The sequence below is a fragment of the Ensifer sp. ENS10 genome (genome assembly GCF_014852025.1).
Taxonomy (GTDB): Bacteria; Pseudomonadota; Alphaproteobacteria; order Rhizobiales; family Rhizobiaceae; genus Ensifer.
This window is the reverse complement of sequence record NZ_JACVAS010000019.1, coordinates 1-57,671: the sequence shown is the minus strand read 5'-3', so window position 1 is coordinate 57,671 and position 57,671 is coordinate 1. Positions and strand designations below refer to the sequence as shown.

General features: G+C 59.6%; 46 protein-coding genes and 4 pseudogenes (1 of these 50 running past the window's edge). 29 read left to right on the top strand and 21 right to left on the bottom strand.

Features of this window, described 5'->3' with window-relative positions; translation table 11 throughout:
- From IB265_RS35160 to istB, 5 genes and pseudogenes are all read left to right on the top strand, one after another.
- Window positions 1-1,664, top strand: the 3' portion of a protein-coding gene (locus IB265_RS35160) for a phospholipase D family protein (protein WP_192496106.1). The gene continues 142 nt to the left of window position 1, outside the view; the window shows 1,664 of its 1,806 coding nt (coding positions 143-1,806); its start codon lies beyond the left edge, outside the window; it ends in the stop codon at window positions 1,662-1,664.
- A gap of 2 nt (window positions 1,665-1,666) precedes the next feature.
- On the top strand, window positions 1,667-4,624 hold the full coding sequence (locus IB265_RS35155; protein ID WP_192496105.1) for a DEAD/DEAH box helicase family protein: 2,958 nt from the start codon (window positions 1,667-1,669) through the stop codon (window positions 4,622-4,624).
- Between the two features lie 48 nt (window positions 4,625-4,672).
- Entirely contained in the window at window positions 4,673-5,125 is a 453-nt protein-coding gene (locus tag IB265_RS35150; RefSeq protein ID WP_192496104.1) for a hypothetical protein, read from the top strand.
- Between the two features lie 413 nt (window positions 5,126-5,538).
- Window positions 5,539-7,032, top strand: a pseudogene (gene istA / locus IB265_RS35145) (IS21 family transposase); the annotation flags it as partial.
- 5 nt (window positions 7,033-7,037) lie between these two features.
- Window positions 7,038-7,772, top strand: a complete 735-nt coding sequence (gene istB, locus IB265_RS35140) for an IS21-like element helper ATPase IstB (protein ID WP_192496102.1) — start codon at window positions 7,038-7,040, stop codon at window positions 7,770-7,772.
- Between the two features lie 195 nt (window positions 7,773-7,967).
- Here istB and IB265_RS35135 read toward each other — a convergent pair whose 3' ends face one another.
- Window positions 7,968-8,219: a hypothetical protein gene (locus tag IB265_RS35135; RefSeq protein ID WP_246806154.1), complete on the bottom strand. Its 252-nt coding sequence runs from the start codon at window positions 8,217-8,219 to the stop codon at window positions 7,968-7,970.
- 325 nt (window positions 8,220-8,544) lie between these two features.
- On the opposite strand from IB265_RS35135, the gene IB265_RS35130 reads away from it, so the two are divergent.
- The gene (locus IB265_RS35130; protein WP_246806153.1) at window positions 8,545-11,238 is read left to right on the top strand and encodes a UvrD-helicase domain-containing protein; all 2,694 of its coding nucleotides are present in this window, start codon (window positions 8,545-8,547) and stop codon (window positions 11,236-11,238) included.
- Window positions 11,239-11,502: 264 nt separating this feature from the next.
- Here the strand turns inward: IB265_RS35130 and IB265_RS35125 are convergent, their stop codons facing one another.
- The 6 genes from IB265_RS35125 to IB265_RS35100 all read right to left on the bottom strand — a co-directional run bounded on the left by IB265_RS35125 (window position 11,503) and on the right by IB265_RS35100 (window position 18,101).
- Window positions 11,503-13,092: an IS66 family transposase gene (locus IB265_RS35125; RefSeq protein ID WP_113134000.1), complete on the bottom strand. Its 1,590-nt coding sequence runs from the start codon at window positions 13,090-13,092 to the stop codon at window positions 11,503-11,505.
- Between the two features lie 74 nt (window positions 13,093-13,166).
- Window positions 13,167-13,511: an IS66 family insertion sequence element accessory protein TnpB gene (gene tnpB, locus IB265_RS35120; RefSeq protein ID WP_057249416.1), complete on the bottom strand. Its 345-nt coding sequence runs from the start codon at window positions 13,509-13,511 to the stop codon at window positions 13,167-13,169.
- Window positions 13,508-13,867: a transposase gene (locus IB265_RS35115; protein WP_246806152.1), complete on the bottom strand. Its 360-nt coding sequence runs from the start codon at window positions 13,865-13,867 to the stop codon at window positions 13,508-13,510. Before IB265_RS35115 ends, tnpB begins: the two co-directional genes overlap by 4 nt.
- A 126-nt stretch (window positions 13,868-13,993) precedes the next feature.
- Window positions 13,994-14,748, bottom strand: a protein-coding gene (locus IB265_RS35110) for an IS5 family transposase (RefSeq protein ID WP_246806151.1) whose coding sequence is annotated in 2 segments (ribosomal slippage) — window positions 13,994-14,415 and window positions 14,415-14,748 — 756 coding nt in all. Because the reading frame shifts where the segments join, the coding sequence is not laid out codon by codon here.
- A gap of 165 nt (window positions 14,749-14,913) precedes the next feature.
- Window positions 14,914-16,131 (bottom strand): phospholipase D family protein, encoded by a 1,218-nt coding sequence (locus tag IB265_RS35105; RefSeq protein WP_192496100.1) that lies wholly within the window; start codon window positions 16,129-16,131, stop codon window positions 14,914-14,916.
- Between the two features lie 581 nt (window positions 16,132-16,712).
- Window positions 16,713-18,101 (bottom strand): transposase, encoded by a 1,389-nt coding sequence (locus IB265_RS35100; protein ID WP_192496099.1) that lies wholly within the window; start codon window positions 18,099-18,101, stop codon window positions 16,713-16,715.
- 292 nt (window positions 18,102-18,393) lie between these two features.
- Here IB265_RS35100 and IB265_RS35095 point away from each other — a divergent pair, with 292 nt between their 5' ends.
- The 3 genes from IB265_RS35095 (at window position 18,394) to IB265_RS35085 (ending at window position 21,864) form a co-directional block, all read left to right on the top strand.
- On the top strand, window positions 18,394-19,350 hold the full coding sequence (locus IB265_RS35095) for a hypothetical protein (protein ID WP_192496098.1): 957 nt from the start codon (window positions 18,394-18,396) through the stop codon (window positions 19,348-19,350).
- Between the two features lie 89 nt (window positions 19,351-19,439).
- Complete coding sequence (locus IB265_RS35090) at window positions 19,440-19,844, top strand: hypothetical protein (RefSeq protein WP_192496097.1); 405 nt, start codon at window positions 19,440-19,442, stop codon at window positions 19,842-19,844.
- Window positions 19,825-21,864, top strand: a complete 2,040-nt coding sequence (locus tag IB265_RS35085; RefSeq protein WP_192496096.1) for a hypothetical protein — start codon at window positions 19,825-19,827, stop codon at window positions 21,862-21,864. The genes IB265_RS35090 and IB265_RS35085 overlap by 20 nt, the downstream gene beginning before the upstream one ends.
- 275 nt (window positions 21,865-22,139) lie before the next feature.
- Here IB265_RS35085 and IB265_RS35080 read toward each other — a convergent pair whose 3' ends face one another.
- Window positions 22,140-22,340, bottom strand: coding sequence for a helix-turn-helix transcriptional regulator (locus tag IB265_RS35080; RefSeq protein WP_112995744.1), 201 nt, complete (start codon window positions 22,338-22,340; stop codon window positions 22,140-22,142).
- Window positions 22,341-22,504: 164 nt separating this feature from the next.
- Here IB265_RS35080 and IB265_RS35075 point away from each other — a divergent pair, with 164 nt between their 5' ends.
- Entirely contained in the window at window positions 22,505-23,395 is an 891-nt protein-coding gene (locus IB265_RS35075; RefSeq protein WP_192496095.1) for a LysR family transcriptional regulator, read from the top strand.
- A 53-nt stretch (window positions 23,396-23,448) separates the two neighbouring features.
- Here IB265_RS35075 and IB265_RS35070 read toward each other — a convergent pair whose 3' ends face one another.
- Both IB265_RS35070 and IB265_RS37190 read right to left on the bottom strand, forming a co-directional pair.
- On the bottom strand, window positions 23,449-23,772 hold the full coding sequence (locus IB265_RS35070; RefSeq protein WP_112995743.1) for a DNA-binding transcriptional regulator: 324 nt from the start codon (window positions 23,770-23,772) through the stop codon (window positions 23,449-23,451).
- Window positions 23,762-23,892: pseudogene (locus IB265_RS37190) on the bottom strand (type II toxin-antitoxin system RelE/ParE family toxin); the annotation flags it as partial. The gene IB265_RS35070 and the pseudogene IB265_RS37190, both read right to left, overlap by 11 nt.
- A 206-nt stretch (window positions 23,893-24,098) precedes the next feature.
- On the opposite strand from IB265_RS37190, the gene IB265_RS35065 reads away from it, so the two are divergent.
- Together IB265_RS35065 and IB265_RS35060 are read left to right on the top strand one after the other, a co-directional pair.
- Window positions 24,099-25,010, top strand: coding sequence for an HNH endonuclease (locus tag IB265_RS35065; RefSeq protein ID WP_112995742.1), 912 nt, complete (start codon window positions 24,099-24,101; stop codon window positions 25,008-25,010).
- A gap of 87 nt (window positions 25,011-25,097) precedes the next feature.
- Window positions 25,098-25,712 carry an HNH endonuclease gene (locus tag IB265_RS35060; RefSeq protein WP_192496094.1) on the top strand — a complete coding sequence of 205 codons (615 nt, stop codon included), beginning with the start codon at window positions 25,098-25,100 and terminating at the stop codon, window positions 25,710-25,712.
- Between the two features lie 263 nt (window positions 25,713-25,975).
- Here IB265_RS35060 and IB265_RS35055 read toward each other — a convergent pair whose 3' ends face one another.
- Window positions 25,976-27,268, bottom strand: a complete 1,293-nt coding sequence (locus IB265_RS35055) for a PAN domain-containing protein (RefSeq protein ID WP_246806150.1) — start codon at window positions 27,266-27,268, stop codon at window positions 25,976-25,978.
- A gap of 189 nt (window positions 27,269-27,457) precedes the next feature.
- On the opposite strand from IB265_RS35055, the gene IB265_RS37925 reads away from it, so the two are divergent.
- On the top strand, window positions 27,458-28,159 hold the full coding sequence (locus IB265_RS37925) for an SH3 domain-containing protein (RefSeq protein WP_192496093.1): 702 nt from the start codon (window positions 27,458-27,460) through the stop codon (window positions 28,157-28,159).
- Window positions 28,160-28,363: 204 nt separating this feature from the next.
- On the opposite strand, the gene IB265_RS35045 is transcribed toward IB265_RS37925, so the two are convergent.
- The 3 genes from IB265_RS35045 to IB265_RS35035 all read right to left on the bottom strand — a co-directional run bounded on the left by IB265_RS35045 (window position 28,364) and on the right by IB265_RS35035 (window position 30,458).
- Entirely contained in the window at window positions 28,364-28,768 is a 405-nt protein-coding gene (locus IB265_RS35045) for a hypothetical protein (RefSeq protein WP_246806149.1), read from the bottom strand.
- Window positions 28,758-29,642, bottom strand: a complete 885-nt coding sequence (locus IB265_RS35040; RefSeq protein ID WP_192496092.1) for a hypothetical protein — start codon at window positions 29,640-29,642, stop codon at window positions 28,758-28,760. Before IB265_RS35040 ends, IB265_RS35045 begins: the two co-directional genes overlap by 11 nt.
- A gap of 90 nt (window positions 29,643-29,732) precedes the next feature.
- Window positions 29,733-30,458 (bottom strand): DUF2726 domain-containing protein, encoded by a 726-nt coding sequence (locus IB265_RS35035; protein ID WP_192496091.1) that lies wholly within the window; start codon window positions 30,456-30,458, stop codon window positions 29,733-29,735.
- A gap of 376 nt (window positions 30,459-30,834) precedes the next feature.
- Between IB265_RS35035 and IB265_RS35030 the strand changes: the two genes are divergently transcribed.
- Genes IB265_RS35030 through IB265_RS34995 form a run of 8 tightly spaced genes read left to right on the top strand, consistent with a single transcriptional unit; the run spans window position 30,835 to window position 38,971 of the window.
- Window positions 30,835-31,728: a transketolase gene (locus IB265_RS35030; RefSeq protein ID WP_375293111.1), complete on the top strand. Its 894-nt coding sequence runs from the start codon at window positions 30,835-30,837 to the stop codon at window positions 31,726-31,728.
- Window positions 31,725-32,702 carry a transketolase family protein gene (locus tag IB265_RS35025; RefSeq protein WP_192496090.1) on the top strand — a complete coding sequence of 326 codons (978 nt, stop codon included), beginning with the start codon at window positions 31,725-31,727 and terminating at the stop codon, window positions 32,700-32,702. Before IB265_RS35030 ends, IB265_RS35025 begins: the two co-directional genes overlap by 4 nt.
- 11 nt (window positions 32,703-32,713) lie before the next feature.
- Window positions 32,714-34,015: an aspartate aminotransferase family protein gene (locus IB265_RS35020; RefSeq protein WP_192496089.1), complete on the top strand. Its 1,302-nt coding sequence runs from the start codon at window positions 32,714-32,716 to the stop codon at window positions 34,013-34,015.
- A 37-nt stretch (window positions 34,016-34,052) separates the two neighbouring features.
- Window positions 34,053-35,081, top strand: coding sequence for an ABC transporter substrate-binding protein (locus IB265_RS35015; RefSeq protein WP_113131716.1), 1,029 nt, complete (start codon window positions 34,053-34,055; stop codon window positions 35,079-35,081).
- A gap of 11 nt (window positions 35,082-35,092) precedes the next feature.
- Complete coding sequence (locus IB265_RS35010; protein ID WP_057248592.1) at window positions 35,093-36,139, top strand: ABC transporter substrate-binding protein; 1,047 nt, start codon at window positions 35,093-35,095, stop codon at window positions 36,137-36,139.
- The gene (locus IB265_RS35005) at window positions 36,136-37,410 is read left to right on the top strand and encodes an ABC transporter permease (protein ID WP_234793208.1); all 1,275 of its coding nucleotides are present in this window, start codon (window positions 36,136-36,138) and stop codon (window positions 37,408-37,410) included. Before IB265_RS35010 ends, IB265_RS35005 begins: the two co-directional genes overlap by 4 nt.
- A gap of 3 nt (window positions 37,411-37,413) precedes the next feature.
- Window positions 37,414-38,217, top strand: coding sequence for an ABC transporter permease (locus tag IB265_RS35000; RefSeq protein ID WP_192496088.1), 804 nt, complete (start codon window positions 37,414-37,416; stop codon window positions 38,215-38,217).
- 10 nt (window positions 38,218-38,227) lie between these two features.
- A complete protein-coding gene (locus IB265_RS34995) occupies window positions 38,228-38,971 on the top strand; it encodes an SDR family NAD(P)-dependent oxidoreductase (RefSeq protein WP_057248595.1) in 744 nt (247 codons plus the stop codon).
- Between the two features lie 19 nt (window positions 38,972-38,990).
- Here the strand turns inward: IB265_RS34995 and IB265_RS34990 are convergent, their stop codons facing one another.
- Window positions 38,991-39,668, bottom strand: coding sequence for a GntR family transcriptional regulator (locus IB265_RS34990; RefSeq protein WP_058328824.1), 678 nt, complete (start codon window positions 39,666-39,668; stop codon window positions 38,991-38,993).
- 188 nt (window positions 39,669-39,856) lie between these two features.
- Here IB265_RS34990 and IB265_RS34985 point away from each other — a divergent pair, with 188 nt between their 5' ends.
- The 4 genes from IB265_RS34985 to IB265_RS34970 are packed head-to-tail and all read left to right on the top strand — an operon-like array spanning window position 39,857 to window position 44,808.
- Window positions 39,857-41,221 carry an aminotransferase gene (locus tag IB265_RS34985; protein WP_192496087.1) on the top strand — a complete coding sequence of 455 codons (1,365 nt, stop codon included), beginning with the start codon at window positions 39,857-39,859 and terminating at the stop codon, window positions 41,219-41,221.
- Window positions 41,196-42,668: an amidase gene (locus IB265_RS34980; RefSeq protein WP_246806147.1), complete on the top strand. Its 1,473-nt coding sequence runs from the start codon at window positions 41,196-41,198 to the stop codon at window positions 42,666-42,668. The genes IB265_RS34985 and IB265_RS34980 overlap by 26 nt, the downstream gene beginning before the upstream one ends.
- A 21-nt stretch (window positions 42,669-42,689) precedes the next feature.
- Complete coding sequence (locus tag IB265_RS34975) at window positions 42,690-43,772, top strand: ABC transporter ATP-binding protein (RefSeq protein ID WP_113131719.1); 1,083 nt, start codon at window positions 42,690-42,692, stop codon at window positions 43,770-43,772.
- A 1-nt stretch (window position 43,773) separates the two neighbouring features.
- Entirely contained in the window at window positions 43,774-44,808 is a 1,035-nt protein-coding gene (locus IB265_RS34970; protein ID WP_192496086.1) for a histone deacetylase family protein, read from the top strand.
- A gap of 24 nt (window positions 44,809-44,832) precedes the next feature.
- Here IB265_RS34970 and IB265_RS37185 read toward each other — a convergent pair.
- Window positions 44,833-45,003 (bottom strand): annotated as a pseudogene (locus tag IB265_RS37185) (DNA-binding protein); the annotation flags it as partial.
- Between the two features lie 15 nt (window positions 45,004-45,018).
- Here IB265_RS37185 and IB265_RS37920 point away from each other — a divergent pair.
- Together IB265_RS37920 and IB265_RS34960 are read left to right on the top strand one after the other, a co-directional pair.
- Window positions 45,019-45,207, top strand: a complete 189-nt coding sequence (locus IB265_RS37920; protein WP_375293110.1) for a hypothetical protein — start codon at window positions 45,019-45,021, stop codon at window positions 45,205-45,207.
- Between the two features lie 204 nt (window positions 45,208-45,411).
- Window positions 45,412-46,458, top strand: coding sequence for an alpha/beta fold hydrolase (locus tag IB265_RS34960; protein ID WP_192496120.1), 1,047 nt, complete (start codon window positions 45,412-45,414; stop codon window positions 46,456-46,458).
- Window positions 46,459-46,764: 306 nt separating this feature from the next.
- On the opposite strand, the gene IB265_RS34955 is transcribed toward IB265_RS34960, so the two are convergent.
- On the bottom strand, window positions 46,765-47,919 hold the full coding sequence (locus tag IB265_RS34955; protein WP_192496084.1) for a DUF4375 domain-containing protein: 1,155 nt from the start codon (window positions 47,917-47,919) through the stop codon (window positions 46,765-46,767).
- Between the two features lie 362 nt (window positions 47,920-48,281).
- Here IB265_RS34955 and IB265_RS34950 point away from each other — a divergent pair, with 362 nt between their 5' ends.
- Window positions 48,282-50,387, top strand: a complete 2,106-nt coding sequence (locus IB265_RS34950) for a hypothetical protein (protein ID WP_192496083.1) — start codon at window positions 48,282-48,284, stop codon at window positions 50,385-50,387.
- A gap of 471 nt (window positions 50,388-50,858) precedes the next feature.
- On the opposite strand, the gene IB265_RS34945 is transcribed toward IB265_RS34950, so the two are convergent.
- Window positions 50,859-52,253 (bottom strand): DUF1254 domain-containing protein, encoded by a 1,395-nt coding sequence (locus IB265_RS34945; protein ID WP_246806146.1) that lies wholly within the window; start codon window positions 52,251-52,253, stop codon window positions 50,859-50,861.
- A gap of 48 nt (window positions 52,254-52,301) precedes the next feature.
- A complete protein-coding gene (locus IB265_RS34940; protein WP_192496082.1) occupies window positions 52,302-53,732 on the bottom strand; it encodes a DUF1254 domain-containing protein in 1,431 nt (476 codons plus the stop codon).
- A gap of 237 nt (window positions 53,733-53,969) precedes the next feature.
- On the opposite strand from IB265_RS34940, the gene IB265_RS34935 reads away from it, so the two are divergent.
- Entirely contained in the window at window positions 53,970-54,626 is a 657-nt protein-coding gene (locus IB265_RS34935) for a Crp/Fnr family transcriptional regulator (protein ID WP_246806145.1), read from the top strand.
- Between the two features lie 521 nt (window positions 54,627-55,147).
- Here IB265_RS34935 and IB265_RS34930 read toward each other — a convergent pair.
- Both IB265_RS34930 and IB265_RS34925 read right to left on the bottom strand, forming a co-directional pair.
- Window positions 55,148-57,007, bottom strand: coding sequence for a tetratricopeptide repeat protein (locus IB265_RS34930; protein ID WP_192496080.1), 1,860 nt, complete (start codon window positions 57,005-57,007; stop codon window positions 55,148-55,150).
- Window positions 57,008-57,478: 471 nt separating this feature from the next.
- Window positions 57,479-57,671 (bottom strand): annotated as a pseudogene (locus tag IB265_RS34925) (IS30 family transposase); the annotation flags it as partial.

Sequence of the window (57,671 nt, the reverse complement as noted above, 5' to 3'; positions counted from 1 at the left end):
AAGGCGAAGCAGAATTCGACGCAAGCCCCCTCGGCCTCGTAGATGCGTTCGAGAGGGTCCGGGGAAAGCTGCTCGTTATGCACCAGCTAGGCAGGGTAGCAGTGCCTTCGAGGCATCGATCCATTCTTCCACTGCTCGACACGATGCTGCACGCAGTGTCTGCAGACGAACGGAAGGCGAGCTGGCACCCTAAGCTGGCGCTAGCGCGCTACGACTCCAAAGTGGGCGCGCAGTGGCGTTTTTGGATCGGAAGTCGGAACCTGACTGGATCGACCGACCTTGATGCGGGGCTGCTTCTCATTGCAGACCAAGGGAAGGGCGGTCAAGTGCTCGGGGATATCGCCGAACTTGCCGCTGGCCTGCTGCAAGAGGCGCGATGGTCTCCGAGCGAATTGGCCGAACTTGGCAGACTGAAATGGCGGGGGCCTCCAGGCGTGGTCGTGCGGCGCCTGTTCTGGCGACGTGTCGGGGAGGAACGCTCATTTCTTGACATTCCGACATCTGGGAAGCCGGAGAAGCTCGTCTGCGTCTCCCCGTTCGTGAACCGGCAGGGGCTGCGTGAGCTTCGCAAAGCTATACCGGTTCCAATGACGCTGCTCACGACGGCTAGGGCAGCTTCGGACTGCGCTGGGTTCGAAGGAGTTGAATTTCGTATCGCTGGAACGCCGGAACCAGAGGCGCATGTTAGTGCGGACATTTCTCACAACGCCGGGGAGGAGGAATTTGCTTATGCGCCCACCCGTGGAGTGCACGCCAAACTGATCATGACCCTCGGCCGGAAGACGGCAGATCTATGGCTGGGAAGCGCGAACCTGACCCGCCATGGCTTACGGGGTCCCAATGCAGAAGCGACTGCCATTGTTAAACTGTCGAATCCGGAAATCGCTGAGAGCCTCAACACGTTCGTTCAAACGAGCCTAGATTTCCGTATCGATACCGATGATCCAGAGCGGCTAGCCAGCGAGCAGGCGCGGCGCGCGTTAGACCAATATGTCTCCAGCCTGCTCGAAAGTTCCATGGTGCTCAGGGAGAGTGGGGACAGCCTGCTCCTCGAGGTAAATCCCAATTTTGATCAACTCCTCAGCGTCATTCAAATCTCCGTCGCCAGCTTTGTATTGCGAGACACGTGGGTGGATTGGGAGACTGGGATGGCATCTATCCGGCTCTCCGACAGGCCACCGCTCCGCGAGCAGACGAGTCTTGTCACCTTCCGTGTTCGCAGCCGGCGCGATCCCGTCATCGAGCGGACTTGGACGCAGCGGGTCGAATGGGCCGAATTTGACAGCACGCGCCGTGACCACGCACTGCTTGCTCACTATATCGGCGCGCCACGATTTCGCGCGTGGTTGCGCTCACTCATGGACGATGTTGACGCGACCAGCGGCGAGCGATGGAGCGATATCGGGAAGGGATCCGAATATCGCGGCCGAGAGGGAAATCCCTTTGCAAGCCATTTCACCTTAGAAAGCTTGCTCGCGAGGTGGACACGGGATCCAGATGCTTTCGAGGCGAAGGTATCGCATTTGGCAACTATGTTGGCGTCTTTCCGCGAGGCTTTCGAAGACTTGCCCGACGAAGAGGAACGGATCGCAGCTCTAAAGGAGCTCGATGAGGTCGAGCCGTTTCTAATGGCGATGATCGCCGCTGTGATGATGGAGAACTAGGGATGTTGGAGCCCTTCCAACGCGCGACTGTCGAGGCGGCAATAGCCACCCTCTCGGGAAATGGGCCTCGTCGGTTCCTGATTGCCGACGAAGTGGGTCTCGGAAAAACAATGATCGCGCGGGAGATAGCCCGCGCCTTGAAAGGTAAACGGGCGCATTTCAACGTACTTTATCTCTGCCCAAGTCTCGAAATAGTGGGGCAGAATCGAGCGAAATTTATTGAACTGACCGGCATTGAAGAGGAACAGTATACACTTGGTGAGGACAGACTCAGTCTGGTTTCCGCCAATCCTCCTCAACGGGGCGACGGGTTTCGGATTTACGCCTTTACCCCCGAGACAAGCCTGCCCGGCTGGAAGCCGGGGATCAGAACTGGAAGGAAGGCAGAGCGCGAGCTCATCCGCCGTATAGTCGATCCCTATCCGCCTCTGCTCAAACAGCTGTTGGCGTTGGATAGGGCGCGCAAATCAAGGCCACTGCTTCCCGGGTCATCAGGTGACCTGAGTGGTTTTTCGCGGAAGGGCCTTGATCGGGCGCTGCGAGATGTTTTTGCCTGCGAAAAAAAACCATTCAGCGTTGTTGTCCGCGAATGGTTGGAGAGGGGCGATACGGGCATCGCCGAGTTTATTGGCCGGGCGCGGTCAGCGATGGCGCTCGCGACACTTCGCTCGGGCGAGCACCGGCCAGATCTGATCATCCTCGACGAATTCCACCGTTATGCGGACTTGATCCTTCCGCAACCGGAAATGAGCGTAGCGCCGATACGCCGTGAGCGCGCACGGATACATGGGCTGTTAATCGAAGCACTACTTAACGGCCCACAGCGTCCCGGCATTCTCCTATTGTCGGCCACACCATATCGACTACGGCGCCTGAGCGGCGAGGACTTGCATCCGGTCGAGCACTATCGCGCTCTAATTGACTTGGCGGGCTTTTTGACAGCCAATCGGGAGAAGCAGAACGAAGTCGAATCGGCGATGCGCGCCTATCAAGGTGCGTTGCGTGGCAACGACCAGCCCGGTGAAGTCTCCGAGGCCGTCAAATGCGCAAAAAGACGAATCGAGGCGGTTCTCCGGCCGGTAATAGCTCGAACCGAGCGGGCACTGGTCCATGAAGACGACCTGTTCAACCGCCCCAAATTTCCAATCAGGGTCGAGTCCCGCGATTTGGAGATTTTTCGCCATTTCGCGCGATCAATATCGGGTGCAGATGGGAAATTAAGAGGCTGGGCCCCGGCCCTTTGGAGCTCGGTTCCATATCCGAACCAGACATTGCATGGGTATGCCCTTTGGCCGACCATTGTGAAGGCTGGTCAGCCCCCGATTGAACTGAACGGGCGCGACCCGCCTGCGCATCCTCAACTTCGCGAACTAGCAAAGATTGTCGGGGACGCACGCCAATTGAGTTTGCCCTGGCAGCCGCCGACGCTGTCGTGGTGGCGTCTTGAGGGCCCTTGGGCAGACAACAGCTTTGCGCCAGGCAAGACACTGCTATTCAGCAAATGGCGCGCGGCGCCCACTGCCATTTCGGCAATCCTGTCGCTTCACCTGGAAGAAGACGGCCGGGCGCGCCGGGGAGTGGCCAAGAGATCAAAGCCAGCTCTTCTTCGGCCTGGCGGGGGTGATAGTAGCGCCCTCGTGGGCTTGTTTATGCCCTGGCCGACACTCGCTCACGCGATAGAGCCGCTCAAGGACAGCGATATCTCACTCCGGCATGTCCGAAGGCGCGCACGACGAGATCTTGAAACCTTCCTAACTCACCGGTTGGTCAGATTAACCGGGGCTCGTAAGCGCCCCATATGGGAGGTCGCGTGTGGTCTCGAACGTTATCTATCGCAACGTGGCTTCCAGAGGCTGCTAGGCGCGGCTAGACAGGCGAAAACAGGCAAGGGCGGTCGAATGTGGTCCGAAATGGCGGGCATTGCCGAAATTTCACCGGCGGAGCTCCATGCCCTCGCCGATCACCTATTGTCGGCACCTGGTTCTATCCTAGCGAGGTGCGCGAGACGGCACAATGTCCCGACAGATTCAGCGGCGGCAACGCGGTCGTTGTTTCAGTTCTCATGGGGACGTCTACGAGGGTATCTCGGGCATCGTTCCTTCGCCCGTTTAATCGGCCGCTCGTCCAAGCTAAAGCGCTATCCGGAAGTGCTCTGTGAGGCAACCTTGAAGGGCGGTTTTGAGGCCGTCCTTGACGAGCAGATGAGTGTGTTGTGCGATCTTGGCGGCATCCGACCTAAGCAAATACTGAAGGAGCTGGAAGAAAGCCTCCTCGATAGGCCCGGTCGCGTAAGGCTTCGTCGCAAAGGAAAGGTCGCCGACCGCATCTCCGTGCAAGCTGTAGTCCCTTTTAACGGAGGAGAACAACAGCGTGCCTCGAAGAAGAAGGGTGGCAAGATGCGCAATGACGCCCTGAGAAAGGCGTTCAACTCGCCATTCTGGCCACACTTGCTTGCCACTACGTCAGTGGGGCAGGAAGGACTAGATTTCCACTTATGGTGCGATCGCATAGTTCACTGGGATCTTCCGAGCGACCCCGTCGATTTTGAACAGCGCGAAGGGCGGATCGCACGATACGCTAGCCTGACCGTTCGACGATCAATTGCAAAAGATCATGGTGAGCGCGCGCTGGTATCAGGGGATGCGAGCAGCGCAAGCCCATTCAGCCAGTTGCTGAAAACTGCGCGGGAGCAGCCATCCACACATACAGGATTGGAGACTTGGTGGCTGCCGCGCCACGCCAAGCCAGTGAGCGTCACGTTCGACTGGCAATTCAGCCTAAAGACCGCCCGTAAGGAGATGATGCTGCAGGATCTGTTGTACTACAGACTTGGACTTGGGCAACCCGACCCGGAGGCATTCATGAAGATGCTGAAAAGGATCGATGCGTCTCCAGCACTGGCTCGGAGCCTTGCGATCAATCTCGCCGCCATCGGATCGGAACACGCGCCCGATCACTAGCGAGGAACTCTACGGCGCGGTTTCCTGTCTCGCACAAAGGGTATGCAAATGACAATCGATCTTGGAACGCTGCAAGCGATGAGTCCTGAGCGGCGCGCACAACTCTACGAGAATGCGAGAAGAAAGCGAGATGATGGCGGTCAAGCCATTATGGACCTTATAGACGGTTCTGGTCTGCCTCTTCGTTCCGGCGGTATGACGCTGCATGATCCAGTGTATCTCAAGATGGAAGAGATTATTTGGTCCCCGGCGGGGCAAACGCGACTTCGCGAAGCAGTCGAACAGGGGTTGCCGGCGCTCGCCGGCGTAGAGCCAATGATCCGGGAGGCCCTGGGAGAGCGTTACCATCCACATGATCTGGGTACCGCGAGTGCCGGAGCGATAGTTGCGGAAGTGATGCGTCATCTGGGATTTACGCAAGCCGGCACGGGTAAAATGCCGCAAGGTTCCGTGGCCAAGACAGCAAAACTTTGGGCGCCGAAACCGCGTCGCTCTCTATGAACTCGCGCCCCTTAGCATCTTTGGTACCTCGCGCGCTGATTCTTCCAGAGTTGCCATAACTCGGTTCACCTGGTCTGGCCTCGAAATTGTGCTTGAGAATGCTTTCCCGAGTGCGGTTTGATTCCGGTTCCTGGCAGGCAAGACAATCCCCGTTGTAAAATCGGCGGAGATCGCCCTTCAGGCAGATGCAAGGGGTAGGACTGGCTGCACCATCGAGGATTGCTCGGTACCTGCTTCGATCACTTCTCGCCTCGCTTCAAGCGTCCTTCACCAACAATGGCCCCGCGAATCGGAGGGGGATTTGTGTTTCGGCATGCAAATTTGACCCCCTTGGCGGGGTAATCGGCGTCCAATTTTGACCCCCCTCAGATTTCATCTGACCATCCGGCTTTTTGCGGCGGATGGAGCGGGAGTTGAAGCGAGTGGATACGATTGCGCGTGTTCGACGGGCCTTCCATGTGCAGGGCTGGTCGGTGAAGAAGATCGTCCGGGAACTTCATGTGTCGCGCAACACGGTTCGCAAGATACTGCGTTCCGACGAGACCGATTTTACCTATGAACGAGAACGGCAACCGCTGCCAAGGATCGGAGCCTGGAAGGCGGAGATCGAGCGGTTTCTGACAGCCAATGAGGGCAAGCCGTCGCGCGAGCGGCTGACGCTGATCCGGATTTACGAGGAGGTCAGGGCACTCGGCTATGATGGCAGTTATGACGCGATCCGGCGATATGCCAAGACCTGGGCGAAGAACCGGGGAGCCGTGACGGCGGAAGCCTATGTGCCGCTCTACTACGCGCCAGGTGAGGCTTACCAGTTCGACTGGAGCCATGAGATCATTCTGATCAACGGCGTGACGACGACCGTGAAGGTGGCGCATGTCCGACTCTGCCACAGCCGGATGATGTTCGTCCGGGCCTACATGCGCGAGAGCCAGGAGATGGTGTTCGACGCGCATGACAAGGCCTTCGCCTTCTTCCGTGGCACCTGCACGCGCGGCATCTACGACAACATGAAGACGGCGGTCGAAGCGGTGTTCGTTGGCAAGGAGCGGCAATACAATCGCCGCTTCGTGCAGATGTGCAGCCATTATCTGGTCCACCCGGTCGCCTGCACGCCCGCGTCCGGATGGGAGAAGGGACAGGTCGAGAACCAGGTTGGTCTCGTGCGCGAACGCTTCTTCACCCCACGCCTGCGGGTCAAAAGCCTGGAAGAGCTGAACGTCTGGCTGCTCGATAAGTGCATCGCCTACGCCAAGGCACACCGCCATCCCGAGCAGACCGAGCGGATGATCTGGCAGATGTTCGAGGAGGAGCGCGGCAGCCTGGTGCACTATGTCGGCCCGTTCGACGGTTTCCACTGCGTTCCGGCCTCGGTGTCGAAGACCTGCACGGTCCGCTTCGACAATAACAAATACTCCGTCCTCTCGACGGCGGTCGGCCGCCCTGTCGAGGTTCATGCCTATGCCGAGAAGATCGTGATCCGGCAGGATGGCGTGAACGTTGGTGAGCATCCTCGTTGCTTTGGCCGTGGCGAGACGGTCTACGACCCCTGGCACTACGTCCCTGTCCTGGCTCGTAAACCCGGTGCTTTGCGCAACGGCGCGCCGTTCCGGGAATGGGTCTTGCCCGCCGCGATGGAGAAAGTGCGCCGGCGGCTGAAGAGCGCCCATGACGGTGATCGGCAAATGGTCACCATCCTCGGCTGTGTTCCCACCGACGGTCTGGCGGCCGTCGATGCTGCCTGTCAGGAGGCTTTGGATCACGGCGTCTGCTCGGCCTCGGTAATCCTCAACATTCTGGCCCGGAGCCGTGATCCGGCTCCGGCAATCACTCTTCAGACCCCAGATGCGCTGCGGTTGACCCATGAGCCGGTCGCCGACTGCGCACGGTATGACAGCCTCAGGAGGGCAAGCTGATGGAACGCACACAGGTTCTCGAACTGATGAGCACGCTGAAGCTCTATGGAATGCGCAGCGCTTACGACGAGGTCATGGGCAACGGCATCAAGCGGCAGCACGAACCACCCCGCATCGTCGGCGATCTCCTGCAGTCGGAGATCGCCGAGAAGCAGGCCCGCTCCATTCGCTACCAGCTCAGCATCGCCAAGCTGCCCCTCGCCAAGGACATCGATGACTTCGACTTCACCGATACACCCGTCAATGAATCCCTGGTGCGGGACCTGGCCACCGGCACCTTCGTCGCCGATCAGCGCAATGTCGTCCTCGTCGGCGGCACGGGAACCGGAAAGAGCCATCTGGCCATCGCAATTGCCCGTGCACTGATCCGCAACGGAACACGCGGGCGCTTCTTCAACGTCGTCGATCTGGTCAATCGGTTGGAAACGGAAACGCGCAGCGGCAAGCAGGGGCGGACGGCCGACTATCTCAACCGTCTCGACTTCATCATCCTCGATGAACTCGGTTATCTGCCATTTGCCCAGGCGGGCGGCCAACTCCTGTTCCATCTGATCAGCAGGCTCTATGAGCGCACGTCGATCATCGTCACTACGAACCTGGCGTTCGGCGAATGGCCGACAGTGTTCGGCGATGCAAAGATGACGACCGCGCTCCTCGACCGTCTGACCCATCACTGCGAGATTGTCGAAACCGGAAACGAGTCCTGGCGCTTCAAGAACCGCTCTCAAAGCTAAAGCCGAAGACGATCATTACCCGCACTTGGCCTACCCTCTGCAACCCCGGCCAGCGCCGGGCAGGCCAAGCGCTGATCTACACTACTGGGGGGGTCAAAATTGGACGCCGATAAGGGGTGATTTTTGGACGCCGATTGACAGGGGATTGTCACTCTACTGCGCCGGCAACACGGAAGCATCGCATGTCGCGCGCAGCTACCGTCCTCGGCGCAGCTCGATTGCATCCAGCGCTTCGAGAGACTGAACGACGGTTTCAACCACTTCGGCGTCGAAATCGTCCCGGTCCGCTTCCTCATGCGTCCTCTTGTTCAGATAGGTCCAAACGAGGTTGGCTTCAGAGATACCCAGAATCCTGCTGTAAGCGGCAATCAGCCGGTCCTTGCTTGCGTGGTTGAAAGCGGCGGCGTCCCGGAGCTTCCGGAGTATCGCGTCACAGACGTTGCGCAATCCAGGCTCTGCACCTACGCCGGGAAGTTTACGGGCTCCCTTCAAATTATCAGATAGGTTGCTGTTGCATGTCTTGCCGGTCGACTTGGAGCGCCGGCGGCCCCCCTACACCAATGCGTCCGATCGCAGGAGGGGACAGTGCGGCTTTCGTTTTTAACCTCGGGTGATTTGGAACATTTCAATATGTTGATGCTACACGACTCCGAAGATCGCTGTTCTGGGCATATCGAATGTGGCTCTAAGTAACTTATTCTCAGGCCGGGCGCGTACGTATCGCCCCAGCTTCCTCGCGAGATTGTTCTCTTCCAAATACTGGAAGCTGATCTTGGACTCCGGGCGGCCCGAAAGCATCAGGCTGCGTCAGGATGGTGATGAAGAACTCCGCTGCCTCCATATCGTGTCCCTCACCACGACCAAGGCTCTGCTCTGGCATACCGTCGAGATCCGAACACGGAGCAGAACAGATACCCTGTCAGGGCTGAGTGGTGAATCGGCCGCGCAGCTAGTCGCAGACGTTCATGCTTTCATCAACACCTACCTCTTCAGCGTTATAGGCACGGAGAGAGAGCGTTTGTTCGATGTGGACGTCAAGATTCGAGAGATAACAGAAGACAATCGACAATATCTCGCGCAAGCCGATCTTGGCCGGGCGATTGCGAGCGTGCCCGGCAACGCCGCAGCAGCCCTCTCGCATCCACTTCTCGATCCACAGTTGATGCCGGTCGGGCTCAAGAAATCACTCCCAGCTTCGCTCGCCATGCTGACCGACCCGGGCGTTCGACACATCTACAATGAAACGTTCGTAACCTCCGAGCTGGTTAAATTCCAGCTCTTCTTCGATAATCTCGATGGGCGCTCCCTATCCGACCAGCAACGCGAGGCCTGTATTCGTCTCGAAGACAATAACCTGCTGGTTGCCTCGGCCGGGTCCGGCAAATCGGCGACTATGGTCGGCAAGGTCGCCTATGTGTTGGAAAAGAAGCTCTATCGTGCAGACGAAATCTTGCTTCTGGCCTTCAACAAAAGCGCTGCCGATGAACTCAGGACGAGGATTGCAAGACAGCTCCAAGTCGAGGAAAGCGCGCTGGAGTGTCGCGTCACGACGTTTCATGCGTTGGGACGTGGCATTATTGAAGACGTTGATGGACGCCCGCCCCAGCTTGCGAACTGGGTAGACCACCCTGGCGGAGAGACCAGAGTGCTAGAAGAGATTGTCCGAGGTCTTGTCGAGACGGACCTGGAGTTTGCCAGAATGTGGAGCGACTTGTTGGTTGTTCATCCTAAAGCGGACATCCCCGCCACAGTTTTCGACACTGACGCGGATTTTCGTCGCTATACGTCGGACCGCCTCAGAAAGGGCGCGGCCATGATCGGATCGCTTTCCGGGGTCATCGTCAAATCGCTGCAAGAGCAAAAGATCGCCAACTGGCTATGGCTGCATTCTGTCGCCTTCCAATACGAGCGGCAGATTGAGATCGAAAATGAGGACGGCACCCGCCTACACGTGCATCCCGATTTCTACTATCCGCTGACCGAAACGGTACACGAGCATTTCGCGCTTAATGCCGACGGGACGTCGCCTTTCGCAGATTATGCCCAACACGCCGAGTCCAAACGACAGGCCTATCGTCGGAAAGGAATTGATTTCTTCGAGACGACCTCGGCGCAGGCTAACAGCGAAACGATGCTGAGCACGCTTGAAGCGGAACTGGCACGCCGCGCCATCCCAGTTGAGCGAAAGAGCTATCAGGAAATCACCAAAGCCCTCGAGCCGGTGGTGATCAAGCACTATCACAAGCTCATTTCGACCTGCATCAAGCATATTCGCGCCAGTCACCTCACGCTGGAAATGCTGCTCGAGCGCGCCAAAACCCTTCACGACAAGGAACGTGCAAAACTCTTCGCGCGTGTCGTATGGATGATCACGTCGGAATATTCCCGCCAACTCGACGAATCCCAGCGGATCGATTTCGACTCAATGATCGCCGATGCCGTAAGACTGGTTCAGACGGGCCGGTATTTGAGCCCGTATTCTCTGATCCTGGTCGATGAGTTTCAGGATATTTCCGAACCGCGCGCTAACCTCATCAAGGCGATGAACCAGCAGAAGGCGTTCAGCAAGGTGTTTGCGGTTGGTGATGACTGGCAGTCGATCTACCGCTTTGCGGGCTCGGACATCACGATCTTCACACAGTTCGAGGCAAACTTTGGTGCCAGTTGGATGGGGCGCCTTGAACAGACGTATCGCTGCAACCAGCTTATTGCGGAGACGGCTGCGAAGTTCGTCCAACGCAATCCGGAACAGATCACGAAATCGGTGCGATCGATATGTGCTGCGGTTCCTCGCTCGATAAGGGTAATCCCTATCGAAGGCAAAGGGGACAAGCCCGACTTCGGATTGCCCTGCCATCGCCTTCTCGAGCGGCTCGACATGTTTTTGGAGGACATTGCCCCGAAATGGCGGAACGAGCAGGGCACCAAGCTCAAGGTCTTGGTGCTGTGGCGTTACAACCACGTCGATCCGTTCCGCGAAAGCCTACCGACGTTCACAAACATTGAGGTTTGCGGCCTGTCTTTCCATCGGGCGAAGGGGCTCGAAGCGGACTACACGATCCTGCTTGATGTCAGCGAGGGCAATTACGGCGTGCCGAGCCGGATCGAAGACGACGAGCTGCTCAACCTGGTGATCCCCCGCCCCGAAACATTCGCGTACGCCGAAGAAAGGCGCCTGTTCTACGTCGCGCTGACACGGGCTAGTCGGGGCGTGTACCTGGTCACGGACAGCCGCCAACCATCGCGATACATCCGGGAACTCTGCGAGATCGCCGGCGACGAGGTCCGGTTCGAGACGATCGAAGGAACCGCCCTGCGCCAATGTCCGACCTGCCTCGTGGGCCAGATCGTCGAGATACGCAACCGAGACGGTTCAGTATTTTGCGGTTGCAATCAATTTCCCGATTGCAGCCGGACCGAACGAGTTCCAGTACGACCGGCGCCGAGGCTACGAAGAAGGCGCTGAAACCAGTCAAAGTTCAGGCGCTTCGGTCGACTGCGCAATCGTGCTTCTTCGGGTCGCCCCCGCGATGGAGGTGCTTACTTGTGCAGTCTGCTGTTTTCCGGCCAAGCCGACAGCGCTGGTTGGAAGCAAGTCACCTACAACATGAGAAAACTCAGATTAGTAAGTAACCGGAATCCTCGCACGCTCGTTCCTGAAACCTGAAACTGCTGTTCAAATTAATCCTCTGCAGCTAGGCTCAGGACGTAAGCGACAAGCCGGGGCCGTTCAGGCGGCGTAGTTCCACGGCATGAGCGCGTCAATATCGCTGCTGGGCCATCCATTTGCGAGGCGCTCAAGTGTCTGGGTAAGCCAGGCTTGCGGATCGACGGCATTCATCTTTGCTGTCTGCAGGAGTGTCGCGATCGTAGCCCAGGTCCTGCCGCCGCCGTCGCTGCCAGCGAAGAGGCTATTTTTTCTGGTGATGGCCTGGGGTCTGATAGCTCGCTCGACAATGTTGGAGTCGAGCTCGACACGGCCGTCGGTCAGGAAGCGCTCGAATATGTCGCGACGCGATATGGCATACCGGAGAGCTTCGGCGAGTTTGGATTTTCCCGACACCCGCGGCAAAGTTGCCTGCCAGAGTGTGAAGAGGTCACGGACGATCGCCGCCGAACTTTCCTGACGCGCTGCGACACGAGCTTCGGGACTTTGGCCGCGGACGGTTTCTTCGATTTCCCAGAGCCTCGCCATACGCTCGACCGTCTCTGTGGCGACCTTCGAGCTCTTCGCCGCGTGCAATTCGTAGAACTTCCGCCGGCTATGTGACCAGCAGCCAGCCAGGACAACGCCGTCGTTGCCTCCATCCTTGCGGACAAGCTTGCTGTAAGCACCATACCCGTCAACCTGCAGGATGCCGCGATAGCCGCTCAGATGTCGTGCGACGCACTCGGTCGCTCGACTGTCTTCAAAGCGATAGGCCACCAACGGTGGACCGCTGCCTCCGAAAGTGCGGTCATCCCTGGCGTAAGCCCATAGCCATGCTGTCTTTGCCGACCCGGACCCAGGCGCAAGTGTCGGCAAGGTCGTTTCATCGGCAAAGATCCGCTCCGCCTTCTTGATCTCGTTCAGGATGTAATCGGCAAGGATGTCGAGTTCGAACCCCAACTTGCCCATCCATTGGGCCATGAGCTTGCGGTCAAGTTCGACCTTGTCACGCGCGTAGATCGCTTCCTGGCGATAAAGCGGAAGGCCATCGGCATATTTGGAGACCGCGATCTGGGCCAGAAGTGCTTCTGTTGGAATGCCGCCTTCGATGATGTGTGCGGGAGCCGCGGCCTGGATGACGCCGTCCTCGTTCCTAAAGGCGTACTTGGGACGACGCGTGACGATAACACGGAACCTGGCTGCGACGACATCGAGCCGTTCGGAGACGTCTTCTCCGATCAGGATCTTCTGCTTGCCCGCATGCTCCGGCAACTCTTCCGGCTCGATCACGATCTCGACGCGCTCAAGATGCGGCGCGAAGCCCTTGCGTGGCCGTGGTGCACGCTTGCCGTCCGCATTCCCGCGGCCCTTCGTGACCTGGGCCTTTATCGCCGCAATGCCGGTCTCGATCTCCTCGAAGACAAAGGCATGCTGCTCGTCATCGACCGGGGACGCCAGCTTTTCCGAACGCCGTCCAAAGCGGGCCCGATCAAAAGCCTTCAGGATTTGCGTCAGCCGCTCGATGCGTTCGTCGGCGTCAGCGTTCCGGGCCTCGAGGTCATCAACCTGCTTTTCCAAAGCCTCGACGCGGGCTGCCTTTTCGGCCATGGCGAGAACCATAGCTTTCAGGGCCTCTACATCATCCGGGAGCTCGATCTCGGGTCGCGTCATGGGTCAGATCAGAGCATATTTTGCCGTGATCCGCCCGCGGTTTCAGGCACCTGATTCACTTCGCCGCAGTGGTTTTACCCAACAATCTCGGGAGGTTTGACTGGCGTCGACCGCACCCGCTTCCAGTCCATACCATCCACCAAAGCCAGAAGCTGGGCATGATTCAGCTGGACGCGGCTGTGGCCGATACGTGGCCAGCAGAACTGAGCTTTCTCTAGCCGTTTGGCATAAAGGCAGACGCCCGAGCCATCCCACCATACGATCTTGATCCGGTCTGCTCGTTTCGCCCGAAAGACATAGAGCGCTCCGTTGAACGGATCACTGCCAGCATCCCGCACCAGCGAAAGCAGGCTGTCCGGCCCCTTGCGGAAGTCGATCGGATGGCTCGCAAGGAAGACCTTCACGCCTGACGGGATCATGCCGAGCGTACCGCTCGGATAACGCGCTGCAAATGCGCCTCGTCGATCTCAGCACCGGCCCGGATTACAACGTCGCCGATGACCACCTCGACGACAGAGCTGACCCCGATCATCGATCTCTGTCCACTTTCAGCCGACGCCACATGGTCCGGCTCGCTCTCGTTCAGAAGGTCTCGCCGCCACCGGTAGAGTTGAGAGGGCGTAATCCCGATCCGTCGTGCGATCGCCGAGATATTCACTCCAGGCCGGCAAGCCTCCTCAACGGCCTCCACCTTAAATTCGTCAGACCAGAAACGTCGCAACTGGCGGGGAGAACCCTCAAGTCGATCCGTTACCGCCTCAATCATATGGATCATTCTAGGGCTAGCCGTAGGCGTAGACATAGATCCTCACAGTCAGAGAAATCAGATGCCTGCCATAGCGTGACGTCCATCACCCCTGCCAGATGGGGTCTCCTTGTCGCTTACCTCAGGACTCATTGATCAAAGCCAGAAGATGACGGTTGCTGCGATGCAGAGGGCGGAGAAGAAGGTGTGTGCGCATCGATCGTAGCGGGTGGCGATGCGCCGCCAGTCCTTGAGCTTGGCGAAGAGGTTTTCGACCTTGTGGCGCTGACGGTAGAGGCTCTTGTCGTAGGGATAAGGTATCTTTCGGCTGCGGCTTGAGGGAATGCAGGGCTCAATGCCCTTTTCTTTTAGTGCCTCTCGGAACTGCGTGCTGTCATAACCCCGGTCGGCAATCAGCGTCTTGGCTGGCGGCAAGGCGTCAAGCACAAGACGTGCGCCCTTGTGATCGCTCATCTGCCCTTCGCTGAGTACCATGATGATCGGACGGCCTTCACCGTCACAAACGGTATGCAGCTTGGAGTTCAGTCCGCCTTTGGTTCGCCCGATACGACGGGGAACATCCCCTTTTTGAGCAGGCTCGCCGCCGTCCGGTGTGCCTTCAGATGCGTCGCGTCGATCATGATGCGCTCGGGCTTCGGGCCTTCGGCCGCCAGCGCTGCGAAGATGCGGTCGAAGACGCCGAGCCGGCTCCAGCGAATGAAACGGTTGTAGAGCGTTTTATGCGGCCCGTAATCCTTCGGCGCGTCCTTCCATTGCAGGCCATGCTTAATAACGTAGACGATGCCGCTGATCACTCTGCGATCATCGACACGCGGTACGCCATGCGCCAGCGGGAAATAGGGTTCAATCCGCGCCATCTGGCGCTCGCTCAGCAAAACCAAATCACCCATCACGGTCTCCTTCCGGAACCGTGAATCACATCTCAAGCCAAATTAATAGGTCCTGACCCTAGCGCATCGGGATCCATTTAATAGCCTGGCACACGATTATGCGGGATCAGTGGCGACGAACGTGAGGCTATCCGTCAAGAGGCTTTAGCTTCTTGGCAAGCGTTGTCAGGCATGTTCGTTGTAATAGATCGTGTCGAGCATGGCGACCCGATAGTCCCACAACTCGCTATCATCCCCGTCGGGGCGCGGCGCGTTATACCAAGGCGATGACTGGATCGGGACGATGACTCGATCCCAGTAATTTTCCAACGCAAGCGTTGTCGGCGCGAAACTTAAAGCTTTCGCCAAATTGGCCTTATTCTTTCCGTTCGCGCAAACGAACGTGTCCGGGCGTTTCATGGCGAGAAGCCGCGTTGCGGTAGGGTATTCGCCGACATGATGGGCTTGGGCATCCACAAATGCTTTGCGGAATTTGCGACAATATTCCGTGAAGTCCTCCAACGTTACGGGGTCTTTCCGGGGGATGCAGTCCAAGGCGGCGCCAAGCCGGCGGTCTTGCTTCGCTATTAGACCGGCGAAGTCGCCGTTACCGCCCATCGAGCCGAACCAGCCCCAATCATGGTCCCCAAGGCCTGCGGCTTCTTTCTCGGCGTTGCCGAGCGTGCCGGCGATCCCCTTACATTCGGTCACTGAAAGGTCCGAGAACCGCCCGGCACTTGCGAAAAGGCGCTGAACTGCGCGAAGGAGTTTCATGCGGCGCTTGAAATGATGGTGAGGGTCGAGTTTTGCCGTTCGCGCGAATTCGTCCCAATTCATTTTGGCCAAGGACGAGGTGAGGCCCTTCCCGCTCTTCCTGTCGTCGGGAAGGATGGGATCGCGCTGGCCGCGCCGCTTACGAGCGGCCTCGAATTGTCGGCGATAGCTGTCCGCAAGCACCTGGGTGACACGTTGTTTCAGTGGGTCATAGCCGGAAAGCTCACTCTGTATCTGATCGAAAATCTCATTGTTGACCGAGCCTTCGATGTGCAGGCAAGCCTCGTGATTAAGGCCCAGACCGCCATTCGTGAAATTGGCACTTCCGACGATGGCCTCAGCCTTGCTTCCAGTTCGGAACAAATAGAGCTTGGGATGGAAGATGCCCTTGTCTGCTTTGGCGATGAAGGCATTCTTGGTGCCGATTAGGCGCTCTACAAGATCGGGTGAGGTCGCAAAACCGTTTAAACCGAAGGTAACGGAGCGGAATTTCTCCTTGTTTTCCATCAATCGATCGGCCAGCGTCCCATTATATCCCCAAGCCACTGCGATCTGGATTTCATCATGGTCGCGAATAAGGCGATTCAGTATGGCTGGCATGGTTCCGGCGTTAAGCAGCGTGACCTTCATCATTCCCCCCAAAGCTTGGCCGACGTCAAACGACGACCCAGGTTTCGCACTTAGGACCAAGCCTTATAGGTGAAGTCTTTGGATTTGATTGCTGCCTGTCGGCTCGACTGACCTCGTCTGCTTGCGGATTGGCCTTTTTGGGGGAATCGGAACCTAATTTCCCTGAGTTCTGGCCGTGGTCGCGCTTCGCAATGGATGAACGATCGTGCCGCCGGTACATATCCCTCAAGGCGAAAGATCGGAGACATCCGAACTGAGCGGCATGTTGCCGGCTTCCAGTTGTCTCAGGCGGATGGAGAGTTCGCGTTGCCGCCTTTGATCAGAACGCCCGGGAAGCCGGAACGGTCTTGGTCGGTATAAATCCGAGCGTCTCAATTGGGGCGGTCTGCGGTCTGACTGCTTCGCGAACGCAAGAGACGAAAGCGGCCAAGCCGCCGCAGTTTGCCGAAAGTCCGTTTTCGGTCGATATCGTTGAAAAACTCGTAGTTTGAGCATCCGCGACGCTCTGCACGCGGTTTTTCGAAGAGTTGGCGAGGTGTCTCTCGTTGTGATGCGGTGGGATGGCTCCAGGCAACCGGCCGTTATGCCACCATGGCGGCGGATGGGAGGCGAGAAGGTCTAAGCTTTGCCAGCCTTCTGAGGTTTTGTGCCGTTGCTGCGAGCAGGAATTCATCGCGAGCACCACACGGACCACGCAGTCTCAACCTGGCCATCCGCAGGATGCGCTTGAGGTGAGCGAAGAGCATCTCGACCTTCTTGCGACGATGCCGTGAACGCTCGTAATCGGGCGTGCCGGCAATGGCTCTGGCGACGTCACGGGCATCCTCATTGAGATCACGAGGGACTTTGCGAGCAACTGCATTCGGGCAGCAGCGCTGCTTCAGGTCGCACACATCACAGTCCTTCTTGCTGGCCCGATAGAGCCGGGTGCCCTCACTGGTGATGCCCGATCGGGGCGTCGCGTAGGTGCGACGGAACTGAACCAGCTCCTTGCCCGCCGGGCAGATGTAGCGATCTGCCTCGCCATCCCAATTGAAGTCGGCAAGCGAGAAAGTCCCGTCTGTCCGGTTGGACTTGTCGAACACAGGAATGTGCGGAGCAATCTCCTTTTCCTTCACAAGCCAGGCCAGATTGTCAGCGGAGCCATAGGCACTGTCGGCGACCAGATAGCCTGGCTTCAGGCCAAAGCGGTTCTCTGTTCTGTCGATCATGGTGCGCGAAGCGCCAACCTCAGCCTGTCGAATGGCACGGGTGGCCTCGACATCGAGAATGACGCCATGGTCGGTGTCGATCAGATAGTTGGTGGCGTAGGCGAAGAAGGCATGGCCTTTATGGGCACCCGTCCACTGGGCTGCCGGGTCTGACGGGGAAATAAACTTCGGCGTTACCGGCGAAGCCGCACCAAAAGCAGCGTCATCAAGCACCGCCAGATATTCCTGAACGGAGCGGCCTGCATTCTCCTTCGCTTCTTGCGCGCTCCATTCTGCACTAGATACCGAGCGCTGTTTGTTGGCATCCGCGGCGATCAAGCTGGCATCGACGGCAAAGCCTTCAGCACCGACAAGACCCTGTACCAGGCAGCGCTCAACCACCGTCTCGAACAGATGCCGAAGGATATCGCTTTGCCGGAAACGTCCGTGGCGGTTCTTCGAGAAGCTGGAATGATCCGGCACCTTGCCGTCCAGTCCAAGCCGGCAAAACAGACGATAGGCGAGATTGAGATGAACCTCCTCGCACAGCCGGCGCTCCGACCGGATGCCCATGCTGTAGCCAATGATCAGCATCCGCATCATCAGTTCCGGATCGATCGACGGACGGCCGGTGCTGCTGTAATAGGGCTTCAACTGCGCGCGGACGCCATCGAGGTCCAGGTGGTTGTCGATCCGGCGGAGAAGATGGTCGGCTGGCACGTGCTCATCGAGACTGAAATCGTAAAAGAGCTGCGCCGGAGCCGCCTGCGTTCCCATCATTCGCCTGATCCCCTGCCAAATCACTCAGAGGATTGAATCACGCGTCCCAAGTGCCCGCAATGCCGAGTTTTTCAACGGTATCGGTCCAAAACGGCCATCGTGGCGCACACGGATGTCGCCTGTTGCTGATGTTTGCCCTCCTACAAGAAACGGTAATACATGGGCCAGTTCGATTGTGAATCAGCCAATAACTCAACGCGTAGTGATTGCATTCCAGACCGAATACTAATTTATTGGTACCGACTGTATTTGCGATCAAATCGGGTTCTTTGGCATTCGCTCGGGGAAAATCTTGAACCAGAAAGTCCATCAGCAGCCCTTTGAACGCGGGCCCGTTGACGAAACGTATCAAAGAAATTGGGACGGTAAGTCGTGGCAACGCCGCGCGCACCTTCTAGTCCAACTGCGTCATGGCGCACAGAACGTGCAAATTGTGCCGGATAGGGTCGGAGGAGACGCGGGCTTAGAATTTTTTACGACAGATGGTTGTCTCTATCAGTGCTACGCACCGGAAGAACCGGGGAACACGGCGAAAGCCAGCAGTGCGATGAAGCAGAAAGCGACCCGCGACCTTCCCAAACTACGCGACAAGCAGCAAGTCATCGTTGCTATTCTGGCAGACCTCAAGTGCAATAGGTGGATATTGTTCTGCCCATTCCTCGATGACAAAGCAGTAATCGCTCATGTACGTGCTAAAGGGGCTGAAATACGTAAACTTGGCTTGCCATTCTTGTCGAACGATTTCGAGGCCCTGGTTCAATCGCAAGAGGATTTCGCAAAAGAGATCGCGCAACTCCGAAGGCTGCCCATCGGACCCGAGCTGATCATCTCGCCGACGACCGACGAAGCGGTCGATACCAAGGACAGAGAGTTGGTTCAAACGCTGGATGAGAAGCTTGGCCGAGCATTCCCCAAGGCCTCCGAGACACGACGGATTGGATTTCGAGAAACCTACATCAGGAACCACATACGGCGAGAAAACACGCTTGAAACACTAAAGACCGATCACCCTGTTTTATGGGAGCGAGCGTGGCAGACCATCAACGCCGAAGAGAATCGTCTCGAGCTTTTGGGCGCGGCCGGAACAGCCTCTCCAAGCGAGCATCTGCGTGAAAGCCTTGCGAGAATTGAAGTGGGATTAGCCAAGGATTTGCCGTCGGTGGCCCATGCGACCATATCTGACCTGTCCGCAGGGACCCTGAGTGATTGGCTCATGCGATGCCCATTGGATTTTGATAGCGAACCGTAATGGCAATCCTTCAACCACACACACCATTCACTTTTCGAGAACGACCGTCGCCCGTTCCGGGTGACCTTCGGATTGCTTGGCGCTTCGCCTTGAACCTCGTGATCCTCAACAAGAGCCGAGCAAAACGTTCGTCCCTGGCTAGGCTGTATATTATGAACGACGCTGCTCGATCATTTAACGATGCCGATCTGCTCGGCGATATTTTGGTAGGCGCGGCGGATTCCAGCCGTTGGCGTATCAAGGTTGAACCGGCGCTCGGCCGAGCACTGGACCTAATGGTTGGCGAGACCCTGTTGCATTGGACAACGGTCAGCAATCGCGTTGGGGTCGAGCTTTCCGCGATCGGCCTGTCGCTGGCAGAGGAGATCGACGGCGACGACGAGATCATGGTCCAGGAAAAGGCTCGCATTCGATCCCTTTCGTCGAAGCTCACTGAAGCCCGCGTCACGGAATTCCTTACAGTCAAGGCAGATCATGAAGTTCTCGATTTCTAAAGTACTCATCCACGCTACGACTGCTTCAGGCCCATTCGGCACCGAACTTGAATTGCAGGTCGGCCTCAACGTTGTGAAAGCGCCGAATACCTCCGGCAAATCGACCAGTCTGCAGGCTATCCTCTATGGGCTGGGCCTTGAGCGAATGCTCGGCCCGCGGGTTGAGACGCCTTTTGGTCACGTATTGACGGAATACCTTAGAGAGGTTGCTGACGGACCTTCCTTTCCGGTATTGAAGTCTTCCGTCGAAATCGAACTGAAGAACAATCGGAAAGAAATTCTGGCGGTCCATCGTGTGGTACGGGGCGACGCCGACACTCGTTTGGTTCGCGCGAAAATTACCGACGCCAACGGCTCAGAATCCCGGCGTGATTTCTTTCTTCATGATCCAGGATCGGTGCAACGCGAAGATGGCTTTCATAACTATCTTGCTCGTTTCATCGGGTGGGATTTGCCGGACGTCACCACATTCGATGGTCGGGAAATACCACTGTACCTCGCTGCAATTTTCCCCACGCTTTTTGTCGAACAGAAGCGGGGATGGTCGGCCATCCAGGGTCCGTTTCCGACATTTCTTAGAATTCAGGACACAGCTCGGCGAGTCATGGAATTCTTACTGGACCTCGACGTCGGCAATCGACGGCGACGGAGGCTTGAGCTGGAGAAGCAAATTGCTAGGTTGGAGACGGAATGGTCTCAGGCTCGGCAACACCTGACGTCAAGGCTGGGCAATCTCAGCCGCCTTCAAAACATACCGTCACGACCCGTCGAAGACTTCTCTTCCTCGCCGTCCATAGGCGTAGAGGTGTACTTGGAAGAGGAATGGCTCGCACTCGAAGAGGCCGTCGATTACACGAAGACGCAGGTTGACGACTTGGAGGCGGTTGAGCTGCAGCAGACCGAGGACTTAGTCCCAGCGCTGCGGAGTGAGCTTGCCGAAGCGCAGGATGATGTTGCCAATCTCGAAACACGCGTCGACGAACTACGACGCGATATGGCGATAACTCGAAGTGAAATTCAGGGCTTTCAAAATCGCATCGCCGCCTTGAAGACAGACCTCGCGCGCAACCAAGACGCCCAAAAGCTGGAGAAATTTGGTTCTCGGCTCGGGAGAGCTGTATCCGAACACACCTGTCCAACCTGTCACCAAGAACTCGATGCGGAGCTCTTGCCTGTCGTCCAAGTCAAAGGCATGGCGATTGAGGAGAACATCCGTTTCATTCGATCTCAGATTGATCTCTACAAAGCCAGTGCCAACGCCTCTGAGGTCGAGGCCAATAACCTTCGCTTGATGTACGACTCCGTCGCAACGGAGCTCTCGGAGAAATTGACCCGAATTCGCCAGCTTGGTGAAGCACTTCGTCGTCCGTCTGGCGCGACCGCCCGTTCATCGATTGAGCAACTCGTCCGCCTTCAGGCTCGGCTGAAGAGATTTGAATCGATGCAAAGCGAAGCCGATGGGATGGTCGATAGATTTTCGTCCATAGCGGACGCGCTCGACAGATTACGACCGGAATTGGCGGCAGTCAAAAGCGACGACTTCAGCGACACCGACGTCGCCAAGATTGAATTCTTCGAAGAGCGGCTTCAGAAGCGCCTAGTGAATTTCAGTTTCAAGACATTCCGCGCCGCTGAGATACATATTTCTCGCGAAGACTTCAGGCCGTTCGGTATTATCCGAGACAATACAGGCGAGTATGTTAACCGGGAACTCGGCTTCGAAATGTCCGCGAGCGACGCGATCCGGATGAAATGGAGCTACTATCTCGCTCTCCTCGATGTTGCTTTGAAATTTGACACCAATCATCCTGGCTTCATCGCCTTCGATGAACCAGATCAGCAGGCAATCGAGAGCAAAGACGTCAAATCATTCCTCCTCGAGGCTGCCGCTTTCGGGTCGAGCGCACAGATTCTTGTCGCCGCGACGGCAGAAAAGATCGCTGGGTTTGACGCTGAGCTAGCTGAGGCTGGGGCAAAAATTCTAGGATTCTCGGGGTATACCGTACGGCGCCGCCTTTAGCTACGAATGACCGGTTATGGCGCGCAGGGACATGACGCCGCCGCGGAGCTAGTCCGATTTCAGGCGCGCGCACTAACGACCTGTGAGACCGCAATGAAGGCGCAATGCTGCCGTCCACAGACCTGAGCGTGGACGTCGCCTAGGGGCGGACAGATTCGTGCTCCCACGAGCGTTGCAACGGCGTGTTGCTGTGATGTTCACCTTTTGGGCCAAAAAGATCGCATAATGTATCGTCGGGAACTGCCCGCAGGTTAGCGAGCGCGCCGGCGCAAAGGCTAGTCCAATTCTGCTTTGCGCATGATCTCAAACGGGTCGGCGCCGATCGCGCGGCTGACCTTCACGAACTCGGCAGCATCCAACCGGCGTTCCCCAAGTTCAAACTTGGAAACGAACGTTTGCCGTTGGCCAATACGCTGCCCTAGTTCGACCTGAGTGATGTTCGCAGCTTTGCGGGCCGCGATGAGCCCGTCGATCATTCGACCGTAAACAATTGCGTGGAACGAAGACAAATTAGAGCGCCAGTTTGAGAAAACTGACGCCTTCAATAAAACCGATTTTCGGATACCCCAAAATAGGGTATTTCTAGTTGCACAAGAGCGGGTCACTCGCGTTTTCGTGGGCCGAAAATCGGAGCATGGACATGGAACTACGTCAGCTTTCCTATTTCGTTGCGGTGGCCGAGGAACTGCACTTCAATCGCGCGGCGGCGCGGATGTGCATCGCTCAGCCGGCGTTGAGTTCCCACATCCAGGCGCTGGAGAAGGAGCTGGGTGTTCGGTTGCTGGAGCGGTCGACGCGGCGGGTCGAACTGACGCGGGCAGGGGAGGTGTTCTATGACCGCGCTGTCCGGATTATTGGCGATGTCGGGTTGTCGGCCGAGGTGGCGCGCTCGGTCGCCGGCAAAGCGGCACGCACGATCAAGATCGGAACCGTCTATCCGGCGACGACCGGCGTGCTGCCGGCGTTTCTCACCCGCATCGGCCGGAAGTTTCCCGATGTCGCCTTGCATGTGAGGAGCGGCTCGACCAGCGACATCATCCGTTCGATCGAAAACGGCCAGATCAATCTCGGTTTCATCCGACCGGTCGAAAACATCGGCTCGTTGCGCTTCTTCTCGATTGCGCATGAGCGCTATCTGCTGGCCGTCGAAAAGACGAGCCCGCTGGCGCTCCGAAGCGAGGTCGATATCGAGGATCTGCGTTCCGAGAAGATCATCGCCTTTTCCCGCCAGAACCTTTCTTACAGCGAACGCTATTTCTCCGAGATGTTCGAGACCCATGGTTTAACCGGCAACATCGCTTATAGCTGCGACGACACCTTTTCGCTGGTGTCACTCGTCTCGGCCGGCCTCGGCATCGGCTTTGCGCCGGAATGGACGAAGGATCTACCGAACCGCAATTTCGAGCTTAGACCGGTGAGGGGCGTCGATCTCAAGATCGGGCTTGGAGTTGCCTGGAATAAAGAGGATCCAACAGCCGCTCGGGACGATATCATCGACATTGCCCGGTCGCTGGCGCGGCCGAGTAGGTGAGGGAAGCTAGGCGCCTAATTGCGACCGGCTGGCCCTTCCGCGGCAATGTCCTCCTAAGAATGCATTCCGAGACCGTATTTCCGGACGAGAGAAAGCAGCTTCAATGCGGGGCCGCTCGGCCGCTTTGCGCCGGTTTCCCATTTTTGTACCGTCGACTCGCTGGTGCTTAGATAGCGCGCGAAGACTGGCTGGCTGACATAATTGTTCCCGCGCAGCGCCTTGATCTCGCCTGGCGTCAGCTCCTGCGGAATGGGCAGGCAAGTCTCATCGAAGGTCTTCATGGTTTCCTTATCGATGGTGCCCGCCGCATACATATCTTCGACGGCGCTATGGATCGCCTCAAGGGCATCGCTCTTGAACTTGCGCTTAGTCGCCATTGCAAATCTCCAATAGGGCGCCGGTCCCGATTTCGGCATCAAGCTCGGCCTGTGTCTTGCGCCGATAAAGTCCGGCGAGCTCCGGAAAGCCAGGTGCTCGTCGTCGTCGATGGCGATGCGGACATCACAGAAGTCAGAAATCTTACGCTGAAAATGCCGAGATGAAGCAGATTGGGTTCTCATGAGATCCAGAATTCTTATCGCTGATCGGCACGATTGCCGGGGCGTGGCCTGCTAAGGCTATGTGGTAGACGAACTCTAAATTCGACCCAGAGATGCGTGTGATGTCGTATCGGCGAGCGCTCAGGCTGTGCTAAGCACAAGGAATGGGATTCGGGGTCTTCATTCATCGCTCAGATTCGATCTACGACGACAGCCCGGCAGAACAGTACCAGTTTCCAAGCCAATATCTTGGACGGGTGCGGGCCTGCCTTGGCGACTGGATCATCTACTACGAGCCGCGCAAGGTTGCGGCCACGCGAGGCTACTTCGCTGTTGCCAAGGTGGCCGAGGTCATCCCAGACCCGAAGGCACCGGGCATGTATCTCGCGCTCATCGAACCGGGTAGCTATCTCGACTTCATCAATCCGGTTCCTTTCAGCGGAACAGAAGGTGTGGTCGAGCGCGGTGTTCTAAACGAAGAGGGCAGGATATCGGGCAGGGCGCAGTCTGCGGTAAGGCCTATTTCGAGCGCGGACTTCAATCGCATTGTGGGCATTGGGCTAGATGAGCAAGTGCCAGAGTTGCCTCGGACCGGAGAATTGGACGCCAGGATCTCCGTTGAAGGATTTGGTGTAGGCGCTCAAACGCCGTTCGTGTTCGAGCAGGAGCGCAATCGCGTCATGCAGCTATCGTCGCGGATTGTTCGTGACCGATTGTTCCGCCGCCTCGTCGTTCAGGCCTACGACAAACGCTGTGCAATCACTGGCTTGAAGCTCATCAACGGCGGGGGACGCGCCGAAGTCGACGCAGCGCACATACGTCCCGTCGAGGTGAATGGACCCGATATCCTGACCAATGGCATCGCCCTGTCGGGCACCGCGCACTGGATGTTCGACCGTGGCCTGATCAGCCTTTCCGATGACCTCGACATTCTGGTTTCCAGACACGCCAACGATCCAGATAGCATCCAAGGGCTGATCAACAAGACTGGACGCGCGATCGTGCCAACGCGGGCGTTTGAACGGCCACATCCGCATTTCCTGCGCTGGCATCGAGAGAACTGTTTCAAGCAGTAATTTGTCGCCTCGCCTTTCTGTGGAGGACAGGAAAGACAGGCCTGGGGCCCCGCCATCGGGCGAGGCGGAATTGGAGAGGGAGGTGGTATGAACCGCAAAGAATTTGTCCAGTCGCATGGCGCTGACTGCAAGAATTGGAATTGGAGCTGGTCTTTCGTCAATCATCGCGAGCGGTTTGTCATTTTTGGTATGTGGCAGAGCGAACAGAAGAACCGGCTCGGCTGCATCCTACGTAAGAACTGGGAGATCAGCGCCAAGGGACGCAAAAATAACGGATATGGTCAGGCTCTCGAGCATATCAGACTCATTGAAACCGAAGGCTACCGCCTTCAAACCTTCCCTATGCGAGGGGTGGCGAGAAACCCGCAAGAGGGAGAGCTTTCACCCGCAACGATCGCTGAGTTTACTCCTGAACTATCCGAAGGTTGGTTGGTTGTTCTCACAGACGGCTGGTACGTGGCCGTTGACCAGGACGTTTATGAAACGATCGCAGAGGTCATCGATGCCGACGATCCGGACAGCGGTTTTCGCGAAGGGGCGATGTTCACCGTGGTTGTCAACGGATACGAGCGCAATGCCGACGCCCGCAAGGCCTGCCTTCGACACCATGGCCTGAGTTGCAAGGTTTGCGATGTGAACTTCGGCAAAACTTATGGTGCTCTCGGCGAAGGATACATCCACGTGCATCAAGCCAATTCATAAATGTGGTGGCGAATACATCGTCGATCCGATCGAGGACCTCATACCAGTGTGTGCCAACTGCCACGCGATGCTCCATCGCCGTAGTGAGCCACTGACGGTCGATGAGCTTAGGGCGATCCTGAGTGCTCAGAGGGAGGACGCCGCCGGTAGGAAGAGCCACACCACAGAGGATCCAGGACGTCTCGATTCCCGACGACATGACCGTACCGGTAACGGTCCTGCGTGTGAATCCGCTTAACCGGGCAGGTGGGCCTATGGGTTCGTCAGTCGAGTCCGATGACCTTCACCGGTGCGAAGGTCTGGAAACTCTTCACCCCGGAAATCATTCCCGACTTGAATAGAGGGGTGCTGACGGCGCCCTTCATCCAGCATTCCCTCTTTTTCTTGATGTAGGTGAATGCAACACACCGGTCATTGTCGATACAAGCCAGTCGGCATTGAAGTGGCGTTGCGTTTGCGATTGACGCGCGAACGCCCAGGTCGCCTCCAGGCAGATCGACATCCTCGAATAGCGCCTTCTTCGGATCGATTGTGCCCATGCTAAATGGCGTTGGGTCTGGGTCTGCGCTCGCCAGGAATTTCCCAGAGATAGCGACCGAGTTGCCGTCCGCACGACCTTCGTTTGCCTTCAGAAAGCAATTCGGTCCGCGCACAATCTTCGGATTGGCATTGAAGGTGAAAGCTTTACAGACGCCGTCCATCTCTAGACAGCTCGTAGCGCATTCGGCGACGTCGACGGTCCTCTTTGAAGCGAGGTCATCGCCGAACAGGTCAAGGCCCGTGTAGACGGCGATACGCGTCGGTTTCCGGGCAAACTCCTCAATCGCCGACAGTTTCTCGCTCGGACCGGGATCAATCGGCGCAGGGCTGGCAGCGGCAATCTGTTCGCTGTTTGGTCCAGGGGCGGGGCCTCCGGTTGAGTTTGCCGTAGAGGGTAGAGTGACGGCCGGAGTTGTGGGGATTGGCTCGTTCGAGGCCGTCGCCGCGCCCTTGCGATTGAGCTTGTAGCGACTGATTTCCTCGCTCGAGAACACATGCATCTGCGACGGAGGCGTCTTGAACATCGTTGTCATGACTTCCGCCGGCGTATCGAACCGAGTGAGCATGTCGATGATATCGGAAATTGACAGCTGTGCGTTCACCAGGTCGTTCGATTCACTGGAGATCTGGTGGACGCCAAGCTCACCGTCCACCTGGCGTTCGATACCCGCCATAAAAATAAGGGCGCAGGCCGAGTAGCAGCCTTTCCCTTTCGGAATAAAGGTGGAGAGGCGCCTCTCATGCACGTCGTCGGCAATCAGCAGTGCCATCTGGACAGCGCCGCCGACGCTATCGAGCACCAGCAACCTGGCTTTCTGTGATGCATGCAGCGCGCGCCTGAAGTTCAGGGCGGAATAGAGGTCGATCTCGCCCGTGAGGGTGATGAGGCTGGGGTCACTCTCCTCAAACGAGAAGGGACCAAATTTTTTTGTGGCAGCGAGCGCTGGATTACACAGAAGCGAAAGGGCCAGGCAGAATACCCATATGCGAATGAGGCCGAACGGAAAACTCGGCAAGATTGATACTCCCACGCCCTATTTATATTCAGAGAACATTGATCAAATTGAAGTTGCAACACAAAAAAGCCGCAACGGTTAACGGAGCGACGTATTGCGGATCTCGGTCACGAGCCCGGATGACTGCTTCGTGGGCTTGCCGTCTTCCGGAAAGCGTTAAATGATACAACCCAGGGGCGGGGAAGTATCATGCGACGATTTCTTGTTGGTGGGGCCGTAGCTGTAACAATGATCTGTTGGCTCGGCGCAAATAGCGACGACCGGGCGGCAGTCAATGAGACGCGGGTGCCTTCAGCAAGAATTGTCGTACAAGAACAGAATCCCGTGGCCGGAGTTAGCGCGCAAGTCTCTGCGGCCACGCCTCAGCAAGGCCGGTTCTCTGCAGCGGTTGAAAGCGCCGACACTGAGGAAGTGACCACCACGGTTTTCGTACGCGGCAAGCGCGTCGCCTTACGAGAAGGACCAGGGAAGAAGTTTCCGATCCTTGATCGCTACGATGCGGGTCGGCCGGTCCGCTTACTGTCAGTCGATGGTGAATGGTCCCGTGTCCTAGACAATCTCACACGGAGGGAGGGGTGGATTGCATCGCATCTCCTAAGTTCCGACAAACCTCGGTCGGAGCCAAAGCGCGATACACCTGAATCCGCAGAGTCGTCTCGTGAAGATCCAATCGAAGTCCCGCGGATTTCCGATTCCGTGATCGTACAGCGCATCATCGCTGACTCGATTTCCGGCTATAGCGGCTCGTGCCCATGCCCGGAAAGTCGCGATCGGGCTGGGCGGCGGTGCGGGCGCAGGAGTGCGTATTCGAAGCCCGGCGGAGCAGCCCCAATCTGCTATTCGGGCGATGTCTCAAGGGCGATGATCGATGCGTTTCGCTCGCGATTGTAATGCAGGGGGTGGCCATTGCATTGTTGTCGGCTTGATTGGATTAAGCCCCGAACTTTTCTGAGATTTCGCCGAGCTCCGCTGCCGGAATGGCGTGTTCGCTGACGAAGCCATCAATCGGCGTGAGGCAGATCTCTCCATCGTATCCTCAGGAGAGGTTTCGCCGTTTTGGGAAGCTTCGAGCGATGGACCATCCGGGATGAGACTTCAAAGTCCGCGTTGATCTTTCACGACGAGGAGTTTGCTGAAGTTACCTGCTACCTTGACGAAAACCTCGTCCTTGGACTTGAACGGGGTGATCGTTTTGATCTCAACGTGATCGTTGCCAAGCCTACCATCAGCACCCTGCGCGTAGTTCTTGTTCAGCTTTATTCCGTAGGTGATGGCGCCGAAGAGTTCTCCTATGTCTCCGTAAACATTGAGATGACGACCTGTCTCAAGGTGGTAGCTTTCTGCCAGTGACAAGAGATCCTGAAAATACGGGATTAGAGATATTGTCGCATTGGGATATTTCGCTCGCCACTCGTGATATCGGAGCTGTTCTTCCACGTCGGACCAGGAAACCCACTCGCCGTCGTCATAGAAGGCGCGATCCCAGATATCAGCATCCATTTGAAACCTCTTGGCAGTCCGATCTTCGCGACACCGCCCTAGCGATCTTATGGTCGACCCATGCAGAGAGGCCGTTCCAGAGTCCTTGGTCCAGGCCGACGTGACAAGCGATCGCAATGATCTGTTGGTAGGAGATCGGCGTGATCGCCGCTTGCCCAGCGAGACTCGCATCCACCAAGCCTCGCTTCACCTTCCGCGCCGTCGGGAAACTGGGGTGATCGGCAAAGGCTGCGAGGGCTGCCGTTTGAAGTTTGCGGTGCTTGCCTATCGCTGCCGCCAGCACGGCGTTGCGCATCCACTGATAGGCGTCTCCCTTAAATGGACAGGGCGTGTGATCAACGCCCGGATCGAGCGCGAAGGCCTCTGGGATGTATTCCCAGTACCGAATGCCCTTGCCCGTAAGAGCGCAATGCGCGCGCACGCCATTACCTGGGTTGATTTGGTCAGCGTAGCTTCCGTTGCATTGTCGTTCCCCCGAGCGCGACACAGCCGTTTGGCTACATTGTCCTCCGGGTTCGGTGAACTTGCACTCGATGACGAGCGCGGCCAGCGAGCCGACGGCGAGGACGTCGACTTGCGTGGGCCTCGGTTCTCTTAGCAGCCGATCGCTGTCCATCCACTCGAGTGTTATCGCCCATGGACCGCCTGATGCCACTCCCACACGCTCGGCGATGGCATCGAGGATGCGGTCGCGATCGGTGCTCATCTTGAGTGTGCCGAACACGTCGATTGCGATGGCTTGCGACGAATGCGCCTTGTGTGCCTGAATTCGATTGGCTCGGTCACGGTGCCAAGGGAATGTCCTCCAGTCCTCGATCGCTCCGTGGCTTCCCGGATACAGATTTTCGCGAACTGCCTCGAAATCGGAGGTCATCTCGGGGCTGCCTCAACTCCATCAAGCCAATGCGATGTGTTCCTCCAATGGAAGTGGCTCGACCGTGCAGGCATGCGTGATGAGGGCGCGTTAGATGACACTCGGCTTGTCCACCAACTTCTCGACCAAGCGCCTGAGTTCAGACGGGGTCGTTTGACCAGCTACGACCTCGTAGTACCCGATCCCGGCGCGTCGCAGCGCCTCCTTCTTTACCGCGTCACGCGCGGCCGCGGCGCCTTGATGGTGCGCTCCGCCCTGGTATTCGATGACATGCCGCGGTTGGCAGTTGCTGTCCACGAGCAGCAGATCGACACGCTTGGAGTTTATGCAACTGTAGGCGTCTGCGTCGGTGCTTCGGAGGATCTCACCCAGCGAAACCTGGGCCATTACCTGCCAAGAAGGATTGCAGGCGATCACGACGCTGTCGAGTTCCCTAAACACTCGTGCTTCGCTCTTATTCAGCAGCGGTTGAATGGTGAAATCCGAGCGCATCACGATACGCAGTTGATCGGTGGCGTCGACCGGCTTCGATGGCTCCGTAACTGGCATCTGTTGCCAAGGTCCCACTACAATGCGCTCGTGGCTGCGCCTTTCCTCCCAGCGTGATCTGTTTTTCTCCCGCCACGCCTGCTTTCTCATCGTGGCTAGGAACTGCTCAATGGCCATGCCGATCAGGAGGCCGATAAACAGCACGGCGATCAGCAGTTCAGGCTTTTCGAAGTCTGCAACGGTTATACTGCCCGAAGCGACTACTGCGGCCGCTCCGATGATTAGCCAAGGCGCTGCGAACAGCACCGACCTTTGGCGATATTGCATGCCCCTCTCCAGATTTCCCGCCAAGATAGTAGAACGCTCGGAGGACGCGCGAAAAGTCGCCCAAAAGGATTAGGTTCCGCGGGCGCCGAGCCAGAAGCTATCGCATTCGAAGGCCTGGGCGGAAGGTTCGATTCCCTTCAAGAGCCTGGCGATTTTTTGGGTTTGAATCACGTGCCTGTAGCTTTGGCCAGCGAGACTGGGCGAGAAGCAGGATTGCACTGTTCATTTTGTGACCAAACCAGCGAAGCTTTTGAAAGCCGCAGTCCGCGAAAGGCAGGTCTCCATCGAAATGGGGATCAAAAACCTGTTGCATAGTTGCCGCTTTCCTATATCTTATAACTTATAAGTTAGAAACAGCGGGAGCAATTCCTTGTCAGTGCGACAGACACCAGGCGGCCACCTTTTGGTGGCGCGCAGCCATGAACTATTGTCCGACGAACAGCTTGCCTTCCTTCATGAGCGCGCGCGCTTCATCAGGCTCGAGACGCTTCGGTTGATCTCGATCGCCAAAGTGGGCCACTACACCTCGGTCTTCTCCTGTGCGGAGATCTTTGCGGCGCTCTATTACGATGTGATGCGGCTTCGAAAGGGCGAGCCGGCCTGGACCGACCGGGACCGCTTCCTGATGGGCAAGGGCCATGCGGCCGTTGGGCTTTTCCCCATTCTCGCCGATCTCGGCTTCTTCGATCCCGCATGGCTTGAAAGCTACACGCGGCTCGGCAGCCCACTCGGCGATCACCCTGATATGACGAAGGTCCCCGGCGTCGACTTCAGCTCCGGGTCTATCGGTCATGCCCTGTCGAACGGCGTCGGCATGCTGCTTGGCGCGCGCTTCCAGCAGCGTGATTTCAATGCCTTCGTCCTCCTCGGCGACGGGGAAATGCAGGAGGGCCAGGTCTGGGAAGCCGCCTTGTCCGCCGCCTCGCACAATCTCTCCAACCTGATCGCCATCGTCGATCGCAACGGCTACCAGCTCGACGGCAAGGTCGACGACGTCATGGCGATAGAACCGCTTGATGAGAAATGGCGCGCCTTCGGCTGGGAGGTTCACACCGTCGACGGCCATGACCTTGAGGCGCTGACGACGCTGCTGCGCGCCGTGAAGGCCGACCGTGCCCGCACAAAGCCGTGCTGCATCATCGCCCGCACCGTGAAGGGCAAGGGCATCGACTACATGGAAACCGAACCCGGCTGGCATCTCGGCTATCTCGGCGCGGAAGATGAGGCCAAGGCCCGCGAAACGATCATGAACACGGTAATTTCCCAATGACCCAACTGCTTTCCAAGGACTCGTGGCAGTACCGCGAGATCAACCGCCGCGCGCCCTCGCTCCCCACGCTGTCGAATGCGCTCATCGCCCTTGCCGACGCCGGCCATCCCGTCATGGCGGGCACGGCCGACCTGCAATATTCGAACGGTCTTTCCGATTTCGCCCAGCGCTATCCCGAGCGTTTCGTGCAGTTCGGCATTTCCGAGCAGAACATGGTCTCGGCTGCCGCTGGTATGGCGACGACAGGCGTCATTCCGTATGTGGCGACGTTCGCCTCGTTCCTCGCGCTTTTGTGCTGCGAGCAAATCCGCATGGATGTCGCCTATTGCAAGCAACCGGTTCGCCTGATCGGGCATCACACCGGCATTTCGCTAGGCTTCTACGGGACGTCCCATCATGCGACCGAAGACATTGCCATCATGCGCAGCATTGCCAACCTCGCCGTCGTGTCGACGGCGGATGGGCCGGCGCTCGATGCAGCCCTCAGGGCGACCGTCGACTATCCGCTCCCCATCTATTTCCGCATCCACCGCGGGCACGATCCGGTCGTCTACGAGAACGGCGTCGCATTCGAACTCGGCAGGGCGATCGTACACGGCATCGGCAAAGACATCACGATCATAGCAGCGGGCTATCCCGTGCATGGCGCCAAGCGCGCGATGGAGGAGCTGAATGCCGCAGGCCATTCCGTCGGGCTAATCGACATGCATTCGATCAAGCCGCTCGACGAGGATGCGATCCTCGAGGCCTCCGCCCGTTCGAAAGTCATCCTGACGGTCGAGGAGCACAACATCCTCGGCGGGCTCGGCGGGGCCGTCGCCGAAGTGTTGGCCGAAAAGGGCAGGGGCGCCCGCCTCGTCCGGCACGGCATCCGCGACGAATACAGCCTGATCGCACCCCCCACCCATCTCTACAGGCACTACCGCCTGGACGGCGACGGCATCCGGGCCGTGGCGCTCGAGAGCATTGCGTAAGGAGAATGCCGATGTCGACGAACAACGAAACGATCGCCGCGCGCGCGGAAGCCGTCATACCCGGCGGCCTGTTGAGTCCTAGCCGGCGCCTCGGCGCGCCGATCGCCTTCGCCAGGGCCGAGGGAGCCTATCTCTACGATGCCGATGGCAACCGCTACACCGACTATCACTGCGCCTTCGGTGCCAATGTGCTCGGCCATCGACCGCCCGCCGTCGCTGCCGCGATTGCCGAGACGGCCGAAAACCTCGACCTGATCGGTGCCGGCGTGCTGGAGCTGGAGGTCGAGGTGGCCGAACTCCTCGTGAACGTGATCCCCTGCGCCGATCAGGTGGCATTTTGCAGCAGCGGCTCGGAGGCAACCTACCATGCCCTGCGTCTCGCCCGCGCCTATACGGGGCGCAAGCAGATCATCAAGTTCCAGGGCGGCTACCATGGCTGGCACGATTATGTCGCCATGAACGGCCAGTCGAGCCGCCAGATGATCGGCTCCTACGACCCAATGTCCGACGGCATGCTGTTTGATGCCGCCCGCCACACCGCCATCCTGCCCTATAACGATGCCGGTGCCGTCGAGGACTACATCCGTAAAAACCCCGGCGAGGTCGCGGCGATCATCGTCGAGCCTATCGCGCACAATATGGGCGCGGTCATCGCCGAGAGGCAGTTCCTTTCCGACCTGCGCCGGATCACCGCCGAGCACGGTGTTGTCCTCATCTTCGACGAGGTGATCACCGGTTTCCGGCACGCGCTTGGCGGCTACCAGTCGATCGTCGGCGTCACGCCCGACCTTTCGACCTTCGGCAAGGCCGCAACGAGCGGCTATCCGATCGGCATCGTTGCCGGCCGGCGCGACATCATGGAGCGGGTGGGCCGCACGGGCGAGGGCGCCGTCTTCATGGGTGGCACGTTCAACGGCACGCCGTCCTCGATGGCGGCCGTAAAGGCGACGATTGAGGAGCTAGCGAGACCGGGCGTCTACGAGCGGCTGTTCGAGCTTGGCGCCTATCTCCGCGGCGAGATAGACGGCATCATAGCGCGGCACGGCCTGAAGGCGCAGGCCGCCGGTTTCGGCTCGGTCTGGCTCGTCTACTTCTTTGACGGCGAGTTCCGCCAATACACGGACCTCCTGCGCAACGACAACAATCTCGACATGCGCTTCCGGCGGGCGCTGATCGCCGGCCGGCAGGTCTTCCAGCCGCTTCAGCTCAAACGACTTTACCTCTCGCTGAGTCACGATCGCGCCGTCATAGACGACACGCTCGAACTCATCGACACGACCATGGCCGGCCTCGCGCGTTCCGCCGCGGCCTGATCATTCAAACCTGCTCTCAAAGATAAAAGGGGAACCCATGAGAACTCGGTTTTTTGCGATGATGACGAGTGCCACACTCGTCGTCGCGTCTCCAGCGCTGTCACGCGACCTGACCGTCGTCGGCTTCGGCGGCGCGACACAGGAAGCGATGCGCGAAACGCTCTTCAAGCCTTTTCAGGAGAAAGCCGGCGCGCCGCTACTGGAGGAATCCTATACGGGCGGCATCGCCAAGGTGAAGGCCATGGTCGAGACGGGCACGACCACCTGGGATGTCGTTCAGATGGACGAGAACGAGATGATCCTCGCCTGCGACCAGGGTCTGCTGGAGCCATTCGATTGGGCCAGTCTGCCGAACAGCGCCGAGATCATCGAGCCGGCCAAGTCCGATTGCGGCGTCGGCGCCTTCGTCTGGTCGAAGATCCTCGCCTATGACGGCGACAAGACGAGCGGCGTCACGTCCTGGGCGGATTTCTGGAACCTCGAGAAATGGCCGGGAAAGCGCGGGTTGCGCAAGCAGGCGCGTATGACGCTTGAAGTCGCCCTGCTCGCCGACGGCGCAAAGCCCGAGGAGCTTTACGCCATCCTGGCGACGAAGGAAGGACAGGACCGCGCCTTTGCCAAGCTCGACGAGATCAAGTCGAGCATCCAGTGGTGGGAGAGCGGCGCTCAGCCGATGGAATGGCTGGCCTCCGGCGAGGTGACGATGACCTCCGCCTATAACGGGCGCGTCATCGCCGCAAACCAGCAGGGACGGCATTTCAAGATGTCCTGGACCAACCAGCTCTATGCAATGGACTTCTGGGCCATTCCGAAGGGCGGCAACAGGGATCAGGCGTTCCGCATCGTCAACTTCATGACCAGCCCCGACCCGCAGAAGGCCTTTGCCGAGAAGATGGTCTACGGCGTGACCAATGCCAAGGCGATGGACAGCATCTCCGCCGACATCAAGCCGCAGCTTCCGACGGCCGAGGAGAACATGGCGGGTGCGCTTGCCGTCAGCACGCCGTTCTGGGTGGATCACGAAGAGGAACTTCAGCAGCGCTTCAACCGATGGGTTGCACAATGAGGGAGGATGTCATGAGCTATCGTGGGTTTTTCGGCGGGCTGGGCTTGCTCGTCGCCCTGGCGGGGGCTCCCGCCGCTTTCGCCGATGCCGGCAAGTTGACTGTCGTCGGTGCCGGCGGCGTACTGCAGGATGCCGAGCGCAAGGCCTTCTTCGAGCCCTTCGCGACGTCGTCCGGCGTGGTGCTTACGGAAGATTCCTATTCCGGGCAGATGGCCAAGGTGCGTGCCATGGTCGACAGCGGCAGCGTCTCCTGGGACGTCATGCAGGTGGAGCAGAACACGCTTCTATCCGGTTGCGCCGAGGGCCTTTTCGAGGAACTTGACTGGAGCAGGATCGGCAAGAGGGAGGACTTCATTCCTGAAGCCTATAGCGATTGCGGCGTCGGCGCCTTCGTCTGGTCCATGGTACCGAGCTACGACAAGGTGAAACTGGCGGATGGGCCGAAGAACTGGGCAGACCTGTGGAATGTCGAGAAATGGCCCGGCAAGCGCGGGTTCCGCCAAACGGCGAAGATGACGCTCGAAATCGCACTGCTCGCGGACGGTGTTGCCAAGGACAAGGTCTATGAGGTGCTTGCCACGGATGAGGGCCAGGACCGCGCTTTCGCCAAGCTCGACGAGATCAAGTCGTCGATCCTCTGGTGGACGACGGGTGCGGAATCCGTCGAACGCCTTGCCGCCGGTGACGTCGTCGCCACGGCGACCTTTAACGGCCGTGTCGCCGCGGCCAATGCCTCCGGCAAGGACTTCGCCCTCATCTGGGACGGTCAGGTCTTCGGCATCGACTACTGGGGGATCGTGAAGGGCTCGCCCAATCGGGAGAACGCGGAGAAGTTCGTCGCCTTCGCCTCGACCGAGCGTGCCCAGGCAGCCTTCCCGCAGCACATCGCATATGGAGTCACCAATCTTGCAGCCATTCGCGGCGTCAAGCCGGAAATCGCGAAGAATCTTCCCACGACCGAGGCGAACATGGCCACGGCGGTAGCGCTCAACACCGAATTCTGGGCCGACCACGGCGAGGCGCTCGAGGCGAGATTTGCGACATGGCGCGCGCAATGACGTCGGTTGTTTTCCCGGGGCCGCGCATTGGCGCGGCCGACGGCCGGCCTGGGCGGGTGTCCGCCCTTGCTACCGGCTTTCGCGCCGACAGACGGCGGCAGACGATCGGCAGCCTTGTTCTGATCGGTCCTCTCGTCGTCTTCATCGTCTTCGCCTTCGTGCTACCGCTCGGCACGATGCTGTTCCATGCCATCAACAATCCCGAGGTCCGCAATGCCTTTCCAATGACGCTCGCCTCGCTGGAGGATTGGGACGGGATGGGCACGCCGCCCGATGCGGCCTTCGACGCTGTGGCTGCTGACATCCGCGCGAGTGCCGATCCCAAGACCATGGCGGAGGCGGGTCGCCGACTGAACTACGAGATCACCGGGTTCCGGAGCCTTCTCGCAAAAACGGTCCGAACGGTCCGCAAAGCGCCGGAGCAACCCGCCAGGACACAGTTGCTCGCCATCGACGGGAACTGGGGCAACCCTGCCTATTGGCGGGTCATCCAGCGCAACGGCACACCGCTGACGGCCTTCTACCTGCTCTCGGCCGTCGACCTGCGCCCCGGGGAGAACGGCGGCGTGCAGATGGCGCCGCCGGAGGAGCGGCTGTTCCTCTCAACGCTTATGCGGACTTTGACGATCAGTGCGTTGGTCACGCTGATCTGCCTCTTCGTCGCCTATCCGATTGCCAACGCAATCGTTGCCATCGGTGGTCGACTCTCGGCGATCATGCTGGCCTGCGTGCTCTTGCCGTTCTGGACGTCGCTCCTGGTGCGGACGAGTGCCTGGATCGTCATCCTGCAGAAGGAAGGTGTGGTGAACCGCCTGCTTCAGGCGCTGAACATCACGAACGCGCCGCTCGAGCTCGTATTTAACCGTACCGGCCTCTACATCGCGATGGTGCATATCCTACTGCCATTCATGGTGCTGCCGCTGGTCAGCGTCATGAAAGGCATCTCGCCGTCTTATGTCAAAGCCTCCGCTTCGCTCGGTGCCGGACCCGTCACGACGTTTCTTCGGGTCTATTTGCCGCTCACGCTGCCGGGTGTCGGCGCGGGATGCCTTCTCACCTTCATCATTTCCGCCGGCTACTACGTCACGCCCACTCTCGTCGGCGGTGCATCGGACCAGATGCTGAGCTACTTCGTGGCCTTCTATGCCAACACGACGATCAACTGGGGCATGTCCGCCGCGCTCGGCGTCCTGCTTCTGACCTGTATCCTCGCGCTCTACGGGATTGTCGGGCGGATCGTCGGCATCGGCCGCATCGTTGGAATGGAGTGAGAGATGCCTGTTGCCTTGAGACGCGTACAGATAGCCTTCTGCTGCCTCGCGATGATCTTCCTCATCGGGCCGACGATCGTGGTCATCCCGATCTCCTTCAGCTCGGCAAACTTCCTATCCTATCCGCTGCCGGGCTTTTCCCTGCAATGGTACCAGAAGATCCTGCAGCCGCAGCCCTGGATGTCGGCACTCCTCAACAGCCTGATCATCGGCGCCGGCGCGACTCTGGTGTCCACGGTGCTGGGCACGCTGGCAGCACTCGGCATGTCGCACGGCCGACTTCCGGCGCGGTCCATGATCCTGGCGGTGGTGATCTCGCCGATGATCGTGCCCGTCGTCATCAGCGGCGTCGGAATGTATTTCTTCTTCGCGAAGCTGGGCCTTGTCGCGTCCTTCCTAGGCCTCGTTCTCGCCCACGCGGTTCTGGCGGTGCCCTTCGTGCTGATCACGGTTACCGCCACGCTGAAGAACTTCGACGTGAACCTCGTTCGGGCCGCAGCAAGCCTCGGCGCGAGTCCCTTCCATGCCTTCCGTACGGTGACGCTGCCACTCATCGCGCCGGGCGTTATCTCGGGTGCGCTCTTCGCTTTCGTCTTTTCGTTCGACGAGGTCGTCGTCGCGCTCTTTATCAGCGGGCCGGGCCAGCGCACTCTACCGCGCCAGATGTTCGATGGTCTTCGGGACAATATAGATCCGTCGATCCTGGCGATGTCGACCTTGCTCGTGATCATCTCCATCGTCCTGATGGGGGGCGGGGCCTTGGCCCAGAAGCGTGCCGCCACAAACCGTTCGACTGCCAATGTATAGAGGTGAAGGAATGATCATCGTAACAGGTGCCACGCACGGGATAGGGCGGGCCTGCGTGGAGAAGCTTGCAGCGGCCGGCGCCCGGGTGGTGGCGACGGGCCGGGATGCGGAGGCGGGCAGGGCGCTCGAGGAGATTAGTCCGGGCGTCACCTTCCTGCCCGGCGATGTCAGCCGCGAAGAGGATTGCCGGCGCGTCATCGACCGTGCGCTCGACCTTGGCGGGGGCCATCTTTCGGGCCTCGTCAACAATGCCGGCATGTCGAAGCGCATTTCCTTCGCTTCCGCTACGCAGGGCGATTGGGACGAGGTGCTGGCGGTCAATGCTCGCAGCACGTTCCTTTTCATCCGCCACGCGCTGGAAGGCCTGCGGCGCGGCAGGGGATCAGTCGTCAACATCGCCAGCATCGCCGGAAAGACCGGCGAGGAGGGGCTGGCTGTTTACTGCGCCTCGAAGGCTGCCGTCATCGGCCTCACCCAAGCGCTGGCACTCGAGTTCGGCGACGAGGTGCGTTTCAATGCCGTCTGCCCTGGCCAGATCGAAACGCGCATGATGGACAAGATCATGAGTGATGCCTTGCGCAAGAAGCAGCTCGAACTGCGCATCCCCGCCAATCGCTTCGGGGCCCCGCAGGAAGTGGCGGATGTCGTCGCCTGGCTGCTGTCGGATCAGTCGACCTATGTCAACGGCACGGTTGTGACCGTGGATGGCGGGGAGACCGCCGGCCTGCGCACCCCGCGCATCGCGCAGGTCTAGGACCTCGCCGGCGCCGGTTTCACTCGGCGCCGCGTTCTTCGAAATAGCGCAGGAGACTGGGCGAGGCCCGCTGGATGTCGTTTTCGATGGCCTGGCGGGCCTTCTTCTTGTCGCCGAGCCTCAGCGCTTCGATCAGATGGTCGTGTTCCTCCGCGCCGGTATAGCCGTGCGGGATTTCCCGGTAGTAGACGTTGAGGATCGGCCCCATCGAGACCCACATGCTCTCGATCTGGCCGACCAGCATCGGCATGCGCGACAGACGGTAGACACCGAAGTGGAAGGCACGATTGGAGGAGCGCGCCTCCTCCAGATTGCCGGCCTTTTCATTTTTCACGAAGGCGGCGTGGAAGCTTTCGAGCTGCGTCAGATCGGCGGCGGTCACATGGTCGGTGGCGTGCTCTGCAGCCAGCCCCTCGAGTGCCATGCGGATGAGCTTGATCTGGATGTAGCGGGCGCGGCTGAGGTCAGGCACCGTGACGAACCGGCCGGAGCGCAGTTCGAGAGCCTGTTCGCTGACGAGCCGCAGGCAGGCCTCGCGCACCGGCGTGACGCTGGTCCCGAGCTGCTCTGCGAGATCCTGCATGAGGAGACGGTCGCCCGGAGCGAAGTTACCGATGATAAGGCCTTCGCGCACCTTGTTGTATATCCGGGCGGACAGGCTGCCCGCTTCGCCGGGCTGCATCTCCATAACGCTCATGGGAATTCTCCTCATCTTTTTTGCAGCTCTAGCTGAAAATGCCCGGAGCCGCCAATCGCTTATATCTTATCGCTCGCCGCGGCGGCGTGACGTCGCAAAAAGTTTCTCGCCTCTGGCGAAATTCACTTGCATGCGCTTTCTGATAACTTATAACTTATAAAATATCAAACACGGTTTCGGAGGCTACCTTGCACAATTCGCTGCGGGCGCGCGACATGGCGTACCACTTCCATTCACAGACCAACCCGCGCAGGCATGAGGCCGAGGGCCCCTTGATGATCACGGCAGGGGAGGGTTGCTACGTCATCGACGAGATGGGAAATCGCTATCTCGAGGGCATGGGAGGCCTCTGGTGCGCCTCGCTCGGCTTTCGCAACGAGCGCCTTGCCGACGTTGCGGCAAGCCAGATGCGCAGGCTCGCCACCTATCACACCTTCAATCACCGCTCGAACGACCCGACGGTGGATGTCGTCGAGCAGATCGCGACGCTTTCCCCCATTCCGGGGAGCAAGGTCTTCCTCGTGAATTCCGGCTCGGAAGCCAACGACACGATGATCAAGCTTGCCTGGTACTACAATGTCGCGCGTGGCAAGCCTGGCAAGCGCAAGATCATCAGCCGCAAGGGCGCCTTTCACGGCAGCACCGTCATGGGGGCGGCCCTCGGCGGGCTTCCACACATGCATGAGAGCTTCAACATGCCCGGCCTCAACGTGATCTACACGGAGAAGCCGCACTACTACCGCAACGCCCTGCCGGATGAGAGCGAGGAGGCTTATTGTGTCCGGCTGATTGCCGCGCTGGAGGCCCTGATAGAGGCGGAAGGGCCGGAAACCATCGCCGCGATGATCGCCGAGCCGATCATGGGGGCGGGCGGCGTCGTCACGCCGCCGGCGGGATACTTCCCGGCGCTGCGACAGCTTCTGACGAAGCATGACATCCTGCTTCTTGCGGACGAGGTCGTCTCCGGTTTCGGGCGAACCGGAAAGTGGTTCGGGTCCGAGGCGCTCGGCTTCGTTCCGGACATGATGTCGGTCGCCAAGGGCCTGTCCTCCGGCTACCTGCCCATCGCCGCGGCGGTGATCGGCGATCATGTCTACCAGGCCATTGCCGGCGAAGCCGATCGAATCGGCGTCTTCGGCCATGGCTTCACCTATTCCGGCCATCCGGTCACCGCTGCGGTGGCGGCCGATGTGCTGCGCATCTACCAGGAAATGGATGCGCCGGGCCGAGCCGCCGAACTTGGCCGCCGTCTGTTCGCCGCGCTCGACGCGCGCATTGCCCGTTATTCCCTTGTCGGAGAGATCAGGGGAACCGGCTTCCTTGCCGGCATCGAGCTGGTGGCCGACAAGTCGCGCCGTGCGCCCTTCGATCCCGCTCTGAAGGTCGGCACTCTGGTCGAACAGCGCTGCCGGGCGCATGGCGTCATGATCCGCAACATGGGCGACGTTATTTCCATATGCCCGCCCTTCGTCATGACGCCCGAGGAAGTCGACCAGCTTGTCGACGGCATAGCGGCGGCGCTTGACGATGTCGCCGACCGGCTTGCAGCGTGAGGGCGTGACGATGGACGATTTTGTCAATCTGGACCTCACCGCGCAGGCGGATCTTGTGAAGTCGGGGAAGGCCACCGCCTGGGAGCTGGTCGAGGCGGCAATCCGGCGTGCCAAAAAGGTGAACCCCACGATCAACGCGATCATCGCGCCACTCTATGACGAAGGGCGCGCGGAAGCGGCGCAGGCGGCCACAGACAGCCTTTTCGCCGGGGCCCCGTTCCTGGTGAAGGACCTTTACTGCCACATGAGCGGCGTGCCCACCACCGGGGCCTCCCGGTTGACCCGGAGCTTCGTGCCCGCCCGAGACAGCGAGCTGATGCGCCGCTACCGCGCGGCCGGCCTCAGCACGTTCGGCAAGACCAACCTGTGTGAATTCGGAACGCTTGGCACAACCGAGCCGAAGCTGTTCGGACCGACGCGCAATCCCTGGAACGTCGGTCGGTCCAGCGGCGGTTCGAGCGGCGGCGCCGGCGCGGCGGTGGCGGCGGGCATCGTGCCGGCGGCGCATGGCGGTGACGGGGCGGGCTCGATCCGCATTCCCGCATCCTGCTGTGGCGTGTTCGGGCTGAAACCCTCCCGCGGACGCATCACGCTGGGGCCGGATCTCGGCGACAGCACGGGCGGGATCGTGAACGAACATGTCCTGTCCCGCAGCGTGCGCGACAGCGCCGCACTCCTCGACGCGACACAGGGTTCGATGCCCGGCGATCCCTACGCCGCGCCTCCCCCTTCGGGCGGTTATGCCGATGCGATCCGGATGAAGCCGCGCCGCCTGCGCATCGGCTTCACGACGGCCTCGCTGCTCGGCACCGCGGTCGATCCCGACTGCGTGGCGGCGACGACCGACGTGGCGCGCCTTTGCGAAAGTCTCGGCCACGAGGTCGTGGAATGCGCGCCGTCGATCGACGGGGAAACCTACCGCACCCTGTACAAGCGCTTCTGGGCGATGACCGCGACACGCGCGATCACCGCGCTGGCGCGAAGCCGCGGCGAGGACCCGTCTGGGCTCGTGGCCGAGGTGGAGAGCTTCAATCAGTATCTCTACGGCGTCGGTTCTCGGATCTCGGCGGCCGACTATCTCGTCGATCTCAACTGGTTCCATACGACGGGCAGGACGCTGGCGAATTTCCTGTTCGACGTCGATGTCTGGCTGACCCCGACACTCGGCACGCCGCCGCCGGTACTCGGCCACTTCGATGCCGACAGGCATGGCGGCGAGGCGGTCATGGAGCGCTTCCTCGAGTTTCTCGCCTTCACGACCTTTGCCAACATGGTTGGCTTGCCGGCAATGAGCGTGCCGCTCTACTGGACAGCCGGCGGCCTGCCTGTCGGCACGCAGTTCACCGGCCGGTTCGACGACGAGGCGACATTGCTTCAACTCGCGGCGCAACTGGAAGAGGCGCGGCCCTGGGCGCAGCGCCGACCCGCGGTCCACGCGGCTGAATGACAGATAAAAAGGGGAACCAAAATGTCATCCTCCAACTACGTCGAATTCCTCAACATCGACAAGAGCTACGACGGCCGCAGCCTCGTGGTCGACGATCTCAACCTCACCATCGCGAAGGGTGAGTTCCTGACCATGCTTGGGCCGTCCGGCTCTGGAAAGACGACGAGCCTGATGATGCTCGCGGGCTTCGAGGCGCCAAGCTCCGGCAGTATCCGGATCGACGGACGATCGCTGGAAGCCATGCCGCCACACCGAAGAAACATAGGCATGGTGTTTCAGAACTATGCGCTCTTTCCCCATCTGACGGTCGCTGAAAACTTAGACTACCCATTGCGGGTGCGTAAGGTCGCCAGGCAGGAGCGGAACGCCCGCGTTCGAAGGGCGCTGGAAATGGTCCAGATGGGGGCGATGGGCGGGAGGAAGCCCGCGCAACTGTCGGGCGGGCAGCAGCAGCGCATCGCGCTTGCCCGCGCAATCATCTTTGAGCCGGATGTGGTGTTGATGGACGAACCGCTCGGCGCCCTCGACAAGAACCTGCGTGAACATCTCCAGCTCGAGATCAAGCATCTCCACGAGCGCCTCGGCATAACCGTCGTCTATGTCACGCACGACCAGTCCGAGGCGCTGACCATGTCCGACCGCGTCGCCGTGTTCAACGCCGGCAAGATCGAGCAGCTTGCGCCGCCGAGTGAACTCTACGAACGCCCCTCCACGGCCTTCGTCGCCGGCTTCATCGGAGAAAACAACCGGTTCATGGGCGAGATCGTCGGCGGGAGCGCGGGCGAATACGGCGTTCGCATGGCGGACGGGCAGGTCATCAGCGTCTCCAGCAGCGCGGCCTTTTCGAAGGGCCAGTCCGTCATCGTGTCCCTGCGCCCGGAGCGCCTCTATCTTGAACATGCCGCCGCCTGCAGCAATAGCTTCTCCGGGACCGTCGCCGAGGTCATCTATCTCGGGGATCATCGCCGGGTCCATGTCCGTTTCGGGGACAATGCGACGCTCGTCGCCAAAATTCCCAATGCGGGCACGGGCGTGGATGTCACACCCTTGCAGGCCATTTCGCTCGGCTGGAACAGCCGCGATGCCGTACTGATCCCGGCCTGACATGAAGGCGGTCTATTCCGGCCTGCATCGGTTGCACAATCCCGGCTCCGTCGTCGAAGGGGGCGTTGCCCGGCGGAGCCGGGACGTGCCCGATCGTCTCGACGCGTTGTTGCGGGCGGCGCGGCGTGCCGGGTTCGAGGTTGTCGATGCCGTCGATCACGGGATGGCGCCGCTCGCTGCCGTCCATACGGGTCGTTATCTCAGCTTTCTCTCGTCCGCGGGATGCGGAGACGGGTGTTCCGGGTGGCTCGCGCCGGCTGTCTTCGAAACCCGTCCCGAAATGTACAGACCGGATTGGTCGCGGATTGCCAAGGCGGGTTACCATCTGCGCGACCAACTGACGCCGCTCGGCGAGGGGACATGGCAGGCCGCCTATTGGGCTGCACAGGCGGCACTCACCGCAGCGTCGCTTATCAGCGCAGGAGAGCGGATCACCTATGCCTTGTGCCGGCCGTCGGGTCACCATGCTGGACGGGATTTCGGCGGCGGTGCGACTTACCTGAACAATTCTGCGATAGCGGCGCGGGCGCTTTCGGCCACACTCGGGCGGATAAGCCTCATCGATATCGATGTCCATCACGGCAATGGGACACAGGACATATTCTGGGAGGATCCGCTCGTCTTCTTCGCCTCCCTGCACAGGAGCCCCGCAGACTATTATCCGCACCTAGCCGGCTTTTCCGACGAGACAGGGGGACGATCGGCCCCGGGCCTCACTCTGAACCATCCGCTTTCGGCAGAAACGGGCGACGTGGCCTATATCGCGGCGTTCAGCACGTGCCTTGAAGCGGCACTTTCCCACAGGCCAGAGGTCCTGATCATCTCCCTCGGCTTCGATGCGCTGGCAAGCGACCCGGCGCGAGGCCTTCAGCTCACCGTCGAGGCATTCAGGAAGATCGGGGAAATACTTGGAAGGCTCGATCTGCCGGTGCTGTTGATCCAAGAAGGTGGATACGATCTGATGAGCCTCGAAAAAGCTGTTACGACGTTCTTGCTTGCACTTGCACAGCCGCCGAATGATCCGGCCTGCTCCTGAGAGGCTCCCTCGGGTCAGCAGGTTTGGCGCGATCAGTGTCAACGTGGGGAAATAGGTCCGATTACGGCTGCCATCACGCGTGAGCAGCGGGAATCCGCCGACGGCCGCATGGGCGCCGATGAAGAAGTCGGGGAATACCCCGGTTCTTATTTCCTTCGCTTTGCGATATCGGGCGAAAACTATGCCCAAGCGGAATTCCAGGCACTGGCCATGACGGCTGTGGTCGGCGTTGAGGAAATCCGGCTATACGACATCGATCCGCGTGTCACTGAAAAGACCTTGTCGAACCTGTACGGTTCCGACCTGACGGTCACAGCTTCCACAAGGGCCCAAGATGCGATCATCGTTGATCTGGACGACCCGCGCGACCTGTTAGGCAGGCTGCGGCGATTACTATGAAAAATGCTGATGCTGGCCCGGGGCGTAGAGCGAGAATTGCGCGCTGCTCCTCTCAACGTGGCGATGGGCCTCCGACGTGAGGGAGGGACCAGAGATCATGGAATGTACCTTCTGGGCCAAAATGATCGCATAATGTATCGACTGGAAGGGGCCTCAGCCGTATCGTTTCTTCTCATCGTGATTACCACGACCGGGGAGAGATCGATGTCCCCAGAATTCAACGTTGAGCGCCGTCGCTTGTTGAGCGTGGCTGCCGCCGCAGCCGTCGAACTTGGCTTCGTCGACGCAGCCCATGCGGGCTCAGACAAGTCCTCCACGAAGACGAGCACCGCCACCCTAGCTGCCAGGCGCACGTCCTTTGAATCTATGAAAAGCATCAAGGCCGTCGACCTCGAAATCGGTTACGCCGAGGCTGGTGCCAGCAACGAGCCCGTGGTCCTGCTGCTGCATGGATGGCCCTACGATATTTATAGCTATGTCGACGTCGCGCCGCTGTTGGTCTCAGCCGGTTATCGGGTGATCGTGCCCTATCTGAGGGGTCACGGTACGACCCGATTCCTGTCGAAGGACACCCCACGCAACGGCCAGCAATCCGCCTTGGCCGTCGACATGGTTGCGTTCCTCGATGCGCTCGGCGTCGAAAACGCAATCGTCGGCGGCTATGATTGGGGTGCGCGTACGGCAAACATCATGGCCGCCCTGTGGCCGGATCGTTGTAAGGCGATGGTGTCGGTGAGCGGCTATCTCATCGGCAGCCAAGAGATGAACAAGAAGCCTCTTCCACCAAAGGCCGAGCTCGCCTGGTGGTATCAATTCTATTTCGCCACCGAGCGCGGCCGGCTCGGCTACCAGGACAATACGCGCGACTTCGTTCGTCTGATCTGGGAGACCGCCTCGCCGACCTGGCAATTCGACGACGCGATCTTCGCGCGTTCGGCCACGGCGTTCGAAAACCCGGACCATGTCGATATCACCGTCCATAATTATCGCTGGCGGCTGGGCCTGGTCGAAGGCGAATCCCGCTTCGACGCATTCGAAGAAATACTTGCCAAGAGCCCGGTGATCACGATCCCGACGATTACCCTCGAAGGCGATCAGAATGCCGCGCCGCATCCCGAGCCTAAAGCTTATGCCGGCATGTTTTCCGGCAAGTATCAGCATCGCAACATCACCGGCGGCATCGGCCACAACCTGCCGCAGGAAGCGCCGGAAGATTTCGCGCAGGCGATCATCGACGTCGACCGGCTGTGAAAGCGATGGCGTATTGATGCACCGCGCTGCCGGCAATGTCGGCGCCTATGCGGTGCAGTTTGCCCGCAAGGCGGGCTGAAGGTTATGCCACGGCTGGTGCCGCTGACATCGAGACGGTGCGGTCGTTGGCGCACGTATCGTCGTGGATTTCCACAAAGAGTGCTCGGCGGATTATGCGCGCGAGTGGATGCCGTGATCTTGCAAGCATCGGATCTTCCGATGTCTGCCCGTCTTTGGTTCGCGATGTCGCCTTGGTCATCGCACAAGGAGGCGCTTATGAAGTGTCCTCTATTCACCAGCGACTGCTCAATTGTCGCGGAGACCTTGTTTGTGGACTTCGATCTCTGCCAATGAAATCGGATCGTAGATTTCCCCAGGCCTCTGCCCGGCGAGCACGTACATCGCGTCCTTCTTGGTCATCATGAATATCTCGTCGCCGGCAACGATCTTGAATATCGGATTTGGAATACCGTCGACCGGCTCACATGGCTGGATGATGCAGCCGGTGAAATCCGGTCTCACCCGGCTGAGGGCAAGGTCGGCGGCCATTGCAAGTGGTTCTCCCTCGGCGAACGACAGCATTTGATCAATATCCGTTGTGCCCGCGAACCCGATGAGCGCGGCAGCCTTCCAGGTTACTCCCTCGCCACCAAGTTGGAGAGCGTAGAGGCGAACCCCCGAGCTGTCGCAAACAGCGCCCCGCAATCCGAAGCTTGTTTGAACGATCCAGGCCTCCAGATGGCGCCCGTCGACCTCGATCGTCTCCCGGTTTCTGCCCTCGAACAGAGTTTCGTTCGCCGCGTCGACCGCCATTCCGATGGCGAGGTGTACATCGTCGGACAACACCTGCTGGAAAGCGCCAACACGCGTTTCTGAAAGTCGATGCAAGCGGCGGGCGTTTGCCCGTGCACACTCGTTCCATGCCTTGCGAAGCTCTGCCGGCTCGACAAGCCTGAGGCCCGACCAACTCCTGATCCAGGTCGCGGCACGAGGTGCCACGGGACTCTCCACTTGTTGCCGGTTGAATGCTTCGTCCAGAATGTCCAGCGCAGGGTCCCTGCCTCCCTTGAAGCCGGTCTGTGCGGACGCCTTGTCGGGATTGGCTGCCGTCCATACGGTCAGTTCCCGCATCAGGTTCGCCTGACCGGTGGCCCCCATGGCTGCCAGACCGGCTTCCGCATTCGCGAAAATCATCTGCCACCTTGTCCCGCAGTTGTGAACGAATTGGCTATGGCCGCCATTGTTGATCTGAGCGACGTAGAAGTCTGCGTGATACAATTGAACGAGATGAGGGGGCAACTCTTCCTGCCGATATAAGCCGTCTGTGAAGAGGTAATTGACGAAATCCACGATCGTCGCAATGAGCTCGAGATCCGCATCATTAGGGTCAGCGATAGTGTCCCGGGGAACAGGAACGGAAAAGGCGGCCACCGGTGGACTTTTGCGTTTTCCAAACACCATTTCAATCTCCGCAGCTTTCCGGAATTCTTTCGTTCAGAGCTTCGCAATTCACGGGGTGACGATCACATCGACTACAGGCTTTGGCTATGGAAACCGTAAATATCGCGGCTCAGATCCGGCGGAACATGGCGAAGTGCCGCGTCGCTTCGGGTTGTTCTCCATTGCTCAGAAGTCCGTCGCGCAGACCGACGATCAATCGGCTTCGCTCCCAGACACCGGACATTGCGGTGAAGCGCTTAAGTAGTCCTTGCGAAGACGAACGGTCATTTCAGCATTGGCCTCCGCGATCATTTTACACCCACAGGTTTAACGGTTGTTGAAACCGTTTCCCGCTATAGAAGGCTGTCAAGCGGGAGGCTGCAATGCTCAAAGTCGAAAGGATTTCGGACTGTCTGCGCGTTAGCGGGCATCCGCGGGCATCCGAATGGCTTCACCTGCCCGATGAGGCTCCTGAAGGCGGATTTGGTGTTGCGGGTCCCGACCACATCTGGACGTGCAATCGCGCGGGTCTGTTCCGCCTGCATAGTGTGCTGCAGCAAAGCATCCACGCAGAAATCGATCTGGAGACACCACTCTCACGAAGCCTGCGGCTGTCGAGCCGGGGCGGGCGGTATCTGTATCTGCTGCAACCGCTAGGCAGTTCAATCAAGGCGGAAAGCCGCCGGCTCATCGTCATCGACATCCCGGCCGGCCGTGTTGAGGCAATCCATGACGGTCTGCCGGGCTTTGCCGGCGAGATAACCGAACGCGAAGACGGCAGGTTGCTGATCGATTTCATCGACGGGTCCAGTGGGACGCCACGCAGCATGGTCATGCTTCTGGACCCCCTGACTGGTGACCGGGAGCAGTCTTTCGTTGCGACGCCGCGAATGACGCCCGGCAAACTCAACGTGCTCTTCATGAGCCGAAGCCCGGATGGCCGGTATTGGATCAAGTTCGACCATGCGCGGCTTCCCCGCCATCTGGAACCGGCAAGCAGCATCGGCAAGGTGTTCGGCAGGAAAGGCGGTGAGCCGCGCTACGGCCTGTCCCTCCAGATATGGGAAGCCTTCCCGATGCGCTTGTTGCGGCGGGTGACCGCCGTGTGGCTTAAGGCAGTGGAACTTCCGGACGAGACACATCTCTGTGCGACGCCGGTAAAGCCGCCGGCCGCGGATGCGCCCCATCCCATGACCGCCCGGCGCGCGATCTGGGAGGCGATCTCGACGACGCTCGCGGCCTTCGACGGCGACCCGCTGGAAGACGCCCCGCCCCGAGAGGCCTATCCGGCGGAATTCGCAGATGACGACAGGATGTGGAAGAGGATCGTCGACAACTACGGCGAACTTCCCAAATCCTTGCGCGTAGTTGGGTGGCAGCCGGATGGGGCTGCGTTCTGGGTGGATACGGGCAATTTTCTCACCTGCGTCGGCCTCGACGGCACGATCTCGCCCCGGCTGTTTCTTGACCGGCACGGCGTTAACACCTTGGGCCTCGTCTGCCCGATCGCAGAGCGGTACAAGCAACTCGAGCCGCTTCCTAACCGCAAGGCGCGGGCAATCTACGAAACGGGCACTGCGATCTTCGACGGCCGGCTTCACACCGACCCATATGCGATCGTCTCGATCCCTACATCTCACGATCAGTGGCAGGCGCCGGATCTCAGCGTCCCTGCGCGCGTGCAGGAGGCAGCAACGCTCTGCAAGGTCCATACACTGGAGCGGGTACGCAACCGGATCACTATCCCGGTCGCCGACTGGTCGGAGGCTGGTCGCATCGACGCCATCAATGCTCTTGCTGCGGAGATGACCGGCGAAATCTACCGTATGGCAGTCGACCGTGAAATCCAGGTATCGTTCGTCGCGAACGACAGGACCGTCAGCGAGTTCGATTTCTTTGCGGACGTTCCCACACATTGCCCGACTGCCGTCCCGGCACTGCGACAGCTGGTCGGTGGTTTCGTGGAGGCCAGCCAACCCGACCGCTTCCTGTTCTCGGTGGCGACGGACGGCGTCGGGCTGCTGTCAAGCGCCGTCCACGCCTTGGGATGCATGGATCGTACGGCACTTCCCCTGATCAAGGACTACGGCCGACTGGTGGATCCCGGACATGAATACGTCTTTGCGGGCACGACCGTTCCGGCCATTGCGAAGGCGCACGGTTGGACTGCCGACATTGTCGACTTCGTCTTCTGGGTTATCGCCCGCGACTTCTACAACACCAGGCAGGACCATCGGACGGCCTGGCGCGAGCTGGGTCTGCGAAATGCCGTCAGCAGGCAGGACCCGGGCGCGTTCGCACGACACATCTTGTTCGCGATCGCTGATCTAATGCAAACCGCCCGGCCGCCAACCCGTTACGGCACGACCGGCATGGATCGATTTGCGCAACACGTGTCTGATCCAGACGATCTGTGGACGAGCGAATTCCTCCGAAGATTGAGAGAGTACGGTCCGATCGTGCGGAAGCGTTCAGAACCCGGTCGATGAGGGGGAAGCGGCGGCATTGAAAGGGCCGGAGCGATATCGGCAGCGCATCGCCGAGCGCGTCGAGTTGTTGCTCGGTGTTTTCGCGACGTCGCTTTGCAAACGGGTTCTGTGTTCGTATCGCCTTCAAGGCGAGGGATAGGAGACATCCGTGCGGCCGGCTTCCCGTCGTCGCGTGGAGAGTTCGCGTTGCTACCTATGATATGAACGCCCGAGGAGCGTCAGGAGCGGATACTTGGCCAGTGTGCCCGAGTGTCTCAATTGGGGCCGAGAGCAGACCGGAAGCTTCGGGCAGCGAACCTTCAAGAGCCGACATTCGGGTTGGCGTGGGCACCGTCGCAAGTTGACCCCAGCGAACCGTCTCAGACGGCCCGCTTCAGCTCAAATGCAGCCTCCGATCCACGCCGTCCCCAAGCCTGAACCTCGGCTGGGTCACGCACGGGGATCGGTCGGTGTTCAGCAGATCGGTGAAGCTCAGTCCACCCGCTTCACCGGCGGCGGCCCCCAGGTGCCGTTCGTTGCCTCGACCATGGGCCAGTAGAGACGCAGATTCATGGTGAAGGAGCCGTTCTTCGGAGCCGGTAGCCAATTGGTTTCCTTGTCCTTGCCTGGCGATTCCCGCTGGATGTAGAGGTCGAGCGAGCCGTCGGCATTGAAGGCCAGCGCGTCGCGGTCGCCGATCGCATAGCGGTCGATCGGATTGGCGGTGAAGAGTTGGCGCTCGTCATACATCGTCAGCGACCAGAAGCCGCGCACCGGCGGGATTTGATCTTTCTCGAAATGCATCACGTAACGCTTGTCGCTCTCGAACGGCTGGCCGTCCGCATCCTGGAAGGCCGTGGGGTAGATCGCATCGTCGGGCACATTCGCGCCGAGCCCCCCATAGGCCACGCCTGCCCGGTGCAGATAGTCCGCCCCATAGGTGCCGATGGCGGTGAGGTTGGTGCGCCAGCCATTCTGCGAGACACCTGCGTTCTGCCATGCTGCCCTGATCGACGGCTGTGCCGCCGCAGGAGCAGCATTCAGCGCATCCTGGATTTCCTTGGACTTGTCTGCGAGCGAGAAGCTTTCGCCCGGCACTATGCCAATCCGCTTCATCCGGTCGAGGATCGGATAGTCGTTGGCATGCGGCGGATGCTGCTTCAGCAGTTCCGCAAACAGCGTGAAGAAGGTAGCGCCGTCCATATTGTCCACTTGCTCGGGCGGCGAGCTCATATCCTGCTTTGGATCGACCCCGCTTTTCGGCGGCGTGTGGGGTTTGCCGTAGGCGCTCAACGGCACGGCCTTCATTTCGTTCTGGAATTGGTGCACGGCCTCGTAGTCGGCCTTGCCGTTGGTCTGCACGCGCCCGCCGATCCAGCCGCCGGCCGTCGGACTGTCATAGCGGGTCACGCCTGGTGGCAGCTCACCCGTCCAGCCCGGGCCTACAATGGCGAAGGTCTGCGGCCCGCTGCCCGTGGTGCGCGAGCCGGGAACGGCGAATACGTCCGACCATTTGTCGAGCATGGGCAGCAGGTAGTAGCGCTTGCCGGAATCCGGCACGGTGACGATGAGCGGTTCCTTCGACACGTCGTAGACCAGCGAGGAATAGAGAGTGTCGGCATTCGGCCGCACGACGATCGTAAAGGAGGGATCGGGGAAGGCCCGCGCGTGCCCGAACTGGTTGACAGGCGCGTCGGTGTTACCGGGTGGCTCGGCGACATTCGTCGAGACGCGGCCGCTCACCTCCATGAGGACGAGCGGGTAGGCATAGATATACGCTTCTCGCGCGATCTCCCGGGCTGCGTCCGGCGAAACCGCCTGCTGCGCAAAGGCGGCCGGCGCTCCGAGCGTCATCAACGCGCATGCGGCGATAAGTGTTTTCCTCAATTGTACCTCCTGTGGGGAAACTCGACTCTTCGCTAAGAAAGTGGCGTCTCAATTCACGCGCTTGAAGGGCGGTGGGGTCCAGCTTCCGTCGAGAACCTCCTGCCGCGGAGAATAGATGCGCATCGTCGGCTGGAACTCGTCCTTCGGTGCCGGCAGCCAGTTCGCTTCCTTGTCCGCTCCGGGCGAGTCCGCCTGGAGATAGATGTCGAGCGATCCGTCGGCGTTGTAGGTGAGATTGTCGCGGTCGCCGATGGCAAAGCGGTTGATCGGGTTCGGGACCTGGAATCCTTCCTTGTCGTACATCGTGATGGACCAGAAGGCGTTGGCCGGCGGCGTCTGCCCCTTGTCGAAATGAAGCACGTATTTGTTAGCGCCGCTGAGCGGCTTGCCTTCGCCGTCGATAAATGCCGTAGGATAGACAGCGTCCTCGGCAAGGTTGGCCCCAAGACCACCCAGAGCGATCAGCGTGCGCCATTGATAGGCGGTTCCGTAAGCGCCCATATGCTCCCTGCCGATGTTCCAGCCGTTTTCGGCCGGGGTCATGGTGAGCATCCTTACCGGCAATGCGGCGAGCGTTTCCTTTGCCGCCTTATTGACGATGTCCCTGGTCTGAGGGGCGAGCTTGGCGGCGTCGAAGGGCTTGCCCGGCTCCACCCCGAGCTGGCGGAGGCGCAGCAGGATCGGATAGTCGTTCGGGTGCGGCGGGTACTTGACCATGAGATCAGCGAGTCGCGTCAGCATTGCGACGCCGTCGAGGCTGTTCACCTGGACCAGCGGCGGCGTGGTGTTGTCGACTGACGCATCGACGGGCATGTTCTTGGGCGGCGCGTAGTCTTTGCCCCACTGCGAAAGCGGCGTCAGCCTGTAGCCGTCCTGCACCTTGTGGACGGCGTCGTAGTCCGCCGGACCATTGGTCTGCGTGCGACCGATTATCCAGATCGCCGAGGTCGGCGCGGTGATCTTCACAACGCCGTCTGGCAGTGTTCCCGTCCATCCCGGAGCGACAATCGCATATGTGCCGGCTTCATTGCCGGTCGTGCGGGTACCGACGACGGCAAAGACGTCGGTCCACATATCGAGCATCGGAAGCAGATAGTAGCGGCCTTCGGTATCCGGCACCGAGAGGATGACCGGTTCGCGGGAGAGGTCGAGCCAAGCGAACGAATAGAGCGTGTCGAAATTGAACCGCACCACATCCTTCTCATCAGCCTTCGGATAGGCCCGCGCATGCGCGAACTGATTGACCGGTGCCCGCATGTTGACTGTGGCGTCATCCGGCACGTTGGTCGCCTGGCGCATGGTCACGTCCATGCTGACGGTCGGGTAGGCGTAGAGATAGGTTTCTCTTGCGATTGCGTAGGTTTCCTCGGGCGTCAGCGCGACCTCGGCGGTTTGCGCCCCGGCAATTCCTTGCAGGCCAACGCAGAGCCCGAAAACGAGCAGTGCCTTCTGGCAGGTTTTTGTGATGGTAGGCCGCATCATTGTCTTTCCTTTTTCACTGACCCTGAGGCCCTGAGGCAAGGTCGCGCGCACCAACTGGGTTTTTGCCCGCGGTACGCTTTCCACGGCCTTGGCCGAAGTGGTGTGGCAGGGCGCAAAACGAGTGATTGCCGTTGCTGCTAGCGTAGAACAATGAAAAGTTGTATTTGTCCCGAATCGGACAAAAGATGAGCTTTTTTTGTGGCACGTATCACGAGGATGAACGCCAATCGGCTCATGAGCGAGCGCGGCTGGCTGCCGCTGTTGCCGGAGGCGTTCCGGGCCGAGGTCTTGCGGCGTTCCGTACTGCAGCATTTCGCTCCCGGCCAGCCCGTATTCCATCTCGGCGATCCGCCCGGCGGCATCTACGGGCTCGTCGCAGGCACTGTCAGCGTCAGCCTTGCGCCATCAGGCGCTTCTCCTCGCCTTATCCTCCTCGGGGTTCCTGGTCATTGGACCGGTGAAGCCTGCTTCCTCACCCGAAAACCGCGGCGGGGCGAGCTTCGGGCCGTCACAGAAACGACGCTGATGCATCTTCCCCTAGATGCGATCGACCAGATGGCCCCGCGCGACCCGCAAGTGGTGCATCACGTGGCGCTCATCCTGATGATGAGCGTCGAGTTCCTGTTTCGCGTGATCCATGATCTGCAGAAGCCCGAGGCGGACCGGCGGGTCGCCTCTGTGCTTCAGCGTACGACGTGGATCGGTGAAGAAACCCCGATTCCGCTGACCCAGAGCGAGTTGGGCGTTATGGCCAATGCGTCACGCAAGCAGGTGAATGCCGCCCTCAAGCGCTTCTCGAAGGCTGGATGGGTGACGAACGCCTATCGCTCCATCATGATTGCCGACCCCGGAGCGCTACGTCGCTTCGCCGAGGGAGACGAAGCGGATTAGTGACGTGCCGGCTGAGGCCCACTGGCGATGAGATGCGTCGGGGCCGATGATGTCCCGCAGCGGATGGACTTGTTCGTCCGACGGCCTGCTCTTCTCCTACTCGTGAACAGGTATTTCCGGGTCAAAAGGTCAACGACCTGGTGCGCTGAGCTCCGCTTCTGGCGCGACCACGACCTCCAGAATGGTCCCCGCGATGTCTGCTTCCAGGCGGAGGCAAAGTGTGCCGCAACGGCCGACATGACGGCGCAAAGCGGTCGTTCTTTGGAATTGAGAAAGCTAAATCGACGCGTGCAGCCTCACTATGAGCGGGGCTGCACGTGCTCATATCTCAGTGTGCTCCGCGCGTTCCAGTGCATCCTCAATGTCCACGCCAAGATACTTGACGCCAGCCTCGCGGGATATATTCGAGCCGGGTGAGGATCAGTCTCCGAGTTACCTTATGATGCATGGTCCACGTCGGATTGGCCTAGCTCATCTAGCCTACGGAATGCTTGGATAAACAGTCGAGCCCGTTTCGATGGCTAATCGATCAGTTCCAGCAGTTTCGCATAGCGTGGATGGCTTCGGATGGGATCAAAATCCGAATCGTTCTTGAACCAGGATTTCATATGAGGCCCAACCTTTTGCAGGTAGGGTTCCAGCAGGTCGATTGCGTGATCTGGCTCGCCGAGCAGCGAATAGACGCAGGCAACGTTGTACAGCGCATTGTTGTCGTCGGCATCGATCGCCAGAGCGCGATCTGCCCACTCCTTGGCCCGCTCATGCTGGCCAAGAGCAATGAGGGCGATGGCGCCGAGTTGGGCGGGATCGGAATTTTCGGGATGCTGCCTGAGGGCGCGTTCCGCCCGCTCGAGCCCCACGGCGGCCAGCTTGGCCTCCTCGTCGTGTCGACCGAGCGAGTGCAAGGCGTTCATGACCAGGAGCGGCGATCGATAGTCGTCGGGGTTGATGTCGGCGCAGCGTTCGTAGAGTTCGACCGCTTTTTCAAGATCGCCTTCTGCAAACGAGTGTCGGGCATAGAAGTAATGGCCTTCATAGGAATTCGGATCCAACGCGATCGCGCGTTCGAATTCGGCGACCGCGTCGCCGTGCCGGCCGTTTGTCGACAGCGCAAGGCCGTGCGAGGCATGTGCCTCGGCGAGGCTGGGATCAAGCGCCAGCGCCTTGGCGCAGGTCGCCAACAGCGCCTCGAGCGAGATCTCCGCACCGTGCCAGGCATGCAGGGCCGAATCGCAATCGGCGATCCCGGCATAGGCGCGCGCATAGTTGGGATCCAGATCAGCCGCCCTGGCGAAGAGGCGTCGCGCCAGTTGCAGCGATCCTTTGGTGCGCGTGTGGAAAAACTCGCGGCCTCTGAGATAGTTGGTATAGGCTTCGACATTCGCGGTCGGCGCCTGTCCAATCGCCTTCTTTTCTTCCGGCAGCAGTTTTACCTTGAGTTGCTCGACGATTGTGTGCGTGATTTCGTCCTGGATCGCAAAGATGTCGGTGAGGTCGCGGTCGTAGCGATCGGCCCAGAGGTGCGTTCCATCCTTGCCGTCGATAAGCTGCGCAGTGATCCGCACGCGTTGTCCGGCTTTGCGCACGCTTCCTTCAAGTACAGTAGCGACATGGAAACGCCGGCATACGTCCTGTATGTCGACCAACTTGCCCTTGTAAGTGAACGCGGAGTTGCGGGCGATGACCGAGAGCCCGGAAATCTTCGACAGGTCGGTGATGATGTCCTCCGTAATGCCGTCGGAGAAATATTCCTGCTCCGGATCGCCACTCATGTTGTCGAAGGGCAGCACGGCGATCGAAGGCTTTTCCTTTGCCAGCGCTGCCTTGGGCGCCGCGCCGGTTGCTACGCCCTGCGGCGGGGTGCGCTGGAAGAGGTCAACGTTATAGACCCGCACTGGCCGGTCGATGTTCTTCAGCGTCTGCTCGCCCCTGTCCTCGAAGGCGAGGTCGAGCCGGTTGCCGACATTGTCGCGAACGGAGCCGGACACGGCGATGCCGCCCGGCTGGGCAATGCTCTCGATGCGCGCGGCAATGTTGACACCGTCGCCGTAGATGTCGTTGTCTTCGAAGATGATGTCGCCGAGATGAATGCCGATGCGAAATTCGATGCGGCGGTCATCGGGCACGTCGACGTTGCGCTCGCGCATCCTGCGCTGGATGTCTGCAGCGCAGGCGACTGCATTCACCACGCTCGGGAATTCGACCAGCATGCCGTCGCCGGTGACCTTGACGATGCGCCCCTGATGCTCGTTGATCTTGGCGTCCGCCATCTCGCGGCGGTGCGTCTTCAGCGCTGCGAGTGTCCCCGCCTCGTCGAGGCCCATAAGGCGGCTGTAACCGACGACGTCGGCGGCCAATATTGCGGTCAGGCGGCGTTCCATGATTGGTGGGGCTACTGACTCCGGAACTGTATCTTAGCAGTTTTCTACGTTGAAAATTCTCTTTTTCGTCGGCCAACAGTCGCCCGGCTGCATGGCAGCCTCCGTGGCGCGACTGGAGGACGGCGAGGATCGACAGAGAGCAATCGCCATAACTGCCGACAGGGCAAACCAAATACGCCTCAGCAGCAGTGCAACAGCGACCTTAACACCCGATCGTGCGCTACAGTTGAATTTCGCGGTGTTCCTTGAGCACAGACAAAAGCGATTGTGTCCGCTTTCGGAGCTCGGCAAAACTGGCTTTAACGTCCGAAATGGGGGCGCAATACTGCCGTTCACAGACTTAAGCGGGGGCGTCGCCTTACAGGCGGACAGAATCGCGCTCCCCACGAGTCCTGCACGGCTTGTTGCTGTGATGTTCACTTTTGGGAGATCCTAACTGAAGTGCAACACGCCGGTTTTCAGGGTAGGGGTTCAGCCTCCCTCTTGCAAATGTGCCCGAAACACTTCGGCCGGTGTTCTGTAGTCGAGGCACTTTCTCGGCTGGTCGTTGAGATGGCGAGCAAGCTGGATGAGCTTGCGTTGCGACACGCCTGCAAGGTCGGTATCGCCTGGCATGAAGCGGCGGATGCGCTTGTTGGCGTTCTCCACCGCGCCTTTCTGCCAC

Bases quoted from the DNA above. Each gene is read 5' to 3' on its own strand.
- IB265_RS35155 (WP_192496105.1), top strand. From the start codon at position 1,667: ATGTTGGAGCCCTTCCAACGCGCGACTGTCGAGGCGGCAATAGCCACC.
- IB265_RS35150 (WP_192496104.1), top strand. From the start codon at position 4,673: ATGACAATCGATCTTGGAACGCTGCAAGCGATGAGTCCTGAGCGGCGC.
- istB (WP_192496102.1), top strand. From the start codon at position 7,038: ATGGAACGCACACAGGTTCTCGAACTGATGAGCACGCTGAAGCTCTAT.
- IB265_RS35125 (WP_113134000.1), bottom strand. From the start codon at position 13,092: ATGACGCGACCCGAGATCGAGCTCCCGGATGATGTAGAGGCCCTGAAA.
- tnpB (WP_057249416.1), bottom strand. From the start codon at position 13,511: ATGATCCCGTCAGGCGTGAAGGTCTTCCTTGCGAGCCATCCGATCGAC.
- IB265_RS35115 (WP_246806152.1), bottom strand. From the start codon at position 13,867: ATGATCCATATGATTGAGGCGGTAACGGATCGACTTGAGGGTTCTCCC.
- IB265_RS35105 (WP_192496100.1), bottom strand. From the start codon at position 16,131: ATGAAGGTCACGCTGCTTAACGCCGGAACCATGCCAGCCATACTGAAT.
- IB265_RS35100 (WP_192496099.1), bottom strand. From the start codon at position 18,101: ATGATGGGAACGCAGGCGGCTCCGGCGCAGCTCTTTTACGATTTCAGT.
- IB265_RS35085 (WP_192496096.1), top strand. From the start codon at position 19,825: ATGAAGTTCTCGATTTCTAAAGTACTCATCCACGCTACGACTGCTTCA.
- IB265_RS35080 (WP_112995744.1), bottom strand. From the start codon at position 22,340: ATGATCGACGGGCTCATCGCGGCCCGCAAAGCTGCGAACATCACTCAG.
- IB265_RS35075 (WP_192496095.1), top strand. From the start codon at position 22,505: ATGGAACTACGTCAGCTTTCCTATTTCGTTGCGGTGGCCGAGGAACTG.
- IB265_RS35070 (WP_112995743.1), bottom strand. From the start codon at position 23,772: ATGGCGACTAAGCGCAAGTTCAAGAGCGATGCCCTTGAGGCGATCCAT.
- IB265_RS35065 (WP_112995742.1), top strand. From the start codon at position 24,099: ATGGGATTCGGGGTCTTCATTCATCGCTCAGATTCGATCTACGACGAC.
- IB265_RS35060 (WP_192496094.1), top strand. From the start codon at position 25,098: ATGAACCGCAAAGAATTTGTCCAGTCGCATGGCGCTGACTGCAAGAAT.
- IB265_RS37925 (WP_192496093.1), top strand. From the start codon at position 27,458: ATGCGACGATTTCTTGTTGGTGGGGCCGTAGCTGTAACAATGATCTGT.
- IB265_RS35045 (WP_246806149.1), bottom strand. From the start codon at position 28,768: ATGGATGCTGATATCTGGGATCGCGCCTTCTATGACGACGGCGAGTGG.
- IB265_RS35040 (WP_192496092.1), bottom strand. From the start codon at position 29,642: ATGACCTCCGATTTCGAGGCAGTTCGCGAAAATCTGTATCCGGGAAGC.
- IB265_RS35035 (WP_192496091.1), bottom strand. From the start codon at position 30,458: ATGCAATATCGCCAAAGGTCGGTGCTGTTCGCAGCGCCTTGGCTAATC.
- IB265_RS35025 (WP_192496090.1), top strand. From the start codon at position 31,725: ATGACCCAACTGCTTTCCAAGGACTCGTGGCAGTACCGCGAGATCAAC.
- IB265_RS35020 (WP_192496089.1), top strand. From the start codon at position 32,714: ATGTCGACGAACAACGAAACGATCGCCGCGCGCGCGGAAGCCGTCATA.
- IB265_RS35015 (WP_113131716.1), top strand. From the start codon at position 34,053: ATGAGAACTCGGTTTTTTGCGATGATGACGAGTGCCACACTCGTCGTC.
- IB265_RS35010 (WP_057248592.1), top strand. From the start codon at position 35,093: ATGAGCTATCGTGGGTTTTTCGGCGGGCTGGGCTTGCTCGTCGCCCTG.
- IB265_RS35005 (WP_234793208.1), top strand. From the start codon at position 36,136: ATGACGTCGGTTGTTTTCCCGGGGCCGCGCATTGGCGCGGCCGACGGC.
- IB265_RS35000 (WP_192496088.1), top strand. From the start codon at position 37,414: ATGCCTGTTGCCTTGAGACGCGTACAGATAGCCTTCTGCTGCCTCGCG.
- IB265_RS34995 (WP_057248595.1), top strand. From the start codon at position 38,228: ATGATCATCGTAACAGGTGCCACGCACGGGATAGGGCGGGCCTGCGTG.
- IB265_RS34990 (WP_058328824.1), bottom strand. From the start codon at position 39,668: ATGAGCGTTATGGAGATGCAGCCCGGCGAAGCGGGCAGCCTGTCCGCC.
- IB265_RS34980 (WP_246806147.1), top strand. From the start codon at position 41,196: ATGTCGCCGACCGGCTTGCAGCGTGAGGGCGTGACGATGGACGATTTT.
- IB265_RS34975 (WP_113131719.1), top strand. From the start codon at position 42,690: ATGTCATCCTCCAACTACGTCGAATTCCTCAACATCGACAAGAGCTAC.
- IB265_RS34970 (WP_192496086.1), top strand. From the start codon at position 43,774: ATGAAGGCGGTCTATTCCGGCCTGCATCGGTTGCACAATCCCGGCTCC.
- IB265_RS37920 (WP_375293110.1), top strand. From the start codon at position 45,019: ATGACGGCTGTGGTCGGCGTTGAGGAAATCCGGCTATACGACATCGAT.
- IB265_RS34960 (WP_192496120.1), top strand. From the start codon at position 45,412: ATGTCCCCAGAATTCAACGTTGAGCGCCGTCGCTTGTTGAGCGTGGCT.
- IB265_RS34955 (WP_192496084.1), bottom strand. From the start codon at position 47,919: ATGGTGTTTGGAAAACGCAAAAGTCCACCGGTGGCCGCCTTTTCCGTT.
- IB265_RS34950 (WP_192496083.1), top strand. From the start codon at position 48,282: ATGCTCAAAGTCGAAAGGATTTCGGACTGTCTGCGCGTTAGCGGGCAT.
- IB265_RS34940 (WP_192496082.1), bottom strand. From the start codon at position 53,732: ATGCGGCCTACCATCACAAAAACCTGCCAGAAGGCACTGCTCGTTTTC.
- IB265_RS34935 (WP_246806145.1), top strand. From the start codon at position 53,970: ATGAGCGAGCGCGGCTGGCTGCCGCTGTTGCCGGAGGCGTTCCGGGCC.
- IB265_RS34930 (WP_192496080.1), bottom strand. From the start codon at position 57,007: ATGGAACGCCGCCTGACCGCAATATTGGCCGCCGACGTCGTCGGTTAC.